Annotated in this window: 39 protein-coding genes (1 of these 39 running past the window's edge); 25 read left to right on the top strand and 14 right to left on the bottom strand. The window is 71.2% G+C overall.

The window, feature by feature from the left end; genetic code table 11:
• Positions 1–88, top strand: the end of a protein-coding gene (locus tag AB0J10_RS20150; protein WP_363063372.1) for a hypothetical protein. It extends 332 nt beyond the left edge of the window; 88 of the gene's 420 nt are visible here — the last part of the coding sequence; its start codon lies off the left edge, out of view; it ends in the stop codon at positions 86–88.
• Here the strand turns inward: AB0J10_RS20150 and AB0J10_RS20145 are convergent.
• Complete coding sequence (locus tag AB0J10_RS20145; RefSeq protein ID WP_363063370.1) at positions 78–923, bottom strand: helix-turn-helix transcriptional regulator; 846 nt, start codon at positions 921–923, stop codon at positions 78–80. The two genes, AB0J10_RS20150 and AB0J10_RS20145, sit on opposite strands and share 11 nt — an antisense overlap.
• A gap of 48 nt (positions 924–971) precedes the next feature.
• On the opposite strand from AB0J10_RS20145, the gene AB0J10_RS20140 reads away from it, so the two are divergent.
• Together AB0J10_RS20140 and AB0J10_RS20135 are read left to right on the top strand one after the other, a co-directional pair.
• Positions 972–1,277 carry a 4a-hydroxytetrahydrobiopterin dehydratase gene (locus AB0J10_RS20140; protein ID WP_363063368.1) on the top strand — a complete coding sequence of 102 codons (306 nt, stop codon included), beginning with the start codon at positions 972–974 and terminating at the stop codon, positions 1,275–1,277.
• A gap of 61 nt (positions 1,278–1,338) precedes the next feature.
• Complete coding sequence (locus tag AB0J10_RS20135; RefSeq protein ID WP_363063401.1) at positions 1,339–2,073, top strand: class I SAM-dependent methyltransferase; 735 nt, start codon at positions 1,339–1,341, stop codon at positions 2,071–2,073.
• 686 nt (positions 2,074–2,759) lie between these two features.
• On the opposite strand, the gene AB0J10_RS20130 is transcribed toward AB0J10_RS20135, so the two are convergent.
• The 6 genes from AB0J10_RS20130 to AB0J10_RS20105 form a co-directional block, all read right to left on the bottom strand.
• Positions 2,760–3,797 carry a putative sulfate exporter family transporter gene (locus tag AB0J10_RS20130; protein WP_363063366.1) on the bottom strand — a complete coding sequence of 346 codons (1,038 nt, stop codon included), beginning with the start codon at positions 3,795–3,797 and terminating at the stop codon, positions 2,760–2,762.
• The gene (locus tag AB0J10_RS20125; RefSeq protein WP_363063364.1) at positions 3,794–4,360 is read right to left on the bottom strand and encodes a cysteine dioxygenase family protein; all 567 of its coding nucleotides are present in this window, start codon (positions 4,358–4,360) and stop codon (positions 3,794–3,796) included. Before AB0J10_RS20125 ends, AB0J10_RS20130 begins: the two co-directional genes overlap by 4 nt.
• Before the next feature lie 152 nt (positions 4,361–4,512).
• A complete protein-coding gene (locus tag AB0J10_RS20120; protein WP_363063362.1) occupies positions 4,513–5,418 on the bottom strand; it encodes a LysR family transcriptional regulator in 906 nt (301 codons plus the stop codon).
• Positions 5,419–5,652: 234 nt separating this feature from the next.
• Positions 5,653–6,489, bottom strand: coding sequence for an aldo/keto reductase (locus AB0J10_RS20115; RefSeq protein ID WP_363063360.1), 837 nt, complete (start codon positions 6,487–6,489; stop codon positions 5,653–5,655).
• Between the two features lie 326 nt (positions 6,490–6,815).
• Entirely contained in the window at positions 6,816–8,615 is a 1,800-nt protein-coding gene (locus AB0J10_RS20110) for a long-chain fatty acid--CoA ligase (RefSeq protein WP_363063358.1), read from the bottom strand.
• 427 nt (positions 8,616–9,042) lie between these two features.
• Positions 9,043–9,939, bottom strand: coding sequence for a LysR substrate-binding domain-containing protein (locus tag AB0J10_RS20105; RefSeq protein ID WP_363063356.1), 897 nt, complete (start codon positions 9,937–9,939; stop codon positions 9,043–9,045).
• Positions 9,940–10,054: 115 nt separating this feature from the next.
• Here AB0J10_RS20105 and AB0J10_RS20100 point away from each other — a divergent pair, with 115 nt between their 5' ends.
• Positions 10,055–11,083: a bile acid:sodium symporter family protein gene (locus AB0J10_RS20100; protein WP_363063354.1), complete on the top strand. Its 1,029-nt coding sequence runs from the start codon at positions 10,055–10,057 to the stop codon at positions 11,081–11,083.
• A gap of 56 nt (positions 11,084–11,139) precedes the next feature.
• Here the strand turns inward: AB0J10_RS20100 and fdhD are convergent, their stop codons facing one another.
• Complete coding sequence (fdhD, locus tag AB0J10_RS20095) at positions 11,140–11,979, bottom strand: formate dehydrogenase accessory sulfurtransferase FdhD (protein ID WP_363063352.1); 840 nt, start codon at positions 11,977–11,979, stop codon at positions 11,140–11,142.
• A gap of 214 nt (positions 11,980–12,193) precedes the next feature.
• Here fdhD and AB0J10_RS20090 point away from each other — a divergent pair, with 214 nt between their 5' ends.
• From AB0J10_RS20090 to AB0J10_RS20000, 19 genes are all read left to right on the top strand, one after another.
• Positions 12,194–12,550, top strand: coding sequence for a VOC family protein (locus AB0J10_RS20090; RefSeq protein ID WP_363063350.1), 357 nt, complete (start codon positions 12,194–12,196; stop codon positions 12,548–12,550).
• A gap of 160 nt (positions 12,551–12,710) precedes the next feature.
• Positions 12,711–13,655, top strand: coding sequence for a beta-ketoacyl-ACP synthase III (locus AB0J10_RS20085; RefSeq protein WP_363063348.1), 945 nt, complete (start codon positions 12,711–12,713; stop codon positions 13,653–13,655).
• Positions 13,656–13,845: 190 nt separating this feature from the next.
• The gene (locus tag AB0J10_RS20080; protein ID WP_363063346.1) at positions 13,846–16,434 is read left to right on the top strand and encodes a SpoIIE family protein phosphatase; all 2,589 of its coding nucleotides are present in this window, start codon (positions 13,846–13,848) and stop codon (positions 16,432–16,434) included.
• A 268-nt stretch (positions 16,435–16,702) separates the two neighbouring features.
• Positions 16,703–17,002 (top strand): hypothetical protein, encoded by a 300-nt coding sequence (locus AB0J10_RS20075; RefSeq protein WP_269727479.1) that lies wholly within the window; start codon positions 16,703–16,705, stop codon positions 17,000–17,002.
• 212 nt (positions 17,003–17,214) lie between these two features.
• A complete protein-coding gene (locus tag AB0J10_RS20070) occupies positions 17,215–18,396 on the top strand; it encodes an ROK family transcriptional regulator (RefSeq protein WP_363063343.1) in 1,182 nt (393 codons plus the stop codon).
• A 158-nt stretch (positions 18,397–18,554) separates the two neighbouring features.
• Entirely contained in the window at positions 18,555–20,045 is a 1,491-nt protein-coding gene (locus AB0J10_RS20065; protein ID WP_363063399.1) for a sugar ABC transporter ATP-binding protein, read from the top strand.
• A complete protein-coding gene (locus AB0J10_RS20060; RefSeq protein WP_363063341.1) occupies positions 20,042–21,070 on the top strand; it encodes an ABC transporter permease in 1,029 nt (342 codons plus the stop codon). Before AB0J10_RS20065 ends, AB0J10_RS20060 begins: the two co-directional genes overlap by 4 nt.
• A 94-nt stretch (positions 21,071–21,164) precedes the next feature.
• The gene (locus tag AB0J10_RS20055; protein ID WP_363063339.1) at positions 21,165–22,211 is read left to right on the top strand and encodes a substrate-binding domain-containing protein; all 1,047 of its coding nucleotides are present in this window, start codon (positions 21,165–21,167) and stop codon (positions 22,209–22,211) included.
• Positions 22,212–22,254: 43 nt separating this feature from the next.
• The gene (locus tag AB0J10_RS20050; RefSeq protein WP_363063337.1) at positions 22,255–23,478 is read left to right on the top strand and encodes a Gfo/Idh/MocA family oxidoreductase; all 1,224 of its coding nucleotides are present in this window, start codon (positions 22,255–22,257) and stop codon (positions 23,476–23,478) included.
• 107 nt (positions 23,479–23,585) lie between these two features.
• The gene (locus AB0J10_RS20045; RefSeq protein ID WP_363063335.1) at positions 23,586–24,590 is read left to right on the top strand and encodes a sugar phosphate isomerase/epimerase family protein; all 1,005 of its coding nucleotides are present in this window, start codon (positions 23,586–23,588) and stop codon (positions 24,588–24,590) included.
• A 290-nt stretch (positions 24,591–24,880) separates the two neighbouring features.
• Complete coding sequence (locus AB0J10_RS20040) at positions 24,881–28,594, top strand: ThuA domain-containing protein (RefSeq protein WP_363063333.1); 3,714 nt, start codon at positions 24,881–24,883, stop codon at positions 28,592–28,594.
• A gap of 92 nt (positions 28,595–28,686) precedes the next feature.
• Positions 28,687–29,811: an inositol-3-phosphate synthase gene (locus AB0J10_RS20035; RefSeq protein WP_363063331.1), complete on the top strand. Its 1,125-nt coding sequence runs from the start codon at positions 28,687–28,689 to the stop codon at positions 29,809–29,811.
• Between the two features lie 563 nt (positions 29,812–30,374).
• On the top strand, positions 30,375–31,244 hold the full coding sequence (locus tag AB0J10_RS20030; RefSeq protein WP_363063397.1) for an SCO3242 family prenyltransferase: 870 nt from the start codon (positions 30,375–30,377) through the stop codon (positions 31,242–31,244).
• Complete coding sequence (locus AB0J10_RS20025; RefSeq protein ID WP_363063329.1) at positions 31,241–32,107, top strand: sugar phosphate isomerase/epimerase family protein; 867 nt, start codon at positions 31,241–31,243, stop codon at positions 32,105–32,107. The genes AB0J10_RS20030 and AB0J10_RS20025 overlap by 4 nt, the downstream gene beginning before the upstream one ends.
• Positions 32,095–32,721: an EboA domain-containing protein gene (locus AB0J10_RS20020; RefSeq protein ID WP_363063327.1), complete on the top strand. Its 627-nt coding sequence runs from the start codon at positions 32,095–32,097 to the stop codon at positions 32,719–32,721. Before AB0J10_RS20025 ends, AB0J10_RS20020 begins: the two co-directional genes overlap by 13 nt.
• On the top strand, positions 32,721–33,569 hold the full coding sequence (locus tag AB0J10_RS20015; protein ID WP_363063325.1) for a TatD family hydrolase: 849 nt from the start codon (positions 32,721–32,723) through the stop codon (positions 33,567–33,569). Before AB0J10_RS20020 ends, AB0J10_RS20015 begins: the two co-directional genes overlap by 1 nt.
• 13 nt (positions 33,570–33,582) lie before the next feature.
• A complete protein-coding gene (eboE, locus tag AB0J10_RS20010) occupies positions 33,583–34,779 on the top strand; it encodes a metabolite traffic protein EboE (RefSeq protein WP_363063323.1) in 1,197 nt (398 codons plus the stop codon).
• Positions 34,776–36,185: a nucleotide pyrophosphatase/phosphodiesterase family protein gene (locus tag AB0J10_RS20005; RefSeq protein ID WP_363063321.1), complete on the top strand. Its 1,410-nt coding sequence runs from the start codon at positions 34,776–34,778 to the stop codon at positions 36,183–36,185. The genes eboE and AB0J10_RS20005 overlap by 4 nt, the downstream gene beginning before the upstream one ends.
• Before the next feature lie 34 nt (positions 36,186–36,219).
• On the top strand, positions 36,220–37,245 hold the full coding sequence (locus AB0J10_RS20000; protein WP_363063319.1) for a sugar phosphate isomerase/epimerase: 1,026 nt from the start codon (positions 36,220–36,222) through the stop codon (positions 37,243–37,245).
• Between the two features lie 303 nt (positions 37,246–37,548).
• Here AB0J10_RS20000 and AB0J10_RS19995 read toward each other — a convergent pair whose 3' ends face one another.
• Positions 37,549–40,314 carry an ABC transporter substrate-binding protein gene (locus AB0J10_RS19995; RefSeq protein WP_363063317.1) on the bottom strand — a complete coding sequence of 922 codons (2,766 nt, stop codon included), beginning with the start codon at positions 40,312–40,314 and terminating at the stop codon, positions 37,549–37,551.
• A gap of 337 nt (positions 40,315–40,651) precedes the next feature.
• A complete protein-coding gene (locus tag AB0J10_RS19990) occupies positions 40,652–41,464 on the bottom strand; it encodes a hypothetical protein (RefSeq protein ID WP_363063315.1) in 813 nt (270 codons plus the stop codon).
• Positions 41,465–41,921: 457 nt separating this feature from the next.
• On the opposite strand from AB0J10_RS19990, the gene AB0J10_RS19985 reads away from it, so the two are divergent.
• Positions 41,922–42,662 (top strand): class I SAM-dependent methyltransferase, encoded by a 741-nt coding sequence (locus AB0J10_RS19985; protein WP_363063313.1) that lies wholly within the window; start codon positions 41,922–41,924, stop codon positions 42,660–42,662.
• Between the two features lie 914 nt (positions 42,663–43,576).
• On the opposite strand, the gene AB0J10_RS19980 is transcribed toward AB0J10_RS19985, so the two are convergent.
• The 4 genes from AB0J10_RS19980 to AB0J10_RS19965 all read right to left on the bottom strand — a co-directional run bounded on the left by AB0J10_RS19980 (position 43,577) and on the right by AB0J10_RS19965 (position 56,122).
• Positions 43,577–44,107, bottom strand: a complete 531-nt coding sequence (locus AB0J10_RS19980) for an SMI1/KNR4 family protein (protein WP_363063311.1) — start codon at positions 44,105–44,107, stop codon at positions 43,577–43,579.
• 11 nt (positions 44,108–44,118) lie between these two features.
• Positions 44,119–53,769: a LamG-like jellyroll fold domain-containing protein gene (locus tag AB0J10_RS19975; RefSeq protein ID WP_363063309.1), complete on the bottom strand. Its 9,651-nt coding sequence runs from the start codon at positions 53,767–53,769 to the stop codon at positions 44,119–44,121.
• Positions 53,770–55,437: 1,668 nt separating this feature from the next.
• Positions 55,438–55,701, bottom strand: a complete 264-nt coding sequence (locus tag AB0J10_RS19970; RefSeq protein WP_363063307.1) for a transposase — start codon at positions 55,699–55,701, stop codon at positions 55,438–55,440.
• Positions 55,691–56,122: a transposase family protein gene (locus AB0J10_RS19965; RefSeq protein ID WP_363063395.1), complete on the bottom strand. Its 432-nt coding sequence runs from the start codon at positions 56,120–56,122 to the stop codon at positions 55,691–55,693. The genes AB0J10_RS19970 and AB0J10_RS19965 overlap by 11 nt, the downstream gene beginning before the upstream one ends.
• 280 nt (positions 56,123–56,402) lie before the next feature.
• On the opposite strand from AB0J10_RS19965, the gene AB0J10_RS19960 reads away from it, so the two are divergent.
• Positions 56,403–56,882 (top strand): diadenosine tetraphosphate hydrolase, encoded by a 480-nt coding sequence (locus AB0J10_RS19960; RefSeq protein WP_363063305.1) that lies wholly within the window; start codon positions 56,403–56,405, stop codon positions 56,880–56,882.
• The last annotated feature ends 789 nt before the right edge of the window (positions 56,883–57,671 follow it).

The raw sequence follows: 57,671 nt of genomic DNA, 5'->3' as shown, positions 1-57,671 counted from the left end.
CGCCGTCTGGACACCGGCCCAGGCGCTGACCGTCGCCTGCTTCGCCGGCCTGCAGTGGGCGGCGCTGCGCGCCACGGCTACGGGGTGAGGGACTGCAGGTAGGTCACCGTCGCGGGGTCGGCCGGGAGCAGCGTCTCGATGGCCAGCTCCGCGACGGTCACGTCCATCGGTGTGTTGAACGTCGAGATCGACGAGACGAACGACAGCACCCTGCCGTCGTGCTCGATCCGCAGCGGCAGCGCGAGGTACGCATGGGGCGCGCCGTCCTGCGTGCCCTCTCCGTCGGCCCCGTCCTGTGCCCCGTCCCCCGCCGGGACCTCGGCACCGGGCCCCACGAGGGGATACGCGGCGACCTCCTCGTAGAGCTCCCGCAGGGCGGGCGAGCGGACCAGGGCGATCTGGCGTTCCATCCGGGCCAGGAGATGGCCGCGCCACTCGCGCAGATTGCGGATCCTGGGGGCGAGACCCTCCGGGTGGAGGGTGATCCGGATCGCGTTCGGCGGGGGCGTGAGCAGATGCTCCGGGAGGCCCTCCAGCAGCATCGCGACGCCCCGGTTCGCGGCCATGACCGTGTACGTGCCGTCGACCACGAGTGCCGGATACGGTTCGTAGCCCCGCAGCAGCCGTTCCACGCCCGCCCGCAGGGAGTCCATCGCCGGGTCGTCGAGCGGCGTCTGCGCGAACCGAGGCGCGTAACCGGCTGCCAGCAGCAGCGCGTTCCGGTCCCGCACCGGCACCTCCAGCTGCTCCGCCAGCCGCAGGATCATCTCCTCACTCGGCCGTGACCTGCCCGTTTCGACGAAGCTGACATGGCGGGCGGAGGAGCCGGCACGCAGCGCCAGCTCCAGCTGGCTCAGCCTGCGCCGCTCACGCCAGCCGCGCAGCAGTGGCCCTACTCCCGTGTCGGGCGCGACAGTTGTCATGAGGGAACCGTAACGTCGCCGACAGACACTTCCGGAGGGAGCTCGCCCATGCCCACAGAGCCGCTGTCCCAGAAGGAGATCGAGGACCGGCTGCGCGAACTGCCAGGCTGGTCCCAGGAAGGCGACCGGATCGCCCGCACCTACCGGCTCGGCAGTCACTTCGCCGCCACCGCGCTGGTCGTCCACATCGCCCAGATCCAGGAGGAGCTGAACCACCACTCCGATCTGCTCCTCGGGTACAACACGGTCAACCTCACGGTGAACACACACGCCGCCGGCGGCGCGATCACCGAACACGATTTCGAGCTCGCCCATCGCGTCGAGGGCGCCGCCCCCGGCCACGGCGCGAGCTGACGTGCTGCACGACGACGAGCGGCGTGACACGGCCGGATCCGCCGGCGCCGGCCGTGACGCGCTGCTCGACCACGATGTGGAGGCGGCCCTGTACGACGCCGTGCGCGGCGGGGTGCACCGGGCCGCCGCGGCCGCCACGGCGGTGCTCTCCCTCGTGCCCAACCCGGCCGGGTCGCTCCTCGACGTCGGCTGCGGCACCGGCCTCGTGACCGAACGGCTCGCCAGGCACGGACTGCGGCTGCTGGGGGCGGACTCGGCGCCCGGCATGGTCAGGGCGGCCGCCGGCCGGGTCCCGCGAGTCGTCCTCGCGGACGCGCGCCGGCTGCCGCTGCCCGACGCGTCCGTGGACGCGGTCAGCTCGGTGTGGTTGCTGCATCTCGTGCGTGACGCCCGCACGGTGGTGGCGGAGGCAGCACGGGTACTGCGTCCCGGCGGCGTGTTCGTCACCACTGTGGACATGGACGCCGCGCACGGACCCGGCGACGACATCGAGGCAGTGCTCGCTCCGTACCGGGCGGTGGCACCGTACGACCGGGCCGATCGGATCGAGGCGTTCGGCGCGGCGCACGGCCTCGCCCCGGCGGGGGAGACCCGCTTCACCGGCCACGGCCAGGGCAGGTCTCCCCGGCGTACCGCCCAGGCCCTGCTCCGGGGCGAGTACGCCTCCCGGCTGACGGCCCGCGGTCCGGTCGCCGAGAGGCTAGCCGCCGAACTCCGCGCGCTGCCCGCACCGGACGAACCCCGGCCCGAGCCGCGCTACCGCGTCATCGCCCTGCGCCGCACCGCCGTCCCCTGAGCGCGCCGGGCACCCGGACCCGCCCAGGCCGAGGCCCGCCCTCGCGGACCGGTGTGCGGACCGACCAGGGGACGGCGGCGCGCCCTCGCGGACCGGTGCTTCGGGGGGTGGGCCCGCCGTCCTGTCCGCCCCGCCGCAGGCCCGGTTGGCGTCGCTGCAACGGGCGCACCCTGGGGCCCGTGCCGGACGCCGGCGGAACGCCTCTCGGCCGGCACACCCCCGGGGCACGCCGGCCAGGGCCCCGTGTGTCCACCGGCGGTCCGTGCCGCGTGGGCCCGCCCTTCCTCCTCGACCCGCCGGCTCCGGTGACCGGCGCCGTGCGCGAGGGGCTGGTCTTCGGCCTCTCGTGGCGGCGCAGGGCCATGGAGGGGCAACTGGACGCCGACGCCGACGCCGACGACGCCGACGACGCCGCCGCGCCGGCCGGCTGCCGGACGCGGACGACGAGGAGGTCCGATGCGCCGCCCGCACTGCTTCATGCCGGCGGCCCGCACCGTGCACAGGGCCCGGCGCGGACAGCAGCCGGGGCCGGACGACGGGACGGGCAGGAGCCCGGCGGCGCTTCGGAGCCGCGCGGAGCGGGTTCCGCGGTCCCCGGTACCGAGGAAGGACGGGGTTCCGGAACGGGGACGGACGGAGGCGCCGCCCGCGGCCGGGCCGCGGAGTTCCCGGAGCGGGCCGGACGATCAGGCGGTGAGCAGCACCCCCGCGTACGCCGCCGTCGCGATCAGCGCCCAGGCGGTCAGCCCGAGCAGCGCGACCCTCGGGCCGGTGCGGGACAGGGACGGCAGATGCACGGCGCTGCCGAGGCCGAACAGTGCTGCGGCCAGCAGCAGTTCCTGGAGGGCACCGGCCGCGGAGAGGACCTGCCCGGGCAGCAGGCCGGTGCTGCGCAGGGCCACCATGGCGAGGAACCCGACGACGAACAGCGGGACGAGCGGCGGCCTCCCGGACCCCGGGGTTCCCCGGCCGCGGCGGCGGGCCGCGACGACCAGCACGGCGACCAGCGGGGCCAGCAGCGCCACCCGCAGGAGCTTCACCAGGACGGCCTCGCCCAGCGCCGCCGGTCCTGCCGTCCCGGCGGCGGCCACCACCTGGCCCACGTCGTGGACGCCGGCGCCCACCCACCGCCCGAACTCGGCGTCGGTGAGTCCCAGCGGTCCGTGCAGCAGGGGCAGCACGGCGATGGCGAGGGTGCCGCAGAGCGTCACGAGCGCGACGGACGTGACCATGTCCTCGTCTTCGCTGTCGTGCACGGAGCCCACCGCCCCGATCGCGGACGCCCCGCAGATGGAGTAGCCCGCGGCGATCAGCAGCGGCTGGTCGCCCGGCAGCCCCAGCCGGCGCCCGAGCCACCAGGTGCCGCAGAAGGTGGCGGCCACCACGGCCGGCACCATCGCCACCGTCGCCCAGCCCAGCCCCAGCACGTCCGCCAGGCCCAGCTTGAGCCCGAGCAGCACGATCCCCGCGCGCATCAGGCGTCTCGCGGCCAGTGTCAGGCCCCCGCGGCAGCGGCCGCGGACCCGTGTGGCCAGCCATGGGGTGTGCGCGGCGGCGGCGCCCAGGACGACGGCCGCGGTGAGCATCGGCAGTGCGGGCACGACCCGGTGCAACAGCCAGGCGGTGGCCACTCCGGCGGCGGCGAGCGCCAGCCCCGGAGCCGGCCCGGCGGGCCGCTGCCGGGGGGTGACGCGTCGGGAGCGGGAGCCGGTGAGGGCCGTCACCGGTCGGCGGGCAGGTCGTAGACGCGCCGGATGCTGGTGCCGAGGCGGGCGATGTCGGCGCCGTACACGTGCAGGGACAGGGCCGGACCCGACCCGGAGTTGCGGACGAGATGGATGTCGCCGGGCGGGGCGAACGCGGCGACCGTCCCGGCCGGGTTCACCACGTCCCCGGTGGCGACGAGCCGGGCGGTCGTGCCGTGCGGAACCAGCCGGTAGCGCCGCTCGTGCTCCTCGCCCCGATGGACCCCCGTCACGCACCACGACACATGGTCGTGGACGGGCGTGCACTGCCCGGGCAGCCAGACCAGGGCGACCACGGAGAAGCTGCCGTCGCGCTCGGCGTGCAGCACGTGCTGGCGGTAGTGCTCCGGATCGCCCTCGCACTGCTCCGCGGTGAGCAGATCGGGCCGGCCGAGGTGCGGCAGGAGCCTCTCCGCCACCATGTAGGCGGTGGGCTCGGGAGGAAGACCGCGGTTCACGGTCTCCCGTATGTCCGTCACCAGGGAACGAAGCCGGGCGGTCGTGGCGGGAGCGGTGAGGGTGGCCGGGTTCGCAGTCGTCATGTCCGCAGCGTCCGCCCTGCCCTGCGGAAACGTCCAGGAGCGATCGCTTGCAGGGTCCTCAACATCCGCTTATGGATGGGGAGAAGGGGCCGTGCCGCGCCGGTGGCGGCGTTCGGTCCGGAAGTTGCTCCGGCGGGCGGCGGCGGGGAGGCTCAGCAGCCGGCCCTGCGCTCGGCCGCCGCGACGAGACGGTCCAGCACCAGCGCGGTGGCGGGGATGCGCAGTTGCTCCCGCAGCGCGTACGCTCCGACCCGGCGGCGGGTGTGCGGTTCCACGATCCTCCCCGTCACCTTGGCGTGGCACAGGAACGAGAGCACGAGCTGCGGGACCATGGCGATGCCCACACCCGAGGCCACGAGGCTCTGCATCACCAGGTTGTCGTCCGTGGTGCAGGCGATGTCGGGAGCGAATCCCTCCTCGGCGCAGGCGTGCAGGAAGTTGGCGCGACAGCGCAGGCAGCCCGCTATCCACCGCTCGCAGGCGAGATCCGCCAGCCGTACGGCCCGGCGCCTGGACAGCGGGTGCCCGGTGGGCAGCAGCACCGTCAAGGGGTCCTCCAGCAGTGGCACTTCGGCCAGCTCGTCGGGGATCTCGGTGGTGTGGCCGGGATAACTGAAGGCCAGCGCGATGTCGCAGTCGCCGCGGGCCACCAGCCGCAGGGAGTCGGGGGGTTCGCTCTCGGTCAACTCGATGCGGATGCCCGGGTGTTCGGCCGCGACGGCGGCCATGGTCTCGGGTATGAGGGTCGCGCAGGCGCTGGGGAACGCGCACACCCGCACGCGCCCCGAGCGCAGCCGGGCGATGGCGTCGATCTGCTGCTGCGCCGCCGAGAGGCTGTCGAGGATCGTCCCGGCGTGCCGGGTCAGCGCCTCTCCGGCCTCGGTGAGCCTGATGCCGCGCCCGACCCGGGTGAAGAGGGGGGTGCCGACATCCCGCTCCAGCGCCTTCATCTGCTGGCTGACCGCGGGCTGGGTGTAGCCGAGCGAACGGGCGGCTGCCGAGTACGAGCCGGCCCTGACCACCTCATGGAAAGTCCTGATGTACCGGGAATCGAACACGGCAGAAGCATAAGCAGAATTTGGGTGGTGGCAGGCGGCGAATGCCGGTCGTCCGTGGCGGGTTCGGGTCCGGGGTGGGCGTCCGTGCCCGCGGGCGGGCCGGACGGTGCCGGACGGGCATCCCCGGGTGAACGGGACGAACATACCGAGGCAGCGGACGGTCATTGCGCCTCGGGGGAGCGGCGACGCGGCCGCCTCCGCGGCGGCCGCGCCGGTCCGGTGAGCGCCGCTGCCTCAGGCGCCCATGCTGAACGTCGCCGGGTCGGGGCCGAGTCGCCGGTCCTCGTCGAGGGCGGCGAACGCCGCGAGGTCGTCGTCGTCCAGCTCGAAGCCGAAGACGTCGATGTTCTCCCGGATCCGCGACGGCGTCACGGACTTGGGGATCACGACGTTCCCGAGCTGCAGATGCCAGCGGAGCACGACCTGCGCCGGGGTCTTCCCGTGCTTCTGCGCGACCGCGACGATCGTCGGGACCTCCAGCAGTCCGCGGCCCGAGCCCAGCGGCGACCAGGCCTCGGTGGCGATGCCGTGCTTGGCGTGGAAGGCCCGTGCCCCGGCCTGCTGGAGCTGCGGGTGCAGCTCGATCTGGTTCACGGCCGGCACGACCGAGGTCTCGCCGAGCAGCCGTTCCAGGTGCTCGGGAAGGAAGTTGGAGACGCCGACGGCCTTGGCGCGGCCCTCGGCGAGGATGGTCTCGAACGCCTTGTACGTGTCCACATACGCGTTCTTGGACGGCACCGGCCAGTGGATCAGGTACAGGTCCACGTAATCCAGGCCGAGCCGGGAGAGGGAGGCGTCGAAGGCGCGGAGCGTCGAGTCGCGGCCCTGGTCGCCGTTCCAGAGCTTGGTGGTGACGAACAGCTCCTCGCGGGGGATCCCGGAGGCCGCGACGGCCTTGCCGGTACCCTTCTCGTTCTCGTAGACGGCAGCCGTGTCGATGCTGCGGTAACCGGCCTCCAGGGCCGCGCCGACGGCCTTCGCCGCCTCGTCGTCCGGTACCTGCCACACGCCGTAGCCGAGCTGCGGCATGGCGACGCCGTTGTTGAGGGTGATGGAGGGGACCTTGCTCACGAGCGGTCGATCCTTACGTCGGTCGGGTGTTGCTCCCATGGTCAACGATCATTCGGGCGGACGCATTCCCGAGGGGGAACCTCCGGCGTTCCGGGCGGCCCCCCGCGGCGGGCCCGGCCGGAACCGCCGACCGGCGGTCCGCCCGTCGCGACCCTATTGCACATCGCTGAACGTGGTGCATGAATGTGAACACTGCACGCGGCCCTGTCCCCCTTGCGGCGACCCCGGGCGGGCGCCGCGGCACACCGAGCAGCCGCCCCGTCATTCAGGCCGGTCCCTGCGCCACGGACGGCCTCGTGCCCGGCGCCCGGGCTTCGCAACAGGCCCTAGCGGTACAGCGCGTCCACCTCGGTCGCGTACGCCGTCTCGATCGCCTTGCGCTTCAGCTTCAGCGACGGCGTCAGCAGCCCGTGCTCCTCACTGAAGGGATGCGCCAGTATCCGGAAGGTACGGATGGACTCGGCCTGCGACACGAGCGTGTTGGCCGCCACCACCGCCCGCCGGATCTCCGTCTCCAGATCCGGGTCGCGCACCAGGTCAGCCGGTTTCATCGGCGGCCGGCCGCGCATCGCGAGCCAGTGCTCGACGGCCTCGTGGTCCACGGTGACCAGTGCCGCGATGTAGGGGCGGTCGTTGCCGACGACGATGCACTGCGCCACCAGCGGGTGCGCCCGCACCCGCTCCTCCAGGCCGATCGGCGACACGCTCTTGCCGCCGGACGTCACCAGGATCTCCTTCTTCCGCCCGGTGATCGTCAGATAGCCCTCCTCGTCCAGGGACCCGAGATCCCCGGTGGCCAGCCAGCCGTCCTTGAGGACGGCGTCCGTCGCCTTGGGGTCGTTGAGGTAGCCGGAGAAGACCTGTGGTCCGTGCAGCCACACCTCGCCGTCCTCGGCGATGTGCACCGTCGTGCCGGGGATCGGCTGCCCGACCGTGCCGTACTTGGTGCGCTCCGGGGGGTTCGCGGTGGCCGCGGCGGAGGACTCCGTCAGGCCGAATCCCTCGAAGACGGTGACGCCGGCGCCCGCGAAGAACAGCCCGAGTCCGCGGTCCATGGCCGAACCGCCGGACATCGCGTGCCGCACCCGGCCGCCCATGGCCTCCCGGACCTTGGTGTAGACGACCTTCTCGAAGAACTGGTGCTGCAGGCGCAGGCCCGCCGACGGGCCGGGGCCGAGGCCGAAGGCGCGGTGCTCCACTGCCTCCGCGTACCGCACCGCCACGTCGACGGCCTTGTCGAACGGCCCGGCCCTGCCGGCGGCCTCCGCCTTGCGCCGCGCGGCGTTGAAGACCTTCTCGAAGATGTACGGGACGGCCAGGATGAACGTCGGTCGGAACGATGCGAGGTCGGCGATCAGGGCGGTGGCCTGGAGCACCGGCTGGTGGCCCAGCTTGACCCGCCCCAGGATCGCCGCCACCTCCACCATCCGGCCGAAGACGTGGGCGAGCGGCAGGAAGAGGAGCGTCGCGGCCTCGTCGCCGGGCTTGGAGTGGAACACGGGCTCCCAGCGGCCGACGAGCGTCTCGGTCTCGTACATGAAGTTGGCGTGCGTGAGCACGCACCCCTTGGGCCGGCCGGTGGTGCCGGAGGTGTAGATCACCGTGGCGATGGACTCCGGGGTCACGGCCCTGCGGTGCCGGTGCACCACGTCGTCGTCGATGTGCGCGCCCGCCGCGTAGAGCTCGTCGACCGCCCCCTTGTCGAGCTGCCACAGCCGCTTGAGGTGCGGCAGCCGGTCGATGACCGAGCCGACCGTCATGGCGTGGTCCTCGTGCTCGACCATGCAGGCCGAGACCTCGGCGTCGTGCATCATCCACAGCACCTGCTCGGCGGACGAGGTGGGGTACACCGGTACGGACTGGGCGCCCACCGCCCACAGCGCGAAGTCGAACAGCGTCCACTCGTACCGGGTGCGGCACATGATCGCGACACGGTCCCCGAACCTCACCCCCTGGGCGAGCAGCCCCTTGGCGAGCGCGAGCACCTCGTCACGGAACTCGGCGGACGTCACGTCGTGCCACGCGCCGTCGCCGTCCTTGCGGCCGAGGGCCACCCGGCCGGGGTCGGTCCGGGCGTGGTCGAACACGGCATCCGCCAGCCCGCCGACAGGGGGTGCCGTCGCCAAGGGGGGAACCGTGAACTCACGCAATGACCTGCTCCTTGTGGCGCTCCGCACAGCGCCGGTGACGGTACCCCACCGGGCGTTCGTGCGGGAGAGCCTTCAGCAACTCGGTATGTTTCGCATCGACGCTGGTCAGCCGCATCAATCCGGCCAACACCGTTGCGGTCGGGCCGTGTTCTGACCGAAGAGTAAGTGACGCTTGCGCGAATCTGCACCGAATCTGTACGCGGCAAGCACGCCCCGGTCTGCCTTCTGTGTCCGGTTTGGCTGTCCGTGGACGGAGTTCGGAGGTCCCGACCGGGGCCGGGGCCCTCTGGTTTCGTGGCCGGTGGCCGGTGGCCGGTGGCCGGTGGCCGGTGGCCGGTGGCCGGTCGCCAGGCGTGGCAGCCGGCGCCGGCGGTCCCGCTCCTGCCGCCGCCAGGGCGCCGGGTCAGCGCGTGCCGTCCGCCGGGCGGTGCAGCCGGTCGACCCCGGCGAGGATCGCGGCGGCGAGCGCGTCCGCCGCCTCCCGGGTTCCGGGGCGAGCGCCGGCCCGGTGTCCGTGCAGCAGGACGAAGTCCACGTCCCCCAGCTCCGGCAGTCCCGCACGAGCCGGGACCGGGACCAGACCGGGCGGGATCAGCCCGCGCGTGTGGGCCATCACACCCAGCCCCGCGCGAGCCGCCGCGACCAGTCCGCTCAGGCTCCCGCTCGTGCAGGCGATGCGCCACGCCCGGCCGTGTGACTCCAGCACCTCCAGCGCCCGGGCCCGGGTGATGCCGGGCGGCGGGAACACGATCAGCGGCACCGGACGCTCCGGGTCCAGCCGCAGCCGAGGCGCGCCGATCCAGGTCAGCGTGTCCTGCCACACCAGGTCGCCGTGGGTGCCGCCGGTTCGGCGCTTGGCGAGGACGAGGTCGAGCCGGCCCGCCCCCAGCTGCTCGTGCAGCGTGCCGGACAGCTCGACGGTCAGCTCCAGGTCGACCTCGGGATGCTCGCGGCGGAACGACTCCAGGATCTCGGGGAGCCGGGTCAGCACGAAGTCCTCGGAGGCCCCGAAGCGGAGCCGGCCCCGCAGCCGGGTGCCGGTGAAGAAGGCGGCCGCCCGTTCCTGGGCCTCCAGGATGGTCCGGGCGAAGCCCAGCATCGCCTCGCCGTCCTCGGTGAGCTCCACGCTGTGGGTGTCCCGGGTGAACAGCGGCCGCCCCACCGCCTCCTCCAGCCGCCGCACGTGCTGGCTGACGGTCGACTGCCGCACACCCAGCCGGTGAGCCGCCCGGGTGAAGCTCAGGGTCTGCGCCACTGCGAGGAAGGTCCGCAACAGACCGGGGTCGTACACGCCCCTCATGCTAGCCGCTCATCGCAGTGCGTGATGACAGTCAGAGCGGTGTGCGGGATTCCCGATCGCCCCGGGGGCGTGGAGCATGGAGAGGCACGATCCTCACCAAGAGCAAGTGGAGCACATGAGCCGCCGCACCTCCCCCCGGCCGCCGTTCCGGCTGCGGGTCGATCCGTACGTCCTCATGCTGCTCGGCACGGTGCTCCTCGCGGCGCTGCTCCCAGCCTCCGGATCCGCGGCCACCGTCGCGGGCTGGGCCTCCACCGGGGCCGTCGCCCTGCTCTTCTTCCTCTACGGAGCCCGGCTGTCGGCCGGCGAGGCACTGGAAGGGCTGCGGCACTGGCGGCTCCACGCGACGGTGCTGGCCGCCACCTTCGTCGTCTTCCCGCTGCTCGGTCTCGCCGCGGGCGGTCTCGTCCCCACCGTGCTGACCCCGTCGCTCCACGAAGGGCTGCTCTTCCTGTGCCTGGTGCCGTCGACGATCCAGTCCTCGATCGCCTTCACCTCGATGGCCCGTGGCAACGTCCCCGCGGCGATCTGCGCGGGATCCTTCTCCAGCCTCGCCGGGATCGTGCTCACCCCGCTGCTGGCCGCGCTGCTGCTCGGCAGCGGCACCGGCGGGCTGTCGGCGGACGGGCTGCTGAGGATCGTGCTCCAGCTGCTGGTGCCGTTCCTGGCGGGGCAGTTGCTGCGCCGCAGGATCGCGGGCCTCCTCGCGCGCCGGCGCCGGCTCATGGGCGTCGTCGACCGCGGCTCGATCCTGCTGGTCGTCTACACCGCGTTCAGCCAGGGCGTGGTCTCCGGCATCTGGCACCAGGTCACCCCGGTGCGGCTGGGCGCGCTGCTGCTCGTCGAGGCGGTACTCCTCGCGGTGATGCTCGCGCTCACCTGGTACGGGCCGAAGCGCCTCGGCTTCGGCCGCGCGGACCGGGTCGCCGTCCAGTTCGCCGGGTCCGAGAAGAGTCTGGCCGCCGGGCTTCCGATGGCGAGCGTCCTCTTCGGCGCGCAGGCGAGCCTGGCCGTGCTGCCGCTGATGCTGTTCCACCAGCTGCAGCTGATGGTCTGCGCGGCCATCGCCCGGCGGCGGGCGGCGGACCCGCGCCCTGCGGAGGACACCGTCGGGTCCGGCCCGGCCCGGGTCTCCGCGCGCTGAGCCCCTGTTCCGCGGACAGGGACCGGCCGGCGTGGGCGCGCCCCGGGCCGGGTCCGTCACACTCCCGAGTGAAGGGCGATGCGTTCCCCGCCCGCGTACACGTTCATGTCCGGACCGCGCAGGAAGCCCACCAGGGTCAGCCCGGTCTCCGCGGCCAGGTCGACGGCCAGCGAGGACGGTGCGGAGACCGCCGCGAGCACCGGAATCCCCGCCATGACCGCCTTCTGCGCCAGTTCGAACGACGCCCTGCCCGACACCAGCAGGACCACTCGCGACAACGGCAGCAGGTCCTCGCGCACCGCGCGGCCGATCAGCTTGTCCACGGCGTTGTGCCGGCCGACGTCCTCGCGGACGTCGAGCAGCTCGCCCTCCTCGGAGAACAGGGCGGCGGCATGCAGTCCTCCGGTCCGGTCGAAGACACGTTGCGCGGCTCGCAGCCGGTCGGGGAGCGCGGAGAGCAGCCCGGGCTCGATCCGGACCGGGGGAGTGTCGGCGATCGGGAACCGGGCGACGGTGCGCACCGCGTCGAGACTGGCCTTGCCGCACAGTCCGCACGAGGACGTGGTGTAGACATTGCGTTCGAGCGTGATGTCGGGGACGGGGACACCGGGCGCGAGCTGCACGTCGACCACGTTGTAGGTGTTGGTGCCGTCGTCCCTGGCGCCTGCGCAGTACACGATCGACCGCAGTTCCGAGGCGGAGCCGACCACTCCCTCGCTGACCAGGAAGCCGGCGGCGAGGGCGAAGTCGTCGCCCGGGGTGCGCATGGTGATCGCCAGCGGGCGGCCGTTCAGCCGGATCTCCAGTGGTTCCTCGGCGACGAGGGTGTCCGACCGTGCGGTCACCGATCCGTTCCTGATCCGGATGGTGCGGCGGCGCTCGGTGACCCGTCCCATGGTGATCAGTCCCGACTCTGTGCGTTGGAGCGTACGCGGCGCGCCGCGCGGCCTCGTGCGGGTGCGCGAGGCGCCCGGCGACGATCTCATTGTCCTGCACGGTCCGCCGCGCCCGGCGCGCGGTGGCCGCCCGCGCGGTCCCGTGCCGTCGCCGCCGGCAGCGCCTGTGGCAGCGTGGACGGCGACATCCCTCGTCGTACGACAGGAGCCGGTGATGGCCGGAGAGATCTCGTTCTTCGAGCTCGGCGTCGAGGACCCCAGGAAGGCGCGCACCTTCTACGGCGGACTCTTCGGCTGGACCTTCGAGGACGTGCCGGACGGCACCGGCTTCGCGGTCACCACCCCCACCGTCCCCGGCGGGGTGCACGGGGCCGACGCCGAAGCCGTGCCGTACGTCTTCTTCAAGGTCGACGACCTCGCGTCGGCGCTCGAACGGATCGTCGAGCTGGGCGGCACCGTTGAGGGCCCCGACGCCGAGGCGGAGGACGACGTCGCGCGCTTCGGCCGCTTCCGGTTCTGCCGCGACGACCAGGGCTCGCCCTTCGGCATCCACGAGCCGCCCGCGCGCTGAGCCCGCGGCACGGGATCCGCGCCCGGCGGCCGGGCACCGCCGACTGGGTGGAGCCTCCAACACGCGCGGGTGAATCCTGTCGGTTCGGCCGCCCCCCTACCCGCCGGTCGCTGACGAGACTGGATGGCTCCTGACCTCGACACAAAGGGGGTGCCCGGGCATGACCGGCACTCGTATCGCCGCGCTCGGGCACCACCGGCCCGCCCGGGTACTCACCAACGAGGACCTGGCGCGGATGGTCGACACCAGCGACGAATGGATCACCAGCAGGGTCGGCATCCGGACGCGCCACATCGCGGGCCCCGACGAGCCGGTGGACGAACTGGCCGCCCACGCGGCCGCGAAGGCCCTCGCCGCCGCCGGGCTCGGCCCCGACGACATCGACCTCGTCCTCGTCGCCACCTCGACCGCGACCGACCGCTCCCCGAACACCGCGGCCCGCGTCGCCGCCAGGCTCGGCATGGGCTCCCCGGCGGTCATGGACCTCAACGTCGTCTGCGCCGGCTTCACCCACGCCCTCGCCACCGCCGACCACGCGATCCGGGCCGGTTCCGCCCGCCGCGCCCTCGTCATCGGCGCCGACGAGATGTCCGCCGTCACCGACTGGACCGACCGCACCACCTGCGTCCTCGTCGGCGACGGGGCCGGCGCCGCGGTGGTGGAGGGCTGCGGCGAGCGCGACGCGGGCATCGGCCCCGTGCTGTGGGGGTCGGTCCCCGGGATGGGGCACGCGGTACGGATCGAGGGCACTCCGCCCCGCTTCGCGCAGGAGGGCCAGTCCGTCTACCGCTGGGCCACCACCCAGCTCCCGCCGATCGCCCGCCGGGTCTGCGAACGGGCCTCGGTGGCGCCCGAGGACCTCGCAGCCGTCGTACTGCACCAGGCCAACCTGCGGATCATCGAGCCCGTCGCCGAGCGGATCGGTGCGGTGAACGCCGTCGTGGCCCGTGACGTCGTCGAGTCCGGCAACACCTCGGCCGCCTCGATCCCGATGGCCCTCGCCCGGCTGCTCGAACGTGGCGACATCCCGTCGGGAGCGCCCGCGCTGCTCTTCGGATTCGGCGGAAACCTGTCGTACGCGGGCCAGGTCGTCCGCTGCCCCTGACACCACGAGCGGGAGTCCTGACCTCCGCACCCAGCGTGGCGCGCGGACCCCGGACGTGGCGCTCGAAGCACGAGCGCGAAGTCCCGGGGCCGCCCCTCGGTTCGCGGGGGTGACGTGGCAGGCCGGCGCCCGGCCGCGTGCCCGAGAACGGAGTCCACGCGCCCATCGCGCCCGCGCCCGGCGGCCTGAGGTGCGCGTTCCCGCGGCCCTGGCGCATCCTTTCTATGTGACCCGGTACGGCGCGGCCAGGCCCGGCGCGCGCTCGGAGCGCGGGCCGCAGCGCGGGACGAGCGGCGGCGCGGTCCACCCCCTGGACGAGCTCGGACTCGTGCTCGCCGAGGCCGCGGTCCACTCGATCGGCACGGTAGGGGGCCATGCCGGCGGCGTGTATCTGCGCTCCCGGACGCCCGGTCTGCTGCGCCTCGCCGTGGTCGTGGGACTCCCCGGGGAGCTGCTGCGCCCATGGTGGCGCATGCACGTCAACAGGCCCCTTCCCGTGGCCGAGTGCCACCGCCGCTCGCAGTTCATCCACCTCGCCGACGGCGAGGAGGCCATGCAACGCTTCCCGCAGCTCATGGCGGGTCTGCCGTTCCCGTTCAGCTCCCTGTACGCGCCGGTCAGAAGCGGCGACGAGCGCTTCGGCGTTCTGGTGGCCCTGGGCCCGGCCACCGCCGGGGAACCGGTCGCCGAGGCCGACCGGCGGCGCTTCACCGACGCGGGCACCCGGCTGGGCGCCGCCCTCGGCGAACTCCACCACGACGGCACCCCCGTCCGCTGGGACGGTGAGCCCTTCGCGGTCCAGGCCCCCGATCCGACGACCCGTCCCGTGCGCATCGGTACGTTCGACTGGGACCTCGGCAGCGGGGCGCTCATCGCCGACGAGGAACTCTGCGCCATCCTCGGAGTCGACCCCGCCGACTTCCCCGGCACCATCGGCGGGCTCACCGCCCATCTCACGCCCGAGGACGCCTACCAGCTGTGGGCGGTGGCCCGCGAGGCGTCCCAGACCGGCCGCCCCGTGGTGCGCAGGATGCGGATCCGCCGCGACGACGACCCGCCGTCACTGGTGGAACTGACCGGACGCCCGGTCCACGCGGCCCCCGGCATCGGCACGCGCCGTGTCACCGGGTCCCTCGTCGACCTCGGCACCGGAGTCGTCTCCGGGGAGGCCGGTGACCGGCTCCCGGACGGGCTCTTCTCCCTCGACCGCTCCTGCCGCATCACCTATGCCAACCACAGCGCCGAGGACCTCATCGGGACGCCCCGCGACCAGCTCGTCGGCCGGGTGCTGTGGGAGGCCGTGCCGTGGCTCGACCGCCCGGGCCACTGGGACCACTACCGGGCGGCTCTGCTCGCGCACACACCCGTCCAGTTCCGCGCCGGCCGCGGGGAGGACGACTGGATCACCGTCTCCCTCTTCCCCGGCCTGGAAGGGGTGACCGGAACCCTCGCCGCCGCCGAACGCCCCGACTACACACCGGGTTCCGTCAGCTCCGCCGGCGCCGGCCTGGGCACCTTCGCCTCGCCCGCCGACCGCGTCAGCGCCCTGTACCGGCCGGTCGCCCTCGCGATCGCCCTCACCGAGGCCGTGACCGCGCGCCAGGTGTCCGCGGTCGTCACGGAGGAGCTGCTGCCCGCGTTCGGCGGCCGGCAGCTGGCCATCTACGTCCTCCACGAGCGCCATCTGTACCTGGCCTGGGAGACCGGTTTCCCGGCCGGTTTCCTCGCGCCCTTCGACGGGGTCGGGCTCGACGCCCGCATCCCCGGCGTGGAAACCCTCACCACCGGTCGGCCGATCTTCTTCGAGTCCATGGACAAGCTGGCCGCGGCCTATCCCGGGCTTGCGATCGACGCCTCCGTCGGTGCGCGTGCCTTCCTGCCGCTGATCGCCTCCGGCCGGCCGGTGGGTTCCTGCATCCTCGGCTTCGACCACCCGCGCGGCTTCGCCCCCGAGGAACGGACCGTCCTCACCGCCCTCGCCGGACTCATCGCGCAGGCCCTCGAACGCGCCCAGCGATACGACAGCGAGTCGGCGCTGGCCCGCGGTCTCCAGGCCGCCCTGCTGCCGAACCGACTGCCCGTCGTCAAGGACGTCGAGACGGTCGGCCGCTATCTCCCGGGGACGCAGGGCATGGACGTCGGCGGAGACTGGTACGACGTCATCGACACGGCCCGCGGCCTCGCCCTCGTCATCGGCGACGTCCAGGGCCACGGGGTATCCGCCGCGGCCATCATGGGCCAGCTGCGCAGCGCGGTACGGGCGTTCGCCCTCGCCGACCGGGAACCCGACGAGGTGCTGAGCGGGACCAACCGGCTCCTCATCGATCTGGACCCGGCGCAGTTCGCCACGTGCTGCTACGTACTCCTCGACCCGGTGACAGGGACCGCGAGGGCCGTGCGCGCCGGGCACCCCCAGCCGCTGCTGCGCGGGCCCGACGGTACGACCGAGGTGCTCGACCTGCCCGGCGGGCTCATCCTCGGCGTCGACGCGGAGGAGCGCTACCCGGTCTCCGAACTCACCCTGGCACCGGGGGCGGTGCTGGCCCTCTTCACCGACGGGCTGATCGAGGAGGCGGGGACCGATATCGACGCGGGCGTCGAGCGGCTGCGCGCCACCCTCAGCCGGGTCAGCCGGATCACGATCGCCGACGCCGCCGACCGGCTGATCCGGGAGGCGCGCCAGGCCGAGGACCGCCCGGACGACATCGCACTGCTGCTCACCGCCCGCTGGTCACAGCGGGAGACGGACCGCACCCTCGCCGGCCCGGGACGCCCGTGACGGACCGCACCCACGACATCCGGCCGACCGCCAGCCCGCTCCGCACCGCCCATGTGGACCGGCTGCCGCCCGGGAAGCAGTCGGCAGGTCCGGCCACCGGTCCCCTCGGGACCGCCACCCGCGAGCGGCTCCCGTGCCCGCGCGGCCCGGCCGCCCCCGTGGCCGCGGGGGGTCCGGGGCCGCGGCGTGCGGGCGGCCGGAGGACGGGGCACGCTGGTCCTGGGGCTGCCGACCGCCCGGCCATGGCCGCGGAGGAAGGGGAGCTGCGATGTTCGCGAGACTGAGCAGGTACGAGGGGTCGCCCGTGCCCCCCGGGGGCGATCTGTCCGCGCACGCGGAAACGGTCGTCCAGCAGGTCCGGGGACTTCCCGGCTTCCTCGGCGTGTACTGGTTCGTCGACCGTGCCACGGGGCGGTCCGTCTCGCTGACGCTGTGGGAGGACGAGGAGACCATGCTGGCCAGTGAGGAGAAGGCGGATCGCCTGCGTGTGGACACGGCCCGCCGGGAGGGCCAGCGGATCGTCTCGGTCGACCGCTACGAAGTCGGGTTCAGCCACCTCAAACCCTGACGGTGCGGCGCGGAGACCACGATCCGCCCGGCGCCCTGTTCGCCCACCCCGCCCCGGCTTTGTCCTGGGTGTGGAGAAAGTTGTGGTGGATTGCTGCTCAACTTCTTCCCCCTCGAGGAAAGCGCTGCTACGTTCCCCTCGAAAGCCCGACGAAACGGCTGACAGGGATGCCCCGGGCCGACGGCCAGGGAGGGGAGGGGCGCGTGAGACGCATGACGGCTCGACCCGCCAACGCGCACCAGGCGCGACTGCTCAGGCTGTTGCGCGACGGCGGCCCCAACTCCCGCGCCCAGCTGGGCGACCAGGTCGACCTCTCCCGTTCCAAGCTCGCCGTCGAGATCGACCGGCTGCTGGAGACCGGGTTGGTCGTCGCCGACGGCCTCGCCGCCTCCCGGGGCGGACGCCGCTCCCACAACATCCGGCTCGCCCCGAACCTGCGCTTCCTCGGCGTCGACATCGGCGCCACCTCCGTCGACGTCGCCGTCACCAACGCCGAACTGGAGGTCCTCGGCCACCTCAACCAGCCGATGGACGTCCGTGAGGGCCCGGTCGCCGTCTTCGAGCAGGTCCTCGAGATGGCCGCCAAACTGAAGGTCTCCGGCCTCGCCGAGGGCTTCGACGGCGCCGGCATAGGGGTACCCGGACCGGTCCGCTACCCCGAAGGCGTCCCCGTCGCACCGCCGATCATGCCCGGCTGGGACGGCTTCCCCGTCCGAGAGGCCCTCAGCCAGGAACTCGGCTGCCCCGTCATGGTCGACAACGATGTGAACCTGATGGCCATGGGGGAGCAGCACGCAGGCGTCGCCCGCTCCGTCGGCGACTTCCTCTGCATCAAGATCGGTACCGGCATCGGCTGCGGCATTGTCGTCGGCGGCGAGGTCCACCGCGGCACCACCGGCAGCGCCGGCGACATCGGGCACATCCGGGTCGAGGCAGACGGACGCGCCTGCGCCTGCGGCAACAGGGGCTGCCTGGAAGCCCACTTCAGCGGCGCGGCACTCGCCCGCGACGCCGAGGAGGCGGCCCGCAACGGACAGTCGCCCGAACTCGCCGCGCGGCTGGAGGCCGCGGGCCGGATCACCGCGGCCGACGTCGCCACCGCGGCCGCCGCCGGCGACCCCACCGCACTCGAGCTGATCCGCGAGGGAGGCAACCGCGTCGGCCAGGTCATCGCCGGGCTCGTCAGCTTCTTCAACCCCGGGCTGGTCGTGATCGGCGGCGGCGTCACCGGCCTCGGCCACACCCTGCTCGCCAGCGTCCGTACCCAGGTCTACCGGCAGTCCCTGCCGCTGGCCACCGGAAACCTCCCCATCGTGCTGGGCGAACTGGGCCCCACCGCCGGAGTGATCGGCGCGGCCCGGCTCATCAGCGACCACCTGTTCTCCCCGGCCTGATCCGCCCGGACCGGTCGGTCCGCAACGCACCACGGCACCACGCACCCGGTTCCACCCTGCCCGCTCACCGGCCGTACCCGCCGAGGGGATCCGTCATGGCGCCAGAACCGTCCGCACCGCCTGCACCGCACGTCCCGTCCGCACCACCGCTGCTCACGATGTCCGGCATCACCAAGTCGTTCCCCGGCGTCCGCGCCCTCGACGGCGTCGACCTCGACGTCCAGGCCGGCGAGGTCCACTGCCTCCTCGGGCAGAACGGCGCCGGCAAGTCCACTCTCATCAAGGTCCTCGCCGGAGCCCACCAGCCCGACGACGGACGGATCACCTGGCGCGGCGAACCCGTCGCGCTGAGGTCGCCCATCGCCGCCATGCGCCTCGGCATCGCCACCATCTACCAGGAACTCGACCTGGTGGAGGGCCTGTCGGTCGCCGAGAACGTCTTCCTCGGCCATGAGCCCACCGCCGCCGGGTTCGTCGTCCGCGGCCGCGAGGCCCGCCGCGCCGCCGCCGCGCTGCTCCGCCGCCTCGGCCACCCCGAGATCGACCCCGGACGCCGGGTCGGCGGACTCTCCGCCGCCCAGCAGCAGATCGTCTCCATGGCCCGCGCCCTCTCCCACGACGTACGCCTCATCGTCATGGACGAACCCTCCGCCGCCCTCGACCCCGACGAGACCGACAACCTCTTCCGCATCGTCGCCGACCTCACCGCCGCCGGGGTCGCAGTCGTCCACATCTCCCACCGCCTGGAGGAGATCCGCCGCATCGGCGACCGGGTCACCGTTCTCAAGGACGGGCGGGCCGTCGCCGGTGGACTGCCCGCCAAGGACACCCCCGCGCGCGACATCGTTGCCATGATGACGGGCCGCAACGTCGAGTACGTCTTCCCCGACCGCCCCCCGGCCCCGCCCCGGGCCGAACCCGTGCTACGCGTCGAAGGCCTCAGTCGCGAGGGCGAGTTCGCACCCGTCGACCTCGAACTGCGCCCGGGCGAGATCCTCGGACTCGCCGGACTCGTCGGCTCCGGACGCTCCGAGATCCTGGAGACCGTCTACGGGGCGCGCAAGCCCACCACCGGCCGCGTCACCGTCGACGGCCGTACCCTCAGGCCCGGCAGCGTACGTTCCGCCGTACGCGCCGGCCTCGGCCTCGCCCCCGAGGAACGCAAGGCCCAGGCCCTGCTGATGCTCGAGTCCGTCACCCGCAACGTGTCGGTGTCGTCCCTCTCCCGCTTCTCCCGGGGCGGCTGGCTCGACCGCGGCGCCGAGCGCCGCGACGCCCGGCGGGCCACCCGGGAGCTGTCGCTGCGGCCCGACGACCCCGAGGCCCGCATCCGCACCCTGTCCGGCGGCAACCAGCAGAAGGCCGTCCTCGCCCGCTGGCTGCTGCGCGGCTGCCGCGTCCTGCTGCTCGACGAACCCACCCGCGGCGTCGACGTCGGCGCCCGCGCCGAGCTCTACGCCGTCATCCGCCGGCTCGCCGGCGAAGGACTCGCCGTCCTCCTCGTATCCAGCGAGATCCCCGAAGTGCTGGGCCTCGCCGACCGGGTGCTGGTGCTCCGGGAAGGCCGCGTCGTCCACACCGCGCCGGCCGGGGAGCTGGACGAGCACCGCGTACTCGACCTCGTCATGGAAGGGAGCCCGAGCTCATGACGCAGCCCGCCTCCGAGGCCCCGCAGGCCCCGCCGCCCGCGGTCACGCCCCCGGCCGCCGGGCCCGCCCGGCCCGCCCTGGGGCTGCGCGCCGACATCCGCAACCTCTCGCTCCTCGGCGTCCTCGCCGTGCTCGTCGCGGTCGGCGGCATCACCAGGCCCGACACCTTCCTGGACACCTCCAACCTCCAACTGGTGCTCACCCAGGCGTCCGTCATCGGCGTCGTCACCGTCGGCATGACCTTCGTCATCACCAGCGGCGGCATCGACCTGTCCGTCGGCGCGATCGTCGCCCTCGCCTCCGTGTGGGCGACCACCGTCGCCACCCAGGAGTACGGCTTCGCCGGCATCCTGTTCACCGCGATCGTCGTCGGCGTCGGCTGCGGACTGGTCAACGGCCTGCTCATCGCCTACGGCGGGATGGTGCCGTTCATCGCGACCCTCGCCATGCTCGCCTCGGCCCGCGGCCTCGCCCTGCAGATCACCGACGGCAGGACGCAGATCGTCACCGTCCAGCCGGTGCTGGACCTCGGCGTACCCGACTCCTACCTCCTCGGCATCCCGCCGCTGGTGCTGGTCTTCGCCGCCGTCACCGTCCTCGGCTGGCTGCTGCTGAACCGGACGACGTTCGGACGCCGCACCGTCGCCGTCGGCGGCAACGCCGAGGCGGCCCGGCTCGCCGGCATCGACGTACGTCGCCAGCGGCTCCACCTCTACCTGCTGTCCGGACTGTGCTGCGGCATCGCGGCCTTCCTGCTGATCGTCCTGTCCGGCTCCGGCCAGAACACCAACGGCAACCTCTACGAACTCGACGCCATCGCCGCCGCGATCATCGGCGGCACCCTCCTCAGCGGCGGCCGGGGCACCATCGTCGGCTCCGTCCTCGGCGTCCTGGTCTTCACCACCATCACCAACATCTTCGCCCTCAACAACCTGGAGAGCGCCGTCCAGCAGATCGCCAAGGGCGCGATCATCGTGGCCGCCGTCCTGGTCCAGCGCAGCACCCTGCGCAACGGCGAGACGTGACCGAGCCCCGCTGACACCTCCTCCGCCCGCCCGTCCTCCGACCCCGCACCTCCCGGCCCGCCCGCACGCCCGAACCCAGAGGGGTTGAACCGCCATGCCAGAAATCCCCGCCACCAGCCGCAGAGGACTGCTCCTCGGCACCGCCGCCGTCTCCGCGGGCGCCCTCCTCACCGCCTGTACCAGCAACGAGCCGAAGAACGCCGGCACGGCCACCGGCGACGCGCCCGCCGCCGACGACAAGCCCGGCAAGGCCGTCACCATCGGATTCGCCGGCCCCCAGGCCGACCACGGCTGGCTCGCGGCCATCAACGCCAACGCCAAGCAGCGCGCCGGGAAGTACGCGGACGTCACCCTGGAGATCACCGAGGGCTCCAACGACACCGCCGCCCAGATCGGCCAGATCCAGACCCTCATCAACAAGAAGGTCGACGTCCTGGTGATCCTGCCGGCCGACGGCAAGGCCCTCACCCAGGTCGGACTGCAGGCCATGAAGGCCGGCATCCCGGTCGTCAACCTGGACCGCGTCTTCGCCTCACCGCAGGCGTACCGCTGCTGGATCGGCGGCGACAACTACGGCATGGGCCTCAACGCGGGCCGCTTCATCGGCGAACAGCTCAAGGACAAACCGAACGCCAAGGTTATCGAGCTGGCCGGCATGGACAACCTGGAGCTCACCAGGCAGCGCACCCAGGGCTTCGACGACGCCCTCAGGAACTACCCCAACATCCGCAAGGTCGCCCGCCAGGCCGCCGAGTTCACCGTCGAGTCCGGTCAGGCCAAGATGGCCCAACTGCTGCAGGCCCAGAAGCAGTTCGACGCGCTGTGGAACCACGACGACGACCAGGGCGTGGGCGCCCTCCGTGCCGTCCAGCAGGCCGGCCGGGACGACTTCCTGATGGTCGGCGGCGCCGGCGCCAAGTCCGCCATGGACGCCATCAAGGCCGACAACGGCGTACTCAAGGCGACCGTCCTCTACCCGCCCACGATGGCCGCCTCCGCCATCGACCTCGCCCGCGCCCTCGGCCAGGGCAGGGGCGTCGGCGGCATGGCGGAGCTCGAGATCCCCGCCTCCGTCACCCTCTACTCGGCCGTCGTCACCAAGGACAACGTGGACCAGTACCTGCCCACGGGCTTCAACTGACGTTCCGCCCGCCCCCACCGAGCAACCGACGAGGAGGACCCGTATGGCCGGCAAGGGACAGAGGGACAGCGACAGCGAGGCCGCACCGCCGACGCTCGGCGTCGGCATGGTCGGATACGCGTTCATGGGCGCCGCCCACTCACAGGGCTGGCGCACCGCGGGGCGCGTCTTCGACCTGCCGCTGCGGCCGGTCCTCGCCGCGATCGGAGGGCGCGACGCGGTCGCCGTCCGGGCCGCCGCCGCCAAGCACGGATGGGCGGCGGCGGAGACCGACTGGCGGGCCCTCGTGACCCGCGACGACGTGCAACTGGTCGACGTCTGCACCCCGGGTGACAGCCATGCGGAGATCGCCGTCGCCGCCCTGGCGGCGGGCAAGCACGTCCTGTGCGAGAAGCCGCTGGCCAACTCGGTCCGCGAGGCCGAGGCGATGGTGGCCGCCGCCGAAGCGGCCGCCGCGCGCGGCCAGGTGGCCGTGGTCGGCTTCAACTACCGACGGGTGCCCGCGATCGCGTACGCCCGCCGGCTGATCGCCGACAACCGGCTCGGCGCGCTCCGCCATGTGCGGGTCACCTACCTCCAGGACTGGCTCGTCGACCCCGATTTCCCGCTGACGTGGCGGCTGGAGCGCGAGCACGCGGGGTCCGGGGCGCTCGGCGACCTCGGCGCGCACGCCGTGGACCTCGCGCAGTACCTGGCGGGCGAGCCGCTGGTCGGAGTGTCCGCACTCACCGAGACCTTCGTCCGTGAACGGCCGCTGCTCGCCGGGGCCTCGACGGGACTGTCCGCCACCGGCGCCGACCGGCGCGGCCAGGTCACCGTCGACGACGCCGCCCTGTTCACCGGGCGGCTCGCCTCCGGGGCGCTGGCCTCCTTCGAGGCGACCCGGATGGCGGCCGGCCGCAAGAACGCGCTGCGGCTGGAGATCAACGGCGAGCTCGGCTCCCTCGCCTTCGACCTGGAACGCCTCAACGAACTGTCCTTCCACGACCACACCGAACCCGCCGCGTCGGCGGGCTTCCGGCGGATCCTCGTCACCGAACCCGGCCACCCCTACCTGGAGGCGTGGTGGCCGCCCGGCCACGCACTGGGCTACGAGCACACCTTCGTGCACCAGGCACGCGACGTCGTGCACGCCGTCGCCGCCGGGAACACCGCACCGGCGCCGTCGTTCGCCGACGGACTCCAGGTGCAGCGGGTGCTCGCCGCCGTGGAGGAGAGCGCCGCCAGGAACGCCGTCTACACCCCCGTCCCGGCGTCCGTCGTCTGACGCCCCACCCGGCCCGTACACCGGCGGGGAACCCGGGGGCCTCCCCGCCGGAGTGCCCCGTCCCCGGACCGCCGGTCCGCGGGCCGCCGTCCGAGGAGGTCCTCGCCGTGCCCCGTCCGTTCACCCTGTTCACCGGCCAGTGGGCCGACCTGCCCCTGGAGGAGGTCTGCCGGCTCGCCCGCGACTTCGGCTTCGACGGTCTCGAACTCGCCTGCTGGGGAGATCACTTCGAGGTCGACAAGGCCCTGGCCGACCCCTCGTACCTGGACGGGCGGCGCGCGCTGCTCGACAAGTACGGACTGAAGTGCTGGGCGATCTCCAACCACCTCGCCGGCCAGGCCGTCTGCGACGACCCGATCGACGAGCGGCACCGGGCGATCGTGCCCGACCGGATCTGGGGAGACGGCGAGCCCGAGGGTGTCCGGCGGCGCGCCGCCCGCGAACTGCAGGACACCGCCCGGGCCGCGGCCGCCTTCGGCGTGCGCACCGTCATCGGCTTCACCGGATCGTCGATCTGGCACCTGGTCGCCATGTTCCCCCCGGTGCCCGAGCGGATGGTCGAACGCGGCTACGAGGACTTCGCCGAACGCTGGAACCCGATCCTCGACGTCTTCGACGCCGAAGGCGTCCGCTTCGCCCACGAGGTCCACCCGAGCGAGATCGCCTACGACTACTGGACCACGCACCGCGCGCTGGAGGCGGTGGACCGGCGGACGGCGTTCGGGCTGAACTTCGACCCCAGCCACTTCGTCTGGCAGGACCTCGACCCGGTCGGTTTCCTCTACGACTTCCGCGACCGGATCTACCACGTGGACTGCAAGGAGGCCCGCACCCGCCTCGACGGCCGAAACGGCCGCCTCGGATCCCACCTCCCCTGGGGCGACCCGCGGCGCGGCTGGGACTTCGTGTCCGCCGGTCACGGCGACGTGCCCTGGGAGGACGTGTTCCGCATGCTGCGTTCCATCGGCTACGACGGTCCGGTGTCCGTCGAGTGGGAGGACGCCGGAATGGACCGGCTGGCGGGCGCGCAGGAAGCGCTTGCCACTCTGAAGCGGTACGACTTCGATCCGCCGTCGGCGTCCTTCGACGCGGCCTTCGGGGGCAACGACTAGGGCGTTCCCGCAGGCCGGAGCCCGGCGGCGGCACCCGCCACCGGGCGGTCCGGCCTGCCCGGCAACGGCTTTGTCCTGATCCGGGAAGAAGTTCAACTTCCCTGCCGCACAAGGGCTTTCCGTGCTGGACGAACCCGGCTACCGTCCCTGAGGTGTACAGGACACAGCCCTGAAACGCGGCTCACATCCTGAACGAGTGACACGACCAGCGTGACGGCGCACGCCGGTCCCCGGACCTTCCGCACGGCAGCACCACCCGCCCGTACGACCGCTCATTCCGGAGGACACACGTGCACACAAAACGGCCCGGAGCGCAAAGAACCCTCGTCGGCAAGGGTGTCGCGCTCCTCACCGGCGGCCTGCTCGCCGCGACCTCCCTCGCCCTCGCCGCCCCCGCCGGCGCCCTCGCATCCGCCGGCGCCGCGGCGCCCGCCGCGGCCGAGGAGTTCCAGCAGGTGACCCTCGCCAAGGGCGAGACCGAGGTTGGCGAGCCCATGTCGCTCGCCGTACTGCCCGACCGCAGCGTCCTGCACACCTCTCGCGACGGCGAGTTGCGCATGACCGACGCCGCCGGCAGCACCCGCGTCATCGGCACCGTCCCCGTCTACTCGCACGACGAGGAGGGACTCCAGGGCGTCGGCATCGACCCGGGCTTCGCCCGGAACCGGGCGATCTACCTCTACTACGCGCCCCCGCTGGACACCCCCGCCGGCGACGCCCCCAATGAGGGCACCGCCGCCGACTTCGCCGAGTACGAAGGCGTCAACCGGCTCTCCCGCTTCGTGCTCAGGGCCGACGGCACCCTCGACAACGCCAGTGAGAAGAAGGTCATCGACATCCCCGCCACCCGCGGCATCTGCTGCCACGTCGGCGGTGACATCGACTTCGACGCCCAGGGCAACCTGTACCTGTCGACCGGCGACGACTCCAACCCGTTCGCCTCCGACGGCTACACCCCCATCGACGAGCGCCCCGACCGCAACCCGGCCTATGACGCCCGCCGCACCTCCGGCAACACCAACGACCTCCGCGGCAAGATCCTCCGCATCAAGGTCGCCGACGACGGCAGCTACACCGTCCCCGACGGCAACCTCTTCGCCCCGGGCACCGCCAGGACCCGGCCCGAGATCTACGCGATGGGATTCCGCAACCCGTTCCGCTTCAGCGTCGACAAGAGGACCGGCGTCGCCTACGTCGGCGAATACGGTCCCGACGCCGGCGCCGCCGACCCCAGGCGTGGACCGGCCGGACAGGTCGAGTTCGCCCGCATCACCGGGCCCGGCAACTTCGGCTGGCCGTTCTGCACCGGTGACAACGATCCGTACGTCGACTACGACTTCGCCACCAAGGTGTCCGGCGCGACCTACGACTGCGCGGCCCTCAAGAACGACTCGCCGCACAACACCGGCCTCGTCGACCTCCCGCCCGCCGAACCCGCCTGGATCCCCTACGACGGCGGCTCGGTCCCCGAGTTCGGCACCGGCTCGGAGTCCCCCATGGGCGGCCCGGTCTACCACTACGATCCGGACCTCGACTCCCCGGTGAAGTTCCCCGAGGCCTACGACGGGGACTTCTTCGCCGGTGAATTCGGCCGCCGCTGGATCAAGCGCATCGAGCACGGTGCCGACGGCGCCGTCCGGTCCATCAACCCCGTCCCCTGGACCGGGACCCAGATCATGGACATGAGCTTCGGTCCCGACGGTGCGCTCTACGTCCTCGACTACGGCACCGCCTGGTTCGGCGGCGACGAGCACTCCGCGCTCTACCGCATCGAGAACGCCACCGGAGGCCGCTCACCGGTCGCCGAGGCCACGGCGAACAAGACCTCGGGCAAGGCACCGCTGAAGGTCGCGTTCTCCTCCGCGGGCACGACCGACGCCGACGGCGACGCCCTCACCTACACCTGGGACTTCGGCGACGGCGGCACCTCCACCGCCCCCAACCCCACCCACACCTACCGCAAGAACGGCACCTACACCGCCACCGTCACCGCCGAGGACCCCACCGGGCGCACCGGATCCGCCGGCGTCCAGGTCGTCGTCGGCAACACCGCGCCCAAGGTCACCCTGGAACTCCCCGCGGACGGAGCCGTGTTCGGCTTCGGCGACGAGGTCCCCTTCAAGGTGACCGTCACCGACCCGGAGGACGGCGCCGTCGACTGCGCCAAGGTCAAGGTCACCTACATCCTCGGCCACGACAGCCACGGCCACCCCGTGACCTCCGCCAACGGCTGCACCGGCACCATCAAGACCTCCGCCGACGGCGGCCACGACCCCAACGCCAACATCTTCGGTGTCTTCGACGCCGAGTACACCGACGGCGGAGGGGGCGGCCAGGCCGCCCTCACCGGCCACGACCAGGCGCAGCTGCAGCCCCGCCACCGCCAGGCCGAGCACTTCACCGCCCAGTCCGGCATCAGCGTCATCGACAAGGCGCCCGCCAACGGCGGCAGGACCGTCGGCGACGTCCATGACGGCGACTGGATCTCCTTCAAGCCCTACAACCTCACCGGCACCACCAAGCTCACCGCCCGCATCTCCTCCGGCGGCGCCGGCGGCTTCCTCGAGGTCCGCACCGGCTCCGCCGGTGGCCCCCTCCTCGGCTCCGCCCCCGTACCCGTCACCGGTGGCTGGGAGACCTTCCAGGACATCGACGTGCCCCTGCGCGCCGTCCCCAGGAAGACCACCGAACTGTTCCTCGTCTTCAAGGGCGGAGCCGGGGCCCTCTACGACGTCGACGACTTCGAACTCTCCAGCACCCCCGTCGACCGGAGCGCCAAGCGGGTCCTCGTCTTCTCCAAGACGGCGGGCTTCCGCCACGACTCCATCCCCACCGGTGTGACGGCCCTCCAGGAACTCGGCACCGGCAGCGGCATCACCGTCGACGCCACCGAGGAAGCCGGCCAGTTCACCACCGCCAACCTCGCCCGCTACGACGCCGTCGTCTTCCTCTCCACCACCGGTGACGTCCTGAACGCCGAGCAGCAGAGGGCGTTCGAGAACTACGTCTCCACCGGCGGCGGATACATGGGCGTCCACGCGGCCGCCGACACCGAGTACGACTGGGAGTTCTACGGCGGACTCGTCGGCGCCCACTTCCACTCCCACCCGCAGATCCAGAAAGCCACCGTTCGCGTCGAGGACCACGACCACCCCGCCACCTCGCACCTCGACGCGGCCTGGGAACGCACCGACGAGTGGTACAACTACCGCACCAACCCCCGCGGACAGGCCCGCATCCTCGCCACCCTGGACGAGACCACCTACCAGGGCGGCAACATGAAGGGCGACCACCCGATCGCCTGGTGCCAGACCTACGAGGGCGGCCGCGCCTTCTACACCGGCGGGGGACACACCAAGGAGTCCTACGCGGAACCCGCCTTCCGGCAGCACCTCCTCGGCGGACTGCGCTACGCCTCCGGCCAGGTCAACGCCAACTGCAAGCCCTCCACCGGCCACCGCGACCTCTTCAACGGTCACACCCTCGAAGGCTGGAAGCAGGCCGGGCCCGGCACGTTCGACATCGTCGACGGCGAACTGCGCACCGTGGGCGGCATGGGCATGCTCTGGTACCAGGCCAAGGAGCTCAAGTCCTACTCCCTCAAGCTCGACTGGAAACTCGACGGCGACGACAACTCAGGAGTCTTCGTCGGCTTCCCCGCCTCCGACGACCCCTGGTCGGCCGTGAACAACGGCTACGAGGTCCAGATCGACGCCACCGACGCCCCCGACCGCACCACCGGGGCCGTCTACGGCTTCAAGTCCGCCGACCTCAAGGCCCGCGACCGGGTCCTGCGGCCGCCCGGGCAGTGGAACAGCTACGAGATCAAGGTCCAGGGCGAAAGGCTCCGGGTCTTCCTCAACGGAGCGAAGATCAACGACTTCACCAACACCGACCCGGCACGCAGCCTGAAGGACGGCTACATCGGCATCCAGAACCACGGTGCCGACGACCAGGTGTCCTTCCGCAACATCCGGCTCAAGGAGCTGCCCTCGTCGTCGTAGGGCGGCCCCTCCCGGACCCACAAGCCGGCGGCGGGCGGGGAGACGCCGTACCCCCGCCCGCCGCCCCACCACAGCACGCAGGGAGGCAGCCCGTGACGAACACCGACGAACGCCGCACCGGGGTCTGGCTGATCGGAGCCCGCGGCTCCGTCGCCACCACCGCGATCACCGGATGCGCGGCCGTGACCGCCGGACTCCACCCGGCCACCGGCATGGTGACGGAGACACCGCCGTTCGCCGCGGCCGGCCTGCCATCGTTGTCATCCCTCGTCTTCGGCGGCCACGACACCACCGCCTGTCCCCTGCCCAAACGCGCCGAACACCTCGCCGCCGGCGGCGTCCTGCCGCACGGACTGCCTGCCGCCCTGCGGGCCGAACTCACCGCCGCCGACGAGGAGATACGCACCGGCGGCCCCCTCCCCGGCGACACCCGCACCGACGCCGAACTGATCAGCGGCTTCGCCGCCGACATCACCGCCTTCGTCCGGCGCCACGACCTCGCCCGCGCCGTCGTCGTCAACGTCGCCTCCACCGAACCCGCCCCCGCACCCGGCTCGGCACGCCTGCCCGCCAGCTCCCTCTACGCCGCGGCCGCCATCGGGACCGGCAGCCCGTACGTCAACTTCACCCCCTCGACCGGGCTGCGCACCACCGCCCTCGAGGACGCCGCCCGTACCGCCGGACTTCCCCACGCCGGCCGCGACGGCAAGACCGGCCAGACGCTGCTCCGGTCCGTGCTCGCCCCCATGTTCGTCCAGCGCGCCCTGACCGTACGGGCCTGGTCCGGCACCAACCTGCTCGGCGGCGGCGACGGAGCGGCCCTCGCCGATCCCGCGGCCGCCGCCGCCAAGAACGCGGGCAAGGAACGCGTCCTCGCGGACACGCTCGGCACCACGCCCGAAGGCGAGGTCCACATCGACGACGTCCCCGCCCTCGGCGACTGGAAGACCGCCTGGGACCACGTCGCCTTCGACGGGTTCCTGGGCACCCGCATGGTCCTCCAGACCACCTGGCAGGGCTGCGACTCCGCACTCGCCGCCCCTCTCGTCCTCGACCTCGCCCGACTCGCCGCCCGTGCCCACGAAGCCGGCCTGTCCGGCCCCCTCCCACAACTCGCCTTCTACTTCAAGGACCCCGACCCCACCGCCCCGTCGTCCCTCCCCGACCAGTACGCGACACTTCTCGACTTCGCCGACCGCCTCGGGAGCACCCGATGACGCCTCGCCGCTTCCCGGCCGCCCACCCGGCACCGGGAGCCGCGCGCACCCTGGGGCTCCTCGGCGCATTGGGCGCGGTCGCCGCGGGCGCCGCGGTCCTCTTGGGCGCCCTGCGTGGCACCCCGCCACGCCGCCCCGGCGCGCCCGCCCGTACTGCCGACGGCCCGGGCCCGAAAGCGCGCGGCGACGACAGGCCGCCGCACGAGCGGCCCCCCTTCCCGCGGACCTCGGCGGCAGTCGGCCCCGACCGCGCAGGCAGAAGCGAACGCACCCGGCACACCGCCGGGTTCCCGCCGCCCGCGCCTGCGCCCGTCCGGGGCGCAGGCACGGCAGCCGGGGGAGCTGAGGCTCCAGGGGGAGCTGGGGTTGCCGGGTGGGGCCGTTCCGGCGGAGCACCCGCCGAAGGTGGGGGTCCTTGCGGTCCCGGCTCCCAGGGCCCGCGCGCCGACCCGTCCCCCGTCGGCGGCCCGCACACCGGCGGTCCGGGTTCCGGCGGTCCGGGCGCCGGAAGTCCGCGCACCGCCGTCCCGCGGCCCGGGCGGCTCGCGGCTTGGGCCGAACTACTGCGCGTGTCCGCCCTGTTCACCGTCCCCGGCGACGCAATCGCCGGCGCCGCGGCCGCCGGGGCTCGCCCCTCCCGCCGCACCCTGCTCGCCATCGGCACCTCCCTCTGCCTCTACGAGGCGGGCATGGCCCTCAACGACTGGAGCGACCGGGACGAGGACGCCGTCGACCGCCCCCACCGGCCCATCCCGTCCGGCCGCGTCAGCCCCGCCGCCGCCCTGGCCGCGGCGGGCGCCCTGACCGCCGCCGGACTCGCGCTCGCCGCACGCGCGGGCCGGGCACCGCTCACCGTCGCCGCCACCCTCGCCGCCGCGGTCTGGGCGTACGACCTGCGCCTCAATCACACGCCCGCCGGCCCCGCGGCCATGGCCTCCGCCCGCGCCCTGGACCTCCTTCTCGGCGCGGCGGCCACCCGATCCCGCGACTCCGCACCGGCCCTGCGCGCCGCACTCCCGCACGCGGGACTCATCGCGGCCCACACCTACGCCGTCACCGCCGTTTCCCGCCACGAGACCCGGGGCGGCTCCACCGTCGCACCCCTCGCCGCGCTGGCGACCGGCGTCGCCATCACGGCCGCCACCACCCGCCACGCCCTGCACGCCGCCGCTCGGGGCCGGCCCCCCGCGGAGCAGGCGCCCGTCGCGCTCACCGGCCTTCTCTACGCCCGCGCCGCCCTCACCCCCCTCCTCCATGCCGTCCTCAACCCGTCCCCACCGCTCACTCGGCGCGCCGTCGGCGCCGGCATCCGCGCCATGATCCCGCTGCAGGCCGCTCTCGCAGCCCGTGCCGGAGCACCCGCCGTCGGACTCGCCCTGCTCGGTCTCGCCCCCCTCGCCCGCCGACTCGCCCGGAAGGTGAGCCCCACATGAGCCTGCGTCTCGGCTACGGCACCAACGGCCTCACCGACCTGCGCCTCGACGATGCCCTCTCCCTCCTCGCCGACCTCGGGTACGACGGCGTCGGCCTCACCCTGGACCACATGCACCTCGACCCCCTCGCCCCCGATCTCGGCGCACGCACCCGCCGCCTCGCCGGCCGTCTCGCCGATCTCGGGCTCGAGGTCACCGTCGAGACCGGCGCCCGCTACGTACTCGACCCGCGTCACAAGCACGGACCGTCCCTCCTCGACCCGGACCCCGGCGCCCGCACCGCCCGCGTCGATCTCCTCCTGCGGGCCGTGCAGGTCGCCGCCGACCTCGGCGCCCACGCCGTGCACTGCTTCAGCGGCACCACGCCCGGGGGCACCTCGCCCGCCACCGCGTGGCGACGCCTGGCCACCGCCCTCACCCCCGTCCTGGAGGCCGCCGCCACCGCCCGCGTCCCCCTCGCGATCGAACCCGAGCCGGGCCACCTCCTCGCCACCCTGGCCGACTTCCACCGGCTCCGTACCCTCCTCGGTGATCCGGAAGCCCTCGGCCTCACCCTCGACATCGGCCACTGCCAGTGCCTGGAGCCCGCCCCGCCCGCCGACTGCGTCAAGCAGGCCGCGCCCTGGCTGCGGCACATCCAGATCGAGGACATGCGCCGCGGCGTCCACGAACACCTCCCCTTCGGCGACGGCGAGATCGACTTCCCGCCCGTCCTCGAAGCAGTCGCCGCCACGGGCTACCGGGGACTGACCGTCGTCGAACTGCCCCGCCACTCCCACACGGGTCCGGAACTCGCCCGCCGTTCCATCGACTTCCTCCGCGCCCACGTCCCCACGAACGGAGCACCGGCATGGCGATCGTGACCCTCGAGGACCTCTCCTCCCGGCTCGACGCCGCCGCCCGGGTCTGGCTCCAGGAAGCGCTCGCCGAAGCCGCCCGCGCCGCCCGCGCACCCCGGTACCCCACCAGCCAGGGCACCGTCCCCGTGTGGGAGGCCCGCTTCGCCTCCGCCGGCCGCCACTGCGGAATCGAGCACACCGACTCCGTACGCACCCATCTCCTCCAGGCGGCCCGCGCCGACGGCACCACCCTCACCCGCCTCTACCGGCAGGGCACCGCCGCAGAACGCCGCGCCGTTCTCCTCTCCCTCCACCACCTCGCCCCCGACCCCGCCGACGGCATCCCCCTCGTCGAGGACGCACTGCGCACCAACGACACCCGCCTCGTCGCCGCCGCCGTCGGCCCCTACGCCACCCTCCACCTCCCCCCGCACTCCTGGCGCCACGCCCTCCTCAAATGTCTCTTCACCGGAGTGCCCGTCGGCACCGCCGACGGCCTCGCACACCGCGCCCGCGGCGACACCGAACTCGCCCGCATGCTCACCGACTACGCGGCCGAACGCACCGCCGCCGGCCGGCCCGTCCCCGCCGACCTCCACCGCGTCCTCGCCCTGACGTCCAACATGGAGGAGTCCTGATGCGCATCTTCGACCCGCACATCCACATGACCTCCCGCACCACGGACGACTACCGGGCGATGTACGAAGCCGGTGTCCGCGCCGTCGTCGAACCCTCCTTCTGGCTGGGCCAGCCCCGCACCTCACCCGCCTCCTTCTTCGACTACTTCGACTCCCTCCTCGGCTGGGAACCCTTCCGCGCCGCCCAGTACGGCATCGCCCACCACTGCACCATCGCCCTCAACCCCAAGGAGGCCAACGACCCCCGCTGCCGCCCCGTCCTCGACGCACTGCCCCGCTACCTGGAAAAGGACAACGTCGTCGCCGTCGGCGAGATCGGCTACGACTCCATGACGCCCGAGGAGGACACCGCCCTCGCCGCCCAGCTGCAGCTCGCCGCCGACCACGGACTGCCCGCCCTCGTCCACACCCCCCACCGCGACAAACTCGCCGGCCTGCACCGCACCGTCGACGCCGTCCACGCGTCCGCCCTCGGCCCCGAACGGGTCCTGCTCGACCACCTCAACGAGACCACCGTCAGGGCCGCCGCCGACAGCGGCTGCTGGCTGGGCTTCTCCATTTACCCGGAGACCAAGATGGACGAGGACCGCATGGTCGCCGTCCTCAAGGACCACGGCACCGAACGTGTCCTGGTCAACTCCGCCGCGGACTGGGGCAGAAGCGACCCCCTCAGGACCCGGAGGACGGCCGACGCGATGCTCGCCGCCGGATTCACCGAGGACGACGTCGACAAGGTGCTGTGGCGCAACCCCGTCGCCTTCTACGGCCAGAGCGGCCGCCTCCAGCTCGACGCGCCCCCGCCCGAGGCCCTGCACGAGGGCAACTCCATCCTTCGCGGCGGGGAATGAGGAGGCCGCCCCCATGCGCTTTCGTCACCCCGACGGCACCACCGTCCACCTCTCCTACTGCACCAACGTCCACCCCGCCGAAACCCTCGACGGCGTCCTCGCCCAGCTCCGCGACCACTGCGAACCCGTCCGCAGACGCCTCGGCCGCGACCGGCTCGGCATAGGACTGTGGCTCGCCCGCGACGCCGCCCGCGCCCTCACCACCGACCCCGCGGCGCTGCGCGGCCTGCGCGCCGAACTCGACCGGCGCGGACTGGAGGTCGTCAGCCTCAACGGCTTCCCCTACGAGGGCTTCGGCACCGGCGAGGTCAAACACCGTGTCTACCGGCCCGACTGGGCCGAACCCGAACGCCTCACCCACACCACCGACCTCGCCCGCCTCCTCGCCGCACTCCTCCCCGACGACGTCACCGAAGGCTCCGTCTCCACCCTCCCGCTCGCCTGGCGCACCCGCTGGGACGAACACACCGCCGCCATCGCACTCGCCGCCCTCACCACCCTCGCCGAACGCCTCGACGCCCTCGAGGAACTCACCGGCAAATCCATCCGCATCGCCCTCGAACCCGAACCCGGCTGCGTCGTCGAAACCACCGCCGACGCCATCGGCCCCCTCACCACCCTTGCCGGCCCCCGCATCGGCATCTGCGTCGACACCTGCCACCTCGCCACCTCCTTCGAGCAACCCGGCCCCGCCCTCGACGCACTCACCGCCGCCGGCGTCACCATCCCCAAAGCCCAGCTCTCCGCCGCCCTCCACGCGGAACACCCACACCTCCACGAGGTGCGCGAAGCCCTCGCCGCGTTCGCCGAACCCCGCTTCCTGCACCAGACCCGCACCCTTCCCCGAGCTCTTCGAGCAGGGGAGACCCCGTCCGCCGGACTCCGGGGCACCGACGACCTCCACGAAGCCCTCGCCTCGGACGTCCTCCCCGACACCGCCCCCTGGCGAGCCCACTTCCACGTCCCCCTCCACGCACCCCCCGCCCCGCCGCTCACCTCCACCCTGCCCGTGCTCCGCGACACCCTCGCCCGGCTCGCCGGCGGCCCCACCCCGCTCACCCGCCACCTAGAGGTCGAGACCTACACCTGGCAGGCCCTCCCCGTCGCGCTGAGGCCGCGCAGCCGCGCCCAGCTCGCCGACGGCATCGCCGCCGAACTCACCCTCGCCCGCGACCTGCTCACCGACCTCGGCCTCAAGGAACTCCCATGAGCGACACCACTCCGGACAACACCACCCGCCCCACCCCGCTCCTCGTCCTCGATGTCGTCGGCCTCACCCCGCGCCTCCTCGACCACATGCCCCACCTCAAGCGCCTCGCCACCACCGGCTCATACGCCCCCCTCGACACCGTCCTGCCCGCCGTCACCTGCACCGCCCAGTCCACCTTCCTCACCGGCGTCCTCCCCGCCGAACACGGCATCGTCGGGAACGGCTGGTACTTCCGCGAACTCGGCGACGTACTCCTCTGGCGCCAGCACAACGGCCTCGTCGCCGGCGACAAACTCTGGGACGCCGCCCGCCGCGCCCACCCCGGCTACACCGTCGCCAACATCTGCTGGTGGTACGCCATGGGCGCGGACACCGACATCACCGTCACCCCCCGCCCCGTCTACTACGCCGACGGCCGCAAGGAACCCGACTGCTACACCCGACCGCCCGCCCTTCACGACGAACTCACCGACCGGCTCGGCACCTTCCCCCTCTTCCACTTCTGGGGACCCGGCGCCGACATCGTCTCCAGCCGCTGGATCATCGACGCCACCCGCCACATCCTCCGCACCCGCACCCCCGACCTCGCCCTCTGCTACGTCCCCCACCTCGACTACGACCTCCAGCGCCACGGCCCCGACGACCCGCGCTCCCACCGGGCCGCCACCGATCTCGACACCGCCCTGACGCCCCTCCTCGACGACGCGCACGCCGAAGGCCGCACCGTCGTCGCCCTCTCCGAATACGGCATCACCCGCGTCACCCGGCCCGTGGACATCAACCGGGAACTGCGCCGAGCCGGACTCCTCGAAGTCCACACCCAGGACCGCATGGAATACCTCGACCCCATGGCCTCCCGTGCGTTCGCCGTCGCCGACCACCAGATCGCCCATGTCTACGTACGCCGCCCCGAAGACCTCGACGCCACCCGCGAAGCCCTCAGCGGCCTCGACGGCGTCGCCGAACTCCTCGACGACGAGGGCAAGAAGACCCACGGTCTCGACCACCCGCGTTCCGGCGAACTCGTCGCCGTCGCCGAACCCGACGCCTGGTTCACGTACTACTACTGGCTCGACGACGCACACGCCCCCGACTTCGCCCAACTCGTCGAGATCCACCGCAAACCCGGCTACGACCCCGTCGAGCTCTTCATGGACCCAGAGGACCCCTACGTCCGCGTCAAAGCCGCCACGGCCCTCGCCCGCAAGAAACTCGGCATGCGCTACCGCATGGCCGTCGTCCCCCTCGACCCCTCACCTGTTCGCGGGAGCCACGGCCGCCTCCCCACGAGCGACGACACCGACAACGGCCCGCTCATCCTGTGCTCCACCCCCCGCGCCCTGACCGGCCGCGTCGCGGCCACCGACGTGAAATCCCTGCTGCTCTCGCTCGCAGGACTTCACTGAACCACACCCCACTGACAGTGAGGAGTCGTCCCACGTGAACCGCCCCAGCAAGCACACCGACCCCGAGCTCTCCCACAAGCTCAGCAGACGCGGCATGCTCGGCGTCGCCGCCGGTGCCACCGCGGCCGCCCTCCTCGGCACCCCCACCGCCGCCGCCCACGGCAAGGACCGCGGCCGCCCCGTCCTGCCCCCCGGCCGGCTCGGCATCCAGCTCTACTCGCTCCGCGACAAGGTCTCCACCCTCGGTTTCGCCGCCGTCTTCGCCGAACTCCAGAGATACGGCTACGACGAGGTCGAGTACGCCGGCTACACCCAGGGCTCCGCCGGCCCCATCACCCTCCGGCAGCTCCGCCGCCTCACCCGCGACCACGGACTGCGCGCCATCGGCAGTCACGTCGGCTACCACAACGACAACGACCCCGGCGCGTACACCTTCGCGCAGAACCTGGAGAAGGTGCTCGACGACGCCCAGGCCCTCGGCCTGGCACACATCGGTACCGCGTCCGGCCCCTGGCGCTACGGGGCCACCGTCGACGGCTGGAAGCGCTGCGCCGAGGAGTTCAACCAGTACGGCGCCGCGGCCAAGGCCCGCGGGATGAAGTTCTACCAGCACAACCACGCCGAGGAGTTCTCCTTCGCCACCGACGAACCCCACGTACGCCTCTACGACGTCCTCCTCGCCGAGACCGACCCCGACCTCGTGTACCTCGAAATGGACGTCTACTGGGCCTACGCCGGCCAGTTCCGCTTCTCCCGGCGCGCCGACGGCACTCCCGCCCCCTTCGACCCGCTGCGCTACGTCCTCGAACAGCCGGACCGCTACCCCCTCTTCCACGTCAAGGACGGTGAGCGCGACATCTCCGCCCGGGACGGCTACCGCATGGTGGACGTCGGGGACGGAGACATCGACTACCGGCGCTTCATCTCGGCCGTGACCCGCACCCGGGGCGGCCGACTCGACCACCACTGGCAGGCCGAGCACGACAACCCCGTCGACTCCCTCACCTTCGCCCGCAAGTCCAGCGCACACCTGCACTCACTGCGCGAGAAGGACTGCTGACACCGGGACCGTTCCACCCGTCCCCTCTGACCGGCCGCGGGTCCCACCTGTCTCGCCGGACCCGCGGCGGCCGCCCAGGCGGATCGAGCCCAGGCGTCGGGGGTGAAACGGGGGAGCGGCTTCCGGGCAGGTTCCCCGTCCGCCGGCTCCATGGACCTCACCTTCACCGACCACGACAAGCCGGTCGACACCACCCCGCCGCCGCCCGGACAGATCCTCGCCCCCACCGGGTTCCGCTGATCCCGGGCGGGCGGTGGCACAAGCGGCGGGCGCGCCCGTACCGGCCCACTTCGTGTGGGGTTCTCAAGGGCAGGGGAGTTGCCTGCCCTTCTCCGGGCCCCAGGTGGTGCGCTCGTCGCCGCGCCTCACCACGCCGCACAGCAGCTCCGTCACGGGACCGCTGTCAGTGCCCCGGAGTATTGCGAGCAGTTTGTCCTCCGTCAGCCGTCCACCGCTCGCCGCGCCGTGCGCGTCGATGCGGCCCGTGGCGCCGTCGAAGCCGCCTCCCCCCAGGCCCTGGTAGAGCACGCCCTGCACGAGTCCGCGGTCCAGTCGGCCGTCCTGTCCACCGGTGGTGCGCCAGGCCTGGTCGATGCCTTCGGCGAGGTAGCGCAATGCGTCCCAGGCGAGGGCGACATGGCCGTCCTCACGCATCGCCCTGCTCCTGGCACTGCGGTCACTGCCGTACGCGCGGTCGTACGCGGCAAGGAAAGCCGCCGCCTCCGGGCTGCTCGCCGCCAGTGTGGGCGCGTATCCGTGCGAGACGTAGAAGAGGGACAGGCCCTGGAAGTGGTCCCAGGGACGCTGGTCCTCCATGAGCGCGTTGGTGACGTCGTCTCCCGCGAGCACGTTGAGCCGGGGGCAGTTGCCGGACATACGGGAGATCTCGGTCAGGAACAGTTGGAACTGGCTCGCCCGCGCCGACCACACCACCGCCGTCCGCGGCTCCTCGGCCACCGCACGGCAGACCTCACGGGCCAGGTCCTCCACGGTCGGGACCGGCCGCCCGCCGAGGGCGCCGGGTATCGGTTCCGGCTCCGGCGCGTCGGTGGGCGTGTAGAGGAGGACGTCCGTGCGCCCCGGCCCGTACGCGGTACGGAAGGAGGCGGCGAGGCTGTTGCTGTACGCGTCGGTCGTGTCGGCGACCAGACTCACCCGGCTCACCGGCGGGCCGCCCGCGGTGATCCCGGCGCCTGAGGCGAACGCGGCCATCAGCTCGGCGGCCCGTGCGTCGGTCGCCGCCGTCTGGTAGTAGTGCGTGCCCTGTTGCAGGAGTTCGTCGGCCGTGCCGGAGGTGCCGACCATCGGGATGCCCGCCTCGTCGAGGATGCGCATCGCCTCGTAGGTCTTGCGGCGGCTCTGGCCGAAACCGACGACGCCCGCGATGGTCGGGTCGCTCGCCGCGAGTTCCACGATCCGCTCCGCGACGGCGGGCGCGTCCTTGAAGCGGTCCCCGGCGTTGGCGGCCAGGACGCGCAACGGGACCCGCTCGCCGGAGCGCAGCGCCTGCGCGTTGATGTGCCGTTGGGCCACCGCGATGCCCCGCAGTTCGGCGAACGTGCCCCCGCGGACCGGGTCCTCGGCGTCCTTGCCTCCCGTGAGCGGGCCGAAGTAGACGACGGTGCGGCGTCCGGGGCGCGGGTCGCCCGCGGACCGGCCGGAGAGTTCCCGGTCGACTTCCTCGTTCTGCCGCTCGATCTGCTCCAGCACGGCACGCACGGCCTGCTCGCTGGGTCCCTTGCCGAAGTCGGCGGAACCTTCGCCGACCCCGACGCACTGGCCGTCGGTGCCGAGGAAGGTGGAGCCCTGACAGGGGTCGTCCTCCTCGCGGTTCCAGGTGCCCGGTACGAGGACGAGGGCGCCGGTGACCGCGAGGGCGAGCGTCGCCGCGCCCAGCGCCCCGGCCACCTCGGCACCGGGACCCCAGCGCGGCGACGGCGTCACCAGAGTCGGCCATCGGCCGAGCCAGTACACCGCGGCCTGATCGTCCTCGGGGCCCTCGGCGACCGGTACGACGATGCCGGTCGGCTGGTCCGGCAGCATCCCGCGGCGCTCGATGTTGATCAGCTCGGCGCCCGCCTGGGCGAGACCGGTGGCCTGGATGTCGGGGATGCGTGCGGCCAGCGAACGTACGCCGCCCGCCACCGCGAACACCGAGGTGCAGCGCAGGTCGTCAACGGCGGAGCGCAACTCGCGGAGGAATCGCTGGACGCGCGAGTCCTCGGGCCCCGCCTCGTCGAAGAGCAGCACGAAGCGGCTGGTGCGGCGGCGGCGCCACGGGTTGAGCAGACGGGTCCGGCAGGCCTGGTCGAGATCGGAGAGCACGGCCTGCATGAGCACCCGGTCCATGCGCTCGGGCTCGTTGACCAGCTCGCCCTGGACGAGGTCGAGGGCGGAGCGGAAGAAGTCGGTGGGTGGACTGCCCTGCTGCTGGCGCACCCAGCGTGCGTACCAGCGAGGGCTGCGCGCCTTCCCGAGCATGTGACGGTTCGCTCGCCGGCCGTAGAGGGCGCGCGGCAGCCGCTGGAAGAGCGGGCCTGCCACGAAGTTCCACAGCAGCTCCAGGAGCGTGCCGCCGTTGGCCTGGTCACGACCGCCGAGCCACCACAACGCCTGGGCCAGGGGCGACCATTGGCGATGCTGTGCGTAGCAGTGGTTGCGCAGTTCGGTGTGGCGGCGCTCCATGAGCCCGTCGAGCGCGGGGGCGGTGACGACAGAACGCAGTAATCGGTAGCTGTGCAGGTGCAGTTCACCGGTGCCCGGCGGCATGGTCTCCCTGAGCTGGTTCGTGATCAGCTCGAAGAGGTGGAGCGGCGGCGGGTCGGCCCCGTCCGGTATCTGCGGGATGTGCGCGTGCGGGGCGAGGATCTCGCTGCGGCCGCGCATCCGTGAGCGGAGCCCTGCGACGATCCGGCGCCCCGCCTCGCCGCCGCCCGGCTCGTGGAGCAGTACGACCGGAACCCTGCTGCGGCTGCGCCGCGGCTGTACCACGAGCTTGTCGAAGGCGTCGACGAAACGGTCGACACCGGGATAGGCCGGAATGCGGTTCCGAGGATCCCCCGTGGTCATGCGTTGCCCCCTCTGCGCCCCCGAGAATCAGGCGTTGTCGTCGGCCACTGCTCTACCCGTGCGCAGAGTCAATCATCTGGCAGTGACAGCCGGGGCGGCTCCCGGCCAGGGAGCGCGACCGGACCGTTCCGGACCCCGCTCCACGGCCGCCGGGCCTGTCCGTGGCATCGCCCGTCGGCACGGCCGCCCGGCCATCGATTGCCGTCGGCGCGCTCGGTCTCGCCGATTGCGGTGCCCGGGGCTCACGGGGTTCCCGGGTGATTCGGGTCGGGGCTTTCTGCTCGCCTGCCGAGGCGTGCGCCTCCGGTGACGAACTGCGTGCTCCGCTTCCCGAGCCTCATGGCTCGGACTCCGGTGCGCGGGCTGCCCGCTCCCGTCGCGTGGCGGCGGTGGCCCCGGTCACGACGGCGAATCCGGCGGCTGCGGCGCCTGCCAGGACGGGCTGCCCGGCGCTCGCAGCTCCCAGCATGGCGGTCAGCAGACCCCATCCCGCGGCGAGGGCGTAGGGGAGCAGACCTCGAGTCCAGCGCACGATGACCACGGCAGTCGACGTCGCGCCCGCCAGCACCGCCAACTGCCCCGCGACGCCCGCCCCGCCGTCGACGGGGGCGCCGGAACCTGCCACGGCGGTGGTGAGGTTCACCCAGACCGCGATGGTCGACCACCCGGTGTAGATGCCGAGCATCCACCACAGGAGCGCCCTGGGCACGGGCCGCCAGGCGGCGATGGCGAAACGGTGCTCCAGCGCCACTGACATGCCCCGTACAAGACCGGACATCATGACGGCGAACACCGCGACCGTTCCCCACACCGGTGCGACCTCCGCCGCCACAAGCCAGCAGCCGAATCCGGCGAAGACCACCGAGAGCGGCACGGCCAAGCGGTTTCGAACCTCCGGATCCGGGCGACGCTCGGGTAGCGCCCACAGTGCGTAGGCGATGCAGAGCAGTACCACCAGCGTCCAGATCGAGAACGCCCACCCGACCGGAACCATGGGCGGCTCGCCCGGACGGTCGGCTGTCGTGAACTCACTGCCGTGGAGCCGGCTGAGGACGGAACCGGCCACCTGCCCCAGCGCGAGTACCAGCATCACCGAGCGCCACGCGGCCACCGGGCCCGCGGAACGCCTCAACGAAGGGGCTTGCACCATGGGTCGTACCTACCGCCAGGTCTGATTTGTCGATGTAACACTGCACTCACTTCCCGATGCAGACGGGGAACGGATGCAGGTGCGGCTGACGGCCCCTGCTTTCGAGAGGCGCTCGGCATGGGCGGATCATCGGAATGCCCGGTGGAGTCAGTCAGTGGAGGCCGGCGGACGGTGCTGTCTCCGGAGTGGTCGGGTCGGCTGTTGCAGGTCTGGATCGCGACGTCCACGACCGGGTACTCGACGAGGTCGGTGTGGGCCGGAAGGCATGGCCGCCCGGCCGGCCGGGCCGAGGACGTCCACGGACGTGATCTGTTCAGCGAGACCGAAGAGCGTCTTCGGCGAGCGTCTGCGTTCAGCTCCCAGCAGGGCCCTGCCATTCGCCAAGCGAGGCGGAGAGCGGAGCCGGTGGAAGGAATTGCGTGGACGGCGCCCCTCCGCGCCCTGCAAGGTGGCTTCCGTGACGAGCAGTGAGCTGTGGACCCGTGCGATGGCCGACCGCTACGACGGCGAGGAGACCGAGATGACCTCGCCCGCCGTTCTCGGACCGACTCTCGCCTTCCTCGCCGAGCTCGCCGGAGACGGCCGTGCACTGGAGTTCGCCGTCGGAACCGGACGAGTGGGCGTCCCACTCCGGGAACGCGGCGTGCCGGTAGTGGGAATCGAACTGTCCGAGCACATGGCGGCGGTCCTGCGGCGCAAGATCGACGAGGACATGCTCCCGGTCGCTGTGGGGGACATGGCCACGACCGTCGTCCCCGGCGAGTTCACCCTGGTCTATCTCGTGTACAACACCATCTCGAACCTGCTCACGCAGGACGAGCAGGTCGAGTGCTTCCGCAACGCCGCACGTCATCTTGGGCCCGGCGGCCGATTCGTCGTCGAGCTGAGCCTGCCGCCGCTGCGGTACCTGCCGCCGGGCCAGCTCGCGGTGCCGTTCGATGTCTCCGAGCGGCATCTCGGCTTCGACACCTTCGACCTGGTGGAGCAGACGCTGGTCTCGCACCACCTCACCCGCGACGGCGACGACGGCCGCTACCGACGCGGCAACTCCCGGCACCGGTACGCCTGGCCGGCGGAGCTCGACCTGATGGCCCGGATTGCCGGCCTCGAGTTGGAACGGCGTGTCGCGGACTGGGAGGGGACGCCGTTCACCCAGGACTCCGCGAAGCACATCTCCGTGTGGCGCAAGCCGACCTGACGCCCGCCCGTCCTCGTTCCGGCCGGGTTCATCAACGAGCGGGGACCGGAGCCCGGTGTGCTTCCCTGCGTCGTCCACCCAAGGCAGTCGAGGCCGAATGCCCCCACAAGGCGGACGAAGCCCGAGACGGAGCGACGGAGACATCGGCACGGCCGCGATGGTGAACTGACCCGCATCTTGGTCTGGATACCCCCGGCACGACGGCGCCCCCGACCCCCAGGTGCGGGTCGGGATGATCCGTGAGCGCCGGCTGTTCGGCAGAATTCGGCCTGCTGTGCCGAGCACGAAGTGATGGTCTTCTCGACGCCTTGCACAGCCGCGGGACCACTGAAAATCCTGGGGACGCACACAACGCGTCCGAGCGTGGGCGCCGCCGGCGAGGGCCCGCTCCACGAAGCCCTCGACGCCACCACCGGCTGCGACAACGCGAACGAGGACCGCGACCGTAAGGTCGAGGTCCTCGCATCGGTATCGCCACAGTGAGTGTCCGAGGGGGGATTCGACCACTGACGATACGAGCGTGATCGCACAGGGGCGTCTCGAAGAGCAATATCCGACGAGCACGGCCTCAGCAGGAGGGCTGTCGGAACCTCTCCTGCAACGGCACGCCGACAGAAAGAGGACTACGAGGAGGGCGTGAAGTACGGAGACTGACCGGTGGTACTGAGAATGCCAACCGCATGGCCCTGGCTGATGAAGGCCGTACCGGCGCCCGTTCGACCCGCGCGCCGACTACGCGGAGTTCAAGGAGCCGCTCACAGAGCCCGGTACCGATGATCGTCGCGCGTACGACGGGAGCCGCCACTTGATCTCGCAGCCCATCGCTCACCGACTCAACGAGCACGGAGGCTTATCGACCTTGACCTCGACCCGTACGCGCCGGTCCACTTGGCGCATGGGCGCCGCGGATGGGATCAGGAAGATGGCTCAAAATAGGGAGCCTCCCCGGTTGCGCCAAATCCACCAAAACCTCCGAACGACGCATCCGCCACCATGCGATACACGAATTCACTCATCGACATTTCGAAGCGCTGAGCATACTGCGCGTCGTCTCGCGCCAGCACAGGCCAGGAATCCGGTGACACGGACGGGTCGGCAAGCCATGCAAACTCGTCACCACCAATACTCGCGCCCCACTGAAGAAGACCGGCCTGCCGTTTCGGTCGAAACAGGCCGTGCGGGAGATAGTAGTTCCGTCCCGATTCATCTTCTTCGGCGATCTGCCAGTTTTCCTCGTACGTATTGACTAGCTCCGAGTCCGCCTCCCCCGCACAGGCATACACGTTGAGGAATTCACTGAAATAGCCGCCGCCGAATACCTCACAAAATTCCTTATAGTCAGAGGGCAGCGCGGTGCCCATCCGAGACTCGATCGCCGACCAATCGACCGCAAGCCCGCGTGGGCGCTCACCAACAGCCGCCATAAGCCGATCAACCCAGGACATCGATTCCTCCCCTACGGCACATTATCGATACGCACACCACCGGGACCTTCAATACTACCGAACCATTTGAGCTCCAGATAGTCTGGAATTTGACTATTTCCCTCATAGTGGGGCGTAACCTGATAAAAAATGGTCTCCCCGCCCTCCTGGACTCGCCTCGCCAATTCATTCTCATGGCGAGACATGCGCGGCGTATTCACTTTCTTGTAAAGCGGCACTAGATTGCGAAGGTCGGTACCATCGCCTCCCAACTGGCGGGCCAGCAGGTGACCGCGATGATGGCCCTTATTATTACCCCCATAGCCCGGAGGGATGTGCTCCCAGTTGGTGGGGTACTCCGTATGCGTACCTACGATCATCGTCTCACGACTGTCCAAAACCCAGTCAGTTTGCACCCCTAGAATGTCACCGATCTTCTCGGAGTGTACGTAGTTGTAGTCACCCCGGTTCAGACATGCCACTACTCCCTGCGCACGGCCCAGGTAGTCCAGGGGCATGTAGTGCACCGCCGTGTTGCCCTTGCGGCAGTCCTCGCGACGCACGGGGGTGCCAGCCTCAGGTTCATGCTCGCTGTCCTCTTCCGTCGTCACCAGGCGAGACATGCTGTAGTCAGCACCAATGCCAAGTGCTGCAGGATCAAACGGCTCTGCACCGGCCGAGGCTAGCTCGACGATCTCCTCGAGCTGGTAAACAACCGCCCGGGCGATGGCACGCTGCTGAATCCGCTTGACATCAACCCTCGGCTTTGGGGCCAGCCTTGTCGGCGCGGGGTGGGGGTTCTTGCCTCGGTTGGGGTTCTGCAGGGGGCGGGGCGAGGGCGGGCGTGTGGTGGTTGCCACGTTCGAGGTGCCGCGATTGCTGCCAGCGCCGCGGTTCAGTGACGCGCGGGTGACTCCCGTGCCACAGGAGTAGGTGCAACGGTTCGTACCGCGGGAGCTGCCGTTGCTTCTGGTAGCCGGACGGCTGCGGACAGGCGTGCGGGCGGCGTCGTAGCGGCGCATTTCCTGGATGTTCTTACGGTTCTGGGCCCTGGCCGCTGTGCTGTTTCCGCGGTAGGCGGGACGGGCTGACGGCCTCCCCCTGTGGGCCCCCATGTTCCGCGGGGCGACCCCGTCGTGTCCGCCCCTGGCGCTGGTGGGGCGGCGCCATCCCGATCCTGAGAGCCTCGGGCTGAGCGAGGAGCCACCGCCGCAAGCGCAGGCGTGGCCGGTGGGGTCTGTGCCGTTCACGGGGTCGCTGTTGGCGTAGGTATACCGGTTGGCTTGGGCGGAGGGGTTGGGGTTGAGGAGCCAGGTGTCGCGGGAGGCGAAGTCTCCGGTGCCCGGCTGGTACCAGCGGGCTGCCATGTTGACGTCGCCGGAGGCCGGGTCGGTCCAGCCGGATTGGTAGCCGAGGGGTGCGGCGGCGCCTTGGGTGGCGGTGACCTCGCCGAAGGGGGTGTATGCCTTTGAGCCGGTGACAGTGGTTCCGTCGGGGCTGATGCCGGCGACGAGGTCCGTGTGCCGGTCGGTGATGGCCCACTGCTTCGCGGTGCCGTTGTCCATGGCCTGCAGATCGCCCGCCGGCGTGCGGGTGAAGTGGTTGGTGCCGTCGCTGGTGAGGTTGTTGGAGCCGCCGTCGTAGTTGAAGGTGGTCTGGCCGTGCTGGCGGACGCGGTCGAGTGAGTCGTAGGCGAAGGTGGATGTGCCGTCGCTGATCTTGCGTTCGAATGCGTCGAAGGTGAGGGTGCGGATAGGTGCACCCTGCTTGGTCACGGAGGCGAGGGTGCCGCGGGGTGTGTACGCGTAGGTGGATGTGCCGTCCGAGAGCAGGCGGTTGCGTTCGTCGTAGGTTGCCGAGAGGCCTGCCGCGGACGTGCGGTTGCCGGAGTTGTCCCAGGTGTAGGGCGTGGTGGTGGTGCCGTTGGTCCAGGAGGTAAGACGGCTCGCGTGGTCGTAGCCGTAGGTGTTGTTCGCGGCTCCGGCGGTGCCCTTGGTGTTCTTCTTGGTCAGGCGGTCGTCGAGGTCGTAGTCGTAAGTGGTGGACGCGGTCTCGGTGGTGCCGGAAGGGTTTGTGATCTTGTCGCTGGTCAGGCGTCCCAGGGCGTCGTGGCCATAGGTGCGGCGGGCGGTTTCGGCCCATGTGCCGTTGTCCTGGGGGTCGGTGGCGTAGCGCTCGAGGGTGGGCCGGTCTGCGAGGTCGTAGTCGTACCAGATCTCGCTGCTGGTGATGGAGTCCCAGGTCCAGTCGAGGCGGCCGGCGCCGTCGAAGCCGTAGTAGGTGTCTCCGCCCGGAGTGGTGCGGCGGGTCATTTGGCCGTCGGCGTCGTAGGTGTAGGCGGTGGTGCCGCTGGGGCCGTCGCTGGTGAGGAGCTGGCCTCGGTCGTTGTAGGTGTAGGTGTTGCGGCCGAGGATGCCGTCGGTGCCGGCGGCGGTCATGCGTCCCGCGAGGTCGTACTCGAAGGAGCGGGTGGTGGTTGCGGCTTCCGCGCCGGTGCCGGTTTCTGCTGTGAGGCGACCGAGCGTGTCGTAGGTGCGTTGGCGCCTTACCCCGCCGGGGAGGACTTCAGTGGTGCTTTGGCCGGCCGCGTCGTAGACGGTGGTCCAGGTGCGGTCTGAGGCTGCCGGATGGGCCTGGGTGGCCGGTTCGATGGTGGATTCCGGCTGGTTCCAGGGGGTGAAGGTGTAGAGGGTGGTGTTGCCGCGGCCGTCGGTCATGCGGGTGCGGTTGCCGACGGGGTCGTAGCCGAAGGACATGGTGATGGTCTTGCCAGCGGAGACGGGCTCGACCTGGTGGGTCATGCGTCCGAGGGCGTCGTAGGCGTACGTGGTTCGGGCGCCGGTGGCGGAGACGGCTGCCGTCTGGTTGCCGTCTGGATCGAATTCCGCCGAGGTGGAGCGGATCGGGGTCGAGCCTGTTCCGTAGTCGGTCGTGCCGGTCGGGTTGTCCAGGACGTCGTAGCTCGTGGTGGTCTTGCGGCCGGTGGCGTCGGTGGTGGCGGTATGCCGACCGAGCCCGTCGTAGTCGAAGCGAGTGGTCCCGCCGACCGGGCTGGTGATCGACGTGATTTCTCCGGCGGGGTTGTATGCGGCGGAAGTGGTCCGGTTGTCCGGGGTGGCGGAGGCAGTCTGGTTGCCGGCGTCGTCCCAGGTGTAGCGGCTGGTGAGGTTCTGCAGGGTTGGGCGGCGCTCGATGGTGGTTGCGGTGAGCTGTCGGCCCAGCTGGTCGTAGGTGGCCTCGGTGCGGGCACCGGTCGGGTCCGTGGCCGAGAGCTGGAGACCGGTGGGTGCCCAGGTGTAGCGGGTCACACCTGCGCCGTCGAGGTCCGTCGAGGTGGCGCTCAGAGAGCTCGATTCAGTCTCGGCGAGGGTGGGCAGGCCGGACGCCACGACGGGGTCGGTCTTCGCGGACAGGAATCCGAACTGGTCGTAGGCGTACCGGGTGGTGTGGCCCAAGGGGTCTGTCGTGGCAGCGACCCGGCCGGCTGCGTCGTACTCGGTTCGCGCGGTGGCGGTGATCTTGCTGCCGCCGGGCGGGGTGTAGTCGGGCAGGGTGATGGCCACGGGGTTGCCGAGCTTGTCCACCTCGGCCTGGGTCAGCGCTCCGCGTGAGTCCCGCGTTTGCGTGGCCTCGCCGAACGTGTTGTATCCCGTGAGTGTGGCGGGCCTGGTGGACTGAGGCGCGGCGCCGTTCACTTCGGTCTGTACGGGAGGGGCCGTCGCCTCGACGAGGCGGCCGAGTTCGTCGTAGCGAAGCGTCGTGGTGAATGAGGCCGGGTTGGCGCCGGAGTCGTTGCCGCGAGGGCTGACGGTCGAGGTGATCAGGCCGCGGTCGTCGTACGTCTGTGTGGTGATCCGTGTGCTGGACCCGTCGGTGAGCGTCGACTTGGTGGGGTTTCCGGCCGCGTCGTAGTCGGTGGTCGCGGTGAGCTTCTTGCCTGAGGGGTCGATCGTCTGGGTCTGCTGGATGATGCGGTCGTCGCCGTCGTAGTCGTACGTGGTGACGCGGTTGAGTCCGGTCGGGTCGAGGGTGCTGCGTGTGGTGCGGCCCGTGGCGTCGACGGCGTGGGTGACGGTGGTGCGGCCTCCGCCGGTGGTCTCCTGGATGAGGTTGCCGGCGCCGTCATAGGTGTTTGTTGCCAGGACGATGTCACGCTTGCTGCCGTCTGCCTGGGTGACCTGCCTTGCAGTGGTGGTGGCTGGCAGGCCGTCATCGAAGTAGGTATAGGCGGTCGTGGCGCCCATGGCATCGGTCGTGGACGCGAGTCGGCCTGCGGGGTCGTAGGCGTTGGAGACGACGACCAGGTCGCGGGTGCCTCCGGACGGGTCGCCGGTCCAGTCCTTCAGGACGGTTTCGTAGTGCTGGCCGCGGGGCGTGTAGGCGTAGACGGCCTGGTTGCCGACGGGGTCGGTCTGGCTCTTCACCCGGCCGAGGGCGTCGTGCTCGAAGGTTGTGGCGTTGCCTTCGGCGTCGGTGACGCGGTCTTCCAGGCCTCGGGTGTTGTAGCTGTGGGTGGTGGTGCGCTTGGCGTCGCCGCCCGTGGTGTCTTCGGTCGACTCGGTGAGGAGGTTGCCGTCGTCGTCGAAAGTTCTGGTGATCTTTGCCTGGTGGTTCGTGCCGGTGAGCTCGTTACGGGTGGCTGCGCCGGTTTCGGTGACGATCCGGGACATGGCGTCGTACTCGTAGTCGGTGGTGACGCCGTCGGGGAAGCTGTCGGAGATCTGGGTTTCGCTGCTCTTTCGACCGATACCGTCGTAGGTGAATTTCGTGACGAGGCCGCTGGGTGACGTCACCTGTGCGAGGTCGCCGTTGGAGAAGTACGCGAACGTGGTCGCCGCGGTGCCGGGGGTCTTTTCGGAGGCGACCAGACCTGCTGGCAGTGTGCCGCCGCCGACGGCGGCTTCGGTGCCGGTGGTGTACGTCTTGGTGCTCACTCGACCGTCGGCCAGGGTCGTGGACAGGGGCAGGCCGCGGGTGGTGTACGCGATGGATGTCTTGTAGCGGTCGTCGGTCGGCTTGGTGGAGCGGGCGTCGCGTACCGCGATCGGCTTGTCGTTCCTCAGGTCGAGCGGGTCGGTCGGGTTGAGGTAGTACTCGGTGAACGAGGTCCAGCAGGAGTTGGCGTCACGGCACGTGGTCTGGGAGACGACATTGCCGCGTGCGTCGTGCCCGGTGATGGTGGAGTGGCCGTTGGCGTCGGTGACGGTGTTGAGGAAGCCGCCGGTGTCGTAGGCGTAGGTGGTCAGGCCTCCGTCGGCGTCGGTGGTGGCGTTTGTGCGCTGGCCGCGCAGGGTGTCGTACGACGTGGTGGTGGTGTGGCCGAGGGGGTCGGTCACGGTGATCGCGGCGGCGAGGCCGGAGGTGCTGGTTCGCGTCCGGGCCTGGTAGTGGGCAGCGACCTGGTCTTCGGTGAGACCGTGCTGGTAGACGGCGGCCTCGTCGAGGTGACCTGTGAATCGGTAGGTGCCTGCGGTGGTCACACCCATCCAGGCGGTGTTGGCGTAGCCGCCGCCGAGGTAGGCGTGGACGCCGGGCAGGTGGCGGGCCGCGCGGTTGAGGGTGCCGACCTTGATGCCGTCGAGGTAGAGGGCTTGGCTGCTGCCGGAGGCTGTCAGGACGGCGTGGTGCCACTGGTTGTCGGTGACGGTGGTGGGGGATTTCATCGGTGTGGCGCCGGATGGCTGGTCGGCGGTCCAGAACTGGCCGCGGAGGAGGCCGTCCGCGCCGACGTTCAGGACGGGGCGGGCGTCCGTCGGAGTGCTGCCGATAGGAGCGTTCTGCAGGCCGAGCAGGACTCCTCGCTGCGACGTACGGAACCACAGCTCCACCGCGACGTCCGTGGAGTCGGTGACGAGGCGGCTGGGGATCGCTATCTGGCCTGTGCCGGCGAGCTGGGCTGCATGGCCGTCCTCGACACCGAAGATTCCCGTGGTGGCGAGGGTGGTGTTGGTGTAGGTGCCGTTGCCGTCGTTCACAGCGACTTCGCTGACGGCGGTGGTCGCCTCTTCCGGCTCGTCGAGGCGCCAGTATCCGGCCGGGGCGTCACCGGTCACCGCCCCACGGTAGTGCGGTCCGTCGCCGGAGATCAGGCCGGTGCGGGAGCGGTAGTGCTGGCCTGCGCCTCCCACTCCAAGTGCGGTGGTGTACAGGGCGGCCTCGTCGATCTGACCGGAGAAGTACTTGGTGCCGGCGAGTTGCCCGTCCCACGGGGTGGTCACGTAGCCGCCGCCCAGGTGGGCTTGGGGCAGCGTGATGGGCTTGATGGGGTTGGGCAGGGTCCCGACACGGACGCCGTCCAGGTACATGGCCTGGCCGCCGCTGTAGCCGGTGAGCAGAACGTGGTGCCACTCGTTGTCGGTCACCACGGTCGTGGAGGCGATGGTGGTGCCGGCCTGGCTCTTGTCGAGCTGGCCGCGGAGTTTGCCGCCCCGGTCGATGAGCAGCGCAGGCGTGATGGAGGTGGGGGTCTGGCCGAGTTCGGCGTTCTGGAATCCGAACAGGACGCTCTCGGGCTTGGAGGTGCGGAACCACAGCTCCAAGCTCATGGAGCTGGTGGTCTCCAAGGGATCGGACGGGATGCTGACCGCGCCTTCCGTGCCGTCGAAGTCGACCGAGGTGTTGTCACCGTCGGCGAACACGCCCGGGTTGCCCAGGCTGACGCCGTCGCGGTAGGAGCCGTCCATGCCGGTGCCCGCGGTGCTGACTGCCTGGGCGCCGTGCCGTTCTCCCAGCCGCCAGTATCCGGCGGGTGCTGTGGCCATGACGGCGTCCCGATAGGCGGCCGATCCCGAGGAGTAGGAGGCATCGGACAGCTTCCACTCGCCGCCGTTGGCGTCCGTCGTACTGGTCACACGCCCGCTGGCGCTGTCGTAGGAGACGGTGGCGTGGGTTCGGCCGGACGGCAGGGTGACCTTCGTGATCCGCGGTGCCTTGGCCCGCGCCGCGTAGTGGGCCGCGACGGTCGCCGCATCGAGGGCCTGATGGTAGACAGCGGCCTCGTCGAGAGTTCCGTTGAAGTGCCGTACGCCTGCGGCCTGGCCGTCCCAAGCCGGGCTGGACCAGCCGGCGCCCAGGTAGGCGTTGGCCTTTCCGTAGTGGTCGATCGGTCCTGTGAGGGATCCGACCGCGGCTCCATCCAGGTACAGGGTCTGGGTGGTGCCCGCTCCGGAAAGGACGACGTGGTGCCAGGCTCCGTCGGTGACCGTCTTGGACGAGACCAGAGGGGTCACGGGCTGGCCGGTGATTTCGAACTGGCCACGCAGCTTGCCGTCAGTACCGATGGCCAGCGGGCTGGCGTATTCCGGCTGACCTTCGTGGAGGTCCCCTCCCTGGAACCCCAGGAGGACACCGGGCGCAGTGGTCTTGAACCAGAGCTCGAGCGTGAGGAACGTCGAGGTCCGCAGCGTGTTCTCGGGGATCTCGGCGTAGGAGTCGGCACCGTCGAATCCGGCTGCCTTGTCGCTGGTCCCGTCGAGGACACCAGCCTGTCCGAGCAGGATGTCGTGGTACGCGGCGTCGTTGAGGCCCGTGCGGGAGGGTGTCTGGCTTGCACCGGTGGAACCGTCCTGCTCGCCCAATCGCCAGTAGGCCACCGGGTTCTCGTCCATCACCATGGACCGGTACGGGGAGCCGTCCTCGTACGTGTACACCGTGCATGCGGTGGCCGAGGTGGGAGGGCAGACCTTGGTCAGGGTGTCACCGTTGTAGTGGTAGGTCCATGCCAGTCCTGGCGCGCTCGGGCCGATGGCGCTGGTCGTCACCCTCGTGACGTGTCCGCCCGACCAGGTGAAGTTCAGCGACCGTCCGGAGAGCGTGTCGGTCACGGAGACGAGCGGCCCGCCGTCCTCGTCCTGGTACTGGAGCTGCTGGGCTCTGCCGGCGGCGTCCTTGATCTGTGCCAGCAGGCCGTTGGAGGTGAAGTGGTACGTGGTCCCGGACTGTTCTCGCAGCACCCAGCCCTCGACCTCGCGCTGCAGGGTCAGGCTGTCTCCCGAAGGGCCGACGTAGGTGCCGTCGGCGTTGGTGCCGAAGCGAGCACGGGAGCCACCGTCCAGGGTGACGAGGATCGTGTTGGTCTGGGTCTCCTCGTGAAGCCTCATGTCCCAGCGAGTGGCCCAGCCTGTTCCAAACGCACCGTCACCGCGTGGGTCCTGAGAGTTGTAGGTGCGTTGTACGGCGAGTTCGGGGCCGATGGTGGGGATGGAGGCGTCAGTGGCCGAGGTGGCGTAGTTGCCGGATCGCGGGGAGAACTCGTTCCCCTCGTCCGCTCCCAGATGGGCTGTCACCACCGGTTGGGGCACCTGTGTCGTGAACAGGGCGGGATGCGGTTGTGGCGAGGTGAGCCCCGTGTCGAAGACATACGCGTACCACGCATACGTCTTCCCCCACGTCAGCCAGCCAGAAGGAACGCTCCACTGGCGGGCCGTGCTTCGGGTGCCCGTGCGGCAGTTCTTGCGGGTGTCCTTGCCTTCGACCTCGCATACTTCGAAGGTGTACTGCAGCGGCTTGCCGGGGTAGTGGTCGCTGTCCTTGCCCTCCGCATACAGGGTCGGGGTCAGCGAGTTCAGCATGGCCCCGCTGGCTGGAGACTCCTTCGTCAGCTGCGGAGGGATGTTCACCGCGGAGAACTTCACCCCGGCACCCGGTATACCTTCGTAGGTGAAGAGCGAGGCATTGTTGGCCATCGTCCACAGAACGGTGTAAGTACCCGGAGCCAGAGGCGCGATCTTGGGTTCGAGGGTGACGCTCTCGCCGGGCGAGACGTCCGTGGGCATGGTCGTCCAGCGGATCTTCGAAGCGTCGGTGATCGCCTTGCCGTCGGCGTCGAACAGGCTGTAGGTGAGCTTGAAGGTGCCACCCGAGGGCCAGGTCTGCTGGCCCTGGTTCGTCACAGTGACCTTCATCGACCCTTCAGCGGTGGCCGTCACCGGAGTGACGAACCCTCCGACCTTGTAGGCCGCGCCGTAGCGGCTCCACATCACGTCCAGACTCGGCTTTCCACCGGGGTAGTCGTCCGAGCCGAACTGCTTCCAACTCTTCGAGTCCGTCACTGAAGCCTTGACTGCCAGGCCGTAGTTCTTCTTGCGCCCGTGCGTCCAGTCGTCCACCAGCCTCCGGCCCGCCGGGCCCAGGTCGATCCCCTCCCAGGCCGGCGCGCAGGTCCACGATTCACTGCCGGAGGGGCGCCAGCCGTGCGCGAAGCTCTTCGACGCAAGTGAGGCGCCCGTGGGAGGACCGGGGTAGGTACTCGTCGTGCTCTCCGACCAGTTCGATGTGATCGGGTGCACGGTCACCGGACGCGCCGTACACGACTGCGACCACGTGTTGTAGAGCGCCAGGTTCGCGTTCAGGACGTAGCCGTTCTTCAGCGTGGTTTCCAAGCCGGAGAACCGCAGGAAGCTGACCGCCTTGTGCCCGCCGCCATCGTAGGTGCCGGCTTTCAGCACGGTGTCACTGGAGAAGTTCTGGTTGTAGGGGTATTGGACATAGGTACCGGAGGTCGCGTCGATCGTCGTCACGGACGGGTCAACGCGGACAGGGAAGACCCGCTCGGGCGCGTGCAGCCACTCCTCGTCCAGCGAGACCGTGAGCACCTGTTGCCCTGACTCCTCCGTCAGGCTGTAGCGCACCCCGGACGAGATGGCGCCCTCGTTGGAGCCTCCAGCCTGATTCGAGTCTTCCATCCAGCCCGGCGGCATCCACGCCCGCCGCACGCCCTCCGCATCGGTGAACGCCACACCGCCGTGTCCATCGAGCCCGGCAGTCAGCCCCTCAGAAGCCAGTGGGAACCGCCATTGTGTCGGGGCTTCCATGCTCTTGAGGATGAGAGTCTCTTTCACCGACTCGCCACCGGCGATCAATTCCAGATCTGCCGCTGGCCGAACGTCGGTGTAAGTGACGAGGCTGCCCTCGGCCTTCCCAGCGACGCGATCAGCTCCCTCAACGGCATAGGCAACCGAGAGTCCGTCACCTGTCGACAACCGGACCAAGGGCTGGGCGTCCGCATACTCGCCCAGGGTGATTGGCTCCGCAGTCTGGCGTGTCTCCCAGCCAGTATCCGAACCACTCAGCGTTCGAGCCCCCGGCACCCGCACAAGCGTGGCGTCGATGGGCAGCCAGCGCCCGTCTTCTCCCTTGAAGTTGACCGGCTCGTCGTAGAAACGAGTGGTGTAAGTGCCGTCCTCATTCAGGAAGGTCCGGGAATGCTCGTTGCGCTTGGCTGCCGTCTCCTTGCTCCGCTTCGCGTCGAAGCCCTTGGGTTTGACAGGCGGCACGACCACTGCTTGTGCAGTCACCGGGCCCGTGGCCGCGATAGAGCCGCCGCCTCCTCGCCCGTCAGCCAAACCTGACTCGAGGGGGAGTTCACCAGGCGCCTTCAGCGCACCGTCACGCCCGCCCTTGGCATCCTCTTCCGTCGCGTCAACCATGGCGCTACGGCTGCGGCCGTCGGCCGACCCCCACCGTTGTTCCGGCGCCTCCGCAGCACCTCCGAGGAGTGAGGCCCCGGCCCACTGGCTCGCCGCAAGCGCGGCTTGTTCAGTGCCCGCGAGCACAACCATCAGCAACGCGACGGACACAACGACTGGACGCGCGGCACGCACGGTAACCCCCTGGGCCATGGAGACTTGCCCGGCGATCTTTCCCCTTCACACCCTCCACACGCCAGACACACATGTACGGAATATGACCACCCGCATGATCACAATTTCGCCACGGAGTAGTAGGTCCCTGGCCGATGAACCGCCCGACCAGGGACGGAGGTGCGGGAGGCGCAAAGTCAGGAGGCCGGGCTCTGTTCGCCCTTCCACCGCAGCCGAAACGATCGTGATGCGTCGGGCCGTTCGCCCCAAGGGATCTGACGGAAGCTCTGATCACGCGCGCAAGCGCCCCAGACGCCTTCGACGACAAGGCGACCTCGCCAGAGCCGAGGACCTCGCCGCTCCCCATATGGTCGGCTCGGGCGAGGTCGCATGTGCGGGCGATGTCCGGGCAGGCGCGGCGGGCTTCGAGGAGTCGCTTGTCCTGGCTGTCGGTGAGACTCTCGCGGGGTCTCATGATCCATGAGGTGATCTTGCGCGGGCTCGGGATGTCGGCTCGGACCGGCTCGGCGGTGCCTGACCGCAGTGCGGCGAGATGCTTGCGGACGACTTGGCGGCTGCCTCGGTAGCCGCGTTCACGGAGTTCCAGGAACAGTCTGCTGCTGCTGACCTGACCTTCGGTCACGGTGAACCGGGTGTTGAGGTAGGGCTTGAACGGTTCCAGCACTCCGGCGGGATGTCACTCGCGGGCCGAGGTCAGGAGCTGGTCGAGGTCGGTGTCGCGGAAGCGGCGCACGGTCTTGCGGTCCAGGTTCAGCCGACGGCCGATTGCACTGATGGTCCATCCGCCTTCGACGAGGATTCGACGGCTGTGGACAGGTTCTGCAGCAGGTGCCCGCGGTCGGCGACCTCCACTGCATGCGGGGCTGCCTCGCGGATCGCGCGGGTGTAAGCGGTGGCCCGGTCCCTGCAGATGATCTCGACTCCAGGGTGTGCCCGCAGCCAGTCGGCGAACGTCTCCGCGGTGCGGTCGGGAAATACGTCCACGACCCGGCCTGCTTCGACGTCAACCAGCACGGTGCCGTAGGTGCACCCCTTGCGGAAGGCGAACTCGTCCCACGCCGAGCACCCGCGGCGCGTGCTTGGGGACCGGCGGTGCTTCGAGCAGGCCGAGTAGCTTGCTGCGGCCCGCCGACAGGTGCAGCCGACGGCACAGCCGTTCGCCGGCCCGGCCGCCCAGTTCGACGGCGACCGCCCGCAGCCACTGCTTCGTACCCAGGCTGGAACGACGGCACCGCTCACTCAGCCCGTCGACCTGTTCCACGAAGGTCTTGCGCCGGCAGGACGCTCGGTCGCAGAAGAAGCGCCTCACCCTCAGCCTGATCTGCAACTTTCTACCGGTCAACGGACGTTCTGCCAGGCGACGTTCGTAGGTGGAGTGCACCCTCCCAGCTCGCGCCCGGCAGCCCGGGCATCGAGGAGGCCGGTCGCAGGCCACCGCCGACACCACCAGCACGTCCGCGGTGAACGCCACCTCGTCCAGCCCACGTCCATCCCCGGGAACAGCAACTCATCCAGCGAGCAGACCCCCATACGGCAGAGATCCCCTGCTGAATCGTTCACGCAGTCCAGCGCTGACCTGCGGATTCACGGAACTCCGGCCAGAGCCCTGAAAACGGCCGGGGTCGCTCCTCGCCTCACTTCCTTGGTCTTTGAACTGTGTGAGGAGGATGGGGATCGAAGAGTGGTCCTTGATCACCGGAATGTAGGTTTTGGCCATGACTGGTGACTGGCAGATGGACCGGATCGGGACTGCGCTGAGGGGCGAGAACCCGACTGTGCTGCGTCGGCTGACGTCGGGGTTCGCGGTGATCGGGGACGTCCAGTTCCTGCCTGGCTACTCGGTTCTGCTCGTGGACGAGCCGGATGTGCAGCGTCTGTCGGACCTGCCGAGGGCGAAGCGGCTGTCGTTCCTGTCTGACATGGACCAGCTCGGCGAAGCGGTCGAGCGTGTCTGTCGGCGGCTGGACCCGGCCTTCCGGCGGGTCAACCTGGAGATCCTGGGGAACACGGACCCGTTCTTGCATGCGCATGTCTGGCCGCGGTTCGAATGGGAGCCAGCCGATGTGGTGGGCAAGCCGGTGTGGCTCTATCCACGTGAACGGTGGAGAGACGAGAAGTCCCGGCTCGGTCCGCAGCATGACGCGCTGCGGGATGCGATCAGCGACGAACTGGACCGGCTGCGCTCGGTGGCCTGACGCTTCGGGCCCGCCGACCTTCAGGTCGGCGGGCCCGGTGATCGGGTGACGGTCAGTCGAAACTCATGAAGGCGTCTGAGCGGGGCGATGTCGGCGACGCGGTTGGTGATCGTGGGGCGGGCGGCTTCCTGGGTCGCGGGCAGGGCGACGATCGTGACGGGCTGGTCGCAGTGAGGGCAGCTCCGGACTGCTGTCGGTGCCAGTGGGTCGATGGGGCCGGGGTTGCCGGCTGCGAGCCGGGCGGTAGTGCTCGGGGGTGTTTCGCCGAGGCGGCGTGCTCGTTCTTCGTCGCGGGTCCGGTTGCGTTGTTTTCCGACTCGCGACGGCATTCGGGCGAGCAGTAGATCTGGCGGAGTCGGGGGTTGGCGGTGAAGATGCCGTCGCAGACTGGGCAGGTGTGTGCGGCCAGGCCGGCGGGAGCGCGTCGGTGGGCAGCGCTCTTGCAGCGGGTAGAGCAGTAGATCTGTCTCGGGCTCGGCATGAACTCGCGCTCGCAGACTGGGCAGTTGGCGGGTGCGGGGTTGAGCTGTTCGTGGAGGTCAGGAGACACGTTGTCGACGTACTCCTGTGAGTGGCCCTGGCAAGATTTCCGTGAAACCGGGATGTGCCACCGTGCGCAGGTGACGCAGCGTCATCGGTGGTGACGTCGAAGCAGGGCCATGAGGATGACGCGGTGGCGCAGTAGGGGGGACTCCGGCGCGGCCGGCCATGATCCGTTTCTGGAGCTTCAGGTCGGTGATGCGGCCTTCGTTGACGCCGGGTCTCGGGGTCGGTGGCCAACCGACCCCA

Origin of the sequence: Streptomyces sp. NPDC049887, assembly GCF_040656535.1 — a bacterium.
In the GTDB taxonomy this organism is placed as follows: domain Bacteria; phylum Actinomycetota; class Actinomycetes; order Streptomycetales; family Streptomycetaceae; genus Streptomyces.
This window is presented reverse-complemented; position numbering and strand designations above follow the sequence as displayed.

What these genes read in the sequence shown, in the direction of transcription:
- AB0J10_RS20145 (WP_363063370.1), bottom strand. Translation starts at nt 923, where the DNA reads ATGACAACTGTCGCGCCCGACACGGGAGTAGGGCCACTGCTGCGCGGC.
- AB0J10_RS20140 (WP_363063368.1), top strand. Translation starts at nt 972, where the DNA reads ATGCCCACAGAGCCGCTGTCCCAGAAGGAGATCGAGGACCGGCTGCGC.
- AB0J10_RS20125 (WP_363063364.1), bottom strand. Translation starts at nt 4,360, where the DNA reads ATGACGACTGCGAACCCGGCCACCCTCACCGCTCCCGCCACGACCGCC.
- AB0J10_RS20105 (WP_363063356.1), bottom strand. Translation starts at nt 9,939, where the DNA reads ATGAGGGGCGTGTACGACCCCGGTCTGTTGCGGACCTTCCTCGCAGTG.
- AB0J10_RS20100 (WP_363063354.1), top strand. Translation starts at nt 10,055, where the DNA reads ATGAGCCGCCGCACCTCCCCCCGGCCGCCGTTCCGGCTGCGGGTCGAT.
- fdhD (WP_363063352.1), bottom strand. Translation starts at nt 11,979, where the DNA reads ATGGGACGGGTCACCGAGCGCCGCCGCACCATCCGGATCAGGAACGGA.
- AB0J10_RS20090 (WP_363063350.1), top strand. Translation starts at nt 12,194, where the DNA reads ATGGCCGGAGAGATCTCGTTCTTCGAGCTCGGCGTCGAGGACCCCAGG.
- AB0J10_RS20085 (WP_363063348.1), top strand. Translation starts at nt 12,711, where the DNA reads ATGACCGGCACTCGTATCGCCGCGCTCGGGCACCACCGGCCCGCCCGG.
- AB0J10_RS20075 (WP_269727479.1), top strand. Translation starts at nt 16,703, where the DNA reads ATGTTCGCGAGACTGAGCAGGTACGAGGGGTCGCCCGTGCCCCCCGGG.
- AB0J10_RS20070 (WP_363063343.1), top strand. Translation starts at nt 17,215, where the DNA reads ATGACGGCTCGACCCGCCAACGCGCACCAGGCGCGACTGCTCAGGCTG.
- AB0J10_RS20065 (WP_363063399.1), top strand. Translation starts at nt 18,555, where the DNA reads ATGTCCGGCATCACCAAGTCGTTCCCCGGCGTCCGCGCCCTCGACGGC.
- AB0J10_RS20060 (WP_363063341.1), top strand. Translation starts at nt 20,042, where the DNA reads ATGACGCAGCCCGCCTCCGAGGCCCCGCAGGCCCCGCCGCCCGCGGTC.
- AB0J10_RS20055 (WP_363063339.1), top strand. Translation starts at nt 21,165, where the DNA reads ATGCCAGAAATCCCCGCCACCAGCCGCAGAGGACTGCTCCTCGGCACC.
- AB0J10_RS20050 (WP_363063337.1), top strand. Translation starts at nt 22,255, where the DNA reads ATGGCCGGCAAGGGACAGAGGGACAGCGACAGCGAGGCCGCACCGCCG.
- AB0J10_RS20025 (WP_363063329.1), top strand. Translation starts at nt 31,241, where the DNA reads ATGAGCCTGCGTCTCGGCTACGGCACCAACGGCCTCACCGACCTGCGC.
- AB0J10_RS20020 (WP_363063327.1), top strand. Translation starts at nt 32,095, where the DNA reads ATGGCGATCGTGACCCTCGAGGACCTCTCCTCCCGGCTCGACGCCGCC.
- AB0J10_RS20015 (WP_363063325.1), top strand. Translation starts at nt 32,721, where the DNA reads ATGCGCATCTTCGACCCGCACATCCACATGACCTCCCGCACCACGGAC.
- eboE (WP_363063323.1), top strand. Translation starts at nt 33,583, where the DNA reads ATGCGCTTTCGTCACCCCGACGGCACCACCGTCCACCTCTCCTACTGC.
- AB0J10_RS20005 (WP_363063321.1), top strand. Translation starts at nt 34,776, where the DNA reads ATGAGCGACACCACTCCGGACAACACCACCCGCCCCACCCCGCTCCTC.
- AB0J10_RS19995 (WP_363063317.1), bottom strand. Translation starts at nt 40,314, where the DNA reads ATGACCACGGGGGATCCTCGGAACCGCATTCCGGCCTATCCCGGTGTC.
- AB0J10_RS19990 (WP_363063315.1), bottom strand. Translation starts at nt 41,464, where the DNA reads ATGGTGCAAGCCCCTTCGTTGAGGCGTTCCGCGGGCCCGGTGGCCGCG.
- AB0J10_RS19980 (WP_363063311.1), bottom strand. Translation starts at nt 44,107, where the DNA reads ATGTCCTGGGTTGATCGGCTTATGGCGGCTGTTGGTGAGCGCCCACGC.
- AB0J10_RS19975 (WP_363063309.1), bottom strand. Translation starts at nt 53,769, where the DNA reads ATGGAAGACTCGAATCAGGCTGGAGGCTCCAACGAGGGCGCCATCTCG.
- AB0J10_RS19960 (WP_363063305.1), top strand. Translation starts at nt 56,403, where the DNA reads ATGACTGGTGACTGGCAGATGGACCGGATCGGGACTGCGCTGAGGGGC.